Source organism: Natrinema amylolyticum (assembly GCF_020515625.1).
GTDB lineage: Archaea > Halobacteriota > Halobacteria > Halobacteriales > Natrialbaceae > Natrinema > Natrinema amylolyticum.
The window spans coordinates 168,670-222,709 of sequence record NZ_JAIWPJ010000003.1 but is presented as its reverse complement, the minus strand read 5'-3'; the positions used below and the strand labels follow the sequence as shown (position 1 = coordinate 222,709).

Here is a 54,040-nt window from a genome sequence, read left to right as displayed (position 1 = left end):
GCGTCTCGGCCGCACGAGTGAGCAGCTTCGGGCTCGGCGGGATGCTCGGCGTCGTCGCGGTCATCGTCGTCAGAGCGGGGCACTCGCACGTGGCGCGTGACGCGTGACGTCGGGTCGGACAACCTACAAACCCCCGCGACTGTTACTGTCAGGTATGAAGGTCGGACTCGTTTCTGACATCCACGGGAACCGGGTCGCTCTCGAGGCCGTCCTCGAGGACATGCCGCCGGTCGACGAGATCCTCTGTGCGGGGGATGTCGTCGGCTACAACCCCTGGCCCGGCGACTGCGTCGACGAGTTGCGAGCGCGGGACGTGCCGACGGTGATGGGAAACCACGACGCCGCCGTCGTCGAGGACGCTCCCTTCCGGTTCAACGGGATGGCCAAAGCGGGCGTCGACCACGCCAAACGGCAGCTCTCGGACGAGCAACTCGAGTGGCTCGCCGACCTCCCGGGAGAGCGACTCGAGTGCGACGGCCGCGTCAAGCTGGTCCACGGGCATCCGGACGATCCGGACCGGTACACCCGGTACACGTATCCCGAGGAGTTCTCGCCCCGGATGCTGGACGATGAGGACGTGCTGGTGCTCGGCCACACCCACGATCAGGGCGCGCGGCAGTTCGCGGAGGGGATCGTCGTCAACCCCGGCAGCGTCGGCCAGCCGCGAGACGGAGATCCGCGAGCGGGCTACGCGGTCCTCGATCTCGACGCGCTGACGGTCGACACCCACCGCGTCGAGTACGATATCGACGCCGTCCGGAACGCGGTCGAGGACGCTGGACTCCCGAAACGCATCGGCACGCGGCTCGCTCGCGGGCAGTGACGCCGACGCCCGAAACGAACCTTTTTACACTCACCCCGCTGCTACGTTCGGGCATGGTATTCACCGGCTCCACCGCGTGTACCGTCCGGAACTATCCTCGGCACGCCGCGGGCCGGTGTTGTCGCTCGGCGACTCGTCCGTCGACTCGAGGCCGGCGTCGATCTGCGACCGTTCCCGCGAGGACCACGACGGAGAGCGATGTTCGGACGCGTGCGTGAGGACGTCCGGGCGATGCGAGAGCGCGACCCCGCCGCGACGGGGTGGCTCGAGGTCCTGCTGTGCTACCCGGGCCTCCACGCGATCTGGGCGCATCGGCTCGCCCACTGCTGCTGGTCCCGCGGAGCTGGCTGTCGCCTGCTCGCGCGGCTGTTCTCCCACGTCGTCCGCTGGCTGACCGGCGTCGAGATCCATCCGGCCGCCGAACTCGGTCGCCGGGTGACGATCGACCACGGCATGGGCGTCGTCATCGGCGAGACGGCCGAGATAGGCGACGACGTCCACATGTACCACGGCGTCACGCTCGGCGGCGATACGAACGAACCGGTCAAGCGCCATCCCACGGTCGAGACGGGCGCACAACTCGGCGCGAACGCGACGCTGTTGGGCGATATCACGATCGGCGCGGACGCGGCCGTCGGTGCTGGCTCGGTCGTCACGAGCGACGTCGAACCGGGCGCGACCGTCGTCGGCGTGCCCGCAGAGCGAGTCGACTGATCGAGAAGACAGTCGGAACCGCAGTTCGCCACCTCTCGAAGTGTTTCATTGGACGCTCAGTACTACGGATCGCTCGAGACCGAGTACTCACCGAATGGTAGCGCGCGCTGTCGCTACCCGGTGAGTTTCGGTGCTCCACGTCTCGTCGGTCGATATGGCGTCTACTGACAGACCGATCGCCGATCGATTCTGACGGTTCCGGTCACGGACTGACCGTGACGCGAGCGGCCGGTCACTCACACGAGCGGTTCGACAAGTTCCCGCCCTGCCTCGAGCAACTCCCCAACCCGCTCCTCGTCCGACGCTTCGGCGTAGATCCGTAGCACGGGCTCAGTTCCGCTCGGTCGAACCAGCAGCCACGAGCCGTCGGCCAGCAGCAGTTTGAACCCGTCGGCGGTGTTGACGTCCTCGACCGCCGTTCCGGCGACGGTCTCGGGGATCACGTCCTCGAGGTCCGCGAGCACCCGCGATTTCTCGCTGTCGGGGCAGTCGACGCTGATCTTGTCCTGCACGACGGTGCCGTGTTCGTCGAGCAGTCGATCGACCCGCTCGTCGAGCGGCGCTTCGGCGTGCATCAGGGCCGCGAGCAGCGCCATCAGAACGCCGTCCTTCTCCCGGACGTGGCCCCGGACGGTGAAGCCGCCCGACTCCTCGCCGCCGACCAGCGCGTCGCCCTCGGCCATCGCCTCGGCGACCCACTTGAAGCCGACCGGAACCTCGCGGACGGTCTCGCCGTGGGCCTCGGCGACCCGGTCGATCAGGTACGTCGTGGAGACGGTCCGGACCGCCGCGCCCGACGCGTCCTCGAGCAGGAAATCGTACAGTGCGGCGAAGAACAGGTTTTCGTCGAGATAGCCGCGTTCGGGCGTGACGATCGCGATCCGGTCGGCGTCGCCGTCGTTGGCGATCCCGAGATCGACGTCGCTCCCGTCGTCCGTGACGGTCTCGATGAGGGCCGCGAGGTTCTCGGCGGCGGGTTCGGGCGAGCCGCCGCCGAACTCGGGGTCCCGCTCGCAGCGATAGCGCTCGAGGCCGGCACCGGCGTGCTCGAGGAGCGCGTCGGTCGTGTCGCGACCGCTGCCGTGCATGGCGTCGTAGGCGACGGTCAGACTGGAGAGATCGGTGCTTCCGGTTATCGACTCGGCCAGTTCGAGGGCGGCGTCGGCGTGCGGGGCGGCGAAGTCGACCTCGCGAGCGGTCCCGTGCTCGCTCTCGGGGAGCGGGTCGGGTTCGGCGAGGCGATCCGCGATGGCGTCGGTGACGGCCGGCAGGGCCGGCGCGCCGTCCTCGGGGATGAACTTCACGCCGTTGTACTCCGGCGGGTTGTGGGAGGCGGTGATGACGAGGCCGCCGGCGAGGTCGCGCTCGACGATCGCGTGGGCGATCAGCGGCGTCGGCCGGTCCCGATCGGAGAGCAACACGTCGACACCGTTCGAACACAGCACTCGCGCCAGTTCCTCGGCGAACCCGCGCGAACTCTCGCGGGCGTCGTACCCCACCGCGACCGGTCCCTCGAGCCCTTGGTCCGCGAGATACGTCGCGACCGCCTGCCCGACCATCCGAACGCGGGGGACGGTAAACTCCTCGAGCGTCGCCCGCCAGCCGTCGGTACCGAAGCTGATCGTCTCCATACGCGGTGGTCATCGCCGGCCGCGAAAAAAGCGACGCTGACGGACGGCGCAGAAGGGGCGGCGACGCGAGGGATCCATCGATGCGACGCATCTTGTGCGGGCGATAACATTTTCAGAATCGACCGCGTACGGCGGGTATGACCCCCGCACCCTCCGTCGTCGCCGTCAGCGGTAGCCTCCGTGAGAAGAGTTACACTCGCACGGCCCTGCAGTACGTCCTCCGAGCGGCCGACGAGGCCGGTGCCGAGACGACGATGCTCGACCTCCGCAAGTACGACCTCCCCGTCTACGATCCCGACGTCGACGGGCAGGGAGATGCCGAGACTGTAACGCGCCTCGTTCGCGAGGCCGACGCTGTCGTCCTCGGGACGCCGGTCTATCACGGCTCGTACTCGGGCGCGCTGAAGAACTTCCACGACTACTGCGGCTTCGACGAGTACGAAGAGACGACCGTCGGTCTGCTGGCGACCGCCGGCGGGGGGAGCTACGGGTCGACGCTCGATCACCTGCGGATCACCGTTCGCGGCGTCCACGGCTGGGTCCTCCCCCATCAGGTCGGACTCCGGAACGCGTCCGAGAAGTTCGAGGCCGATCCCGATGCGATCGACGGCCGCCGGTTCCGCGATCCCGCCCTCCGGGAGCGCGTCGAGAAACTCGGCCGGATGATCACCGAGTACGCGTTCATCGATCCCAGCGTCACGTCGTCTCGATCCGCGGCGGCCGACGACTGAGGCGACTCGAGTCGGCGGTCGGCCGGCACGAGGGCCGACGACTCACTCAGGTATCGACGTTGCTGAGACGCTGTTCGAAGAGCCGTTCGCCCGTCTCCTCGCAGGTGACGGCGACGACCTCGTGGGAGGTACAGCAGGACTCGACGACCTCCTCGCCCATCTGAACGTCGCCGCCGGACGGACACGTCTCGAGGAACATCCGGAGGCCGTTGAGCACCTCGCCTTTCGTCTCGGGGTCGAAGGCGTCCCAGTCGTCGACCCACGTCTCGAGGGCCCGGCTTGCAGCGACGTCCGCGATCAGGGCGGCCCGAGAGGGCCAGCGACCGGCGCCGCCACCGCGTGACAGCAGGGCGCGCCCTTCGCCCCGCGTCTCGAGTTCGAACTCGTCGGGATCGGCCTCGAAGCCGAAGGCGTCGACGGCCGCGGCGACGTCGACGCCCGACTCGGAGAGCGGGTCGATCTCGTCGAACCAGGCGGCCTCGAACGCGTTAGTGAGACAGAGGTCGTCTCGATCCGCGCAGGGCTCGAGGACGTCGTGCTCGAGGAAGAACGCCTCGAGGTCGACCGTCGCGGGCTCATCGCCGGTGGCGGTCGACTCGTCGCCGGCGGGATCGTCGTCGACGTTGGCCGCAGCGGCGGTACCGGCGTCAGCGTCGCCTCCAGCGGCGGCGTCGCTCTCGACGGCATCGGCCTCGTCGAAGGTGGTCTCGTGACCGGACGCTGAGCGGTCGGTCGAGTCGACAGCGCCGAGGCCGCTCGCGATCGCCGGGTCGGGCTCCTTCCCGAACCAGCGCAGCACTGCCGGCGGGAGGTATCGCTTAGTCAGCGTCGGCGTGCCGGGAACGAGATAGCCGCGGAGATAGATCAGCGCGATCGACGCCCCCACGGCGAGCGCGCCGCCGAGGCGGGACTTCCGCGCGATGACGGAGCCGACCACCGCCGCGATGAGGAGGTTCAACACGGTACAGGGCTCACATCGGTTCTCACCGGTGTACTCGGGCTGTTTCAGATCGTCGACGACGTCGAGTTGCATCTCGAGACGACTGTCACGCTCGATATGCATCTATTTTTCGGACGTCGGTGACGGGATAATAGTCGACGGGCGGAGGACTCGTCGGGCGACCGATCGCTCATTCGAGGCTGATGAGTCGCTCCTTTTCGGTGCGACTCAGCTGTTTGATCTCGTACTCGCGAGACATGGCGGCCGATTTCGAGTCGAACGCCTCGTGATAGCGGAGTTCGACCGGCGTTCGCCCGCGCGTGTACTTCGCTCCCTCGCCGGCGTCGTGTTCGGCAACGCGTCGCTCGAGATCGGTCGTGTAGCCGGTGTACAGCGACCCGTCGGCGCACTCGAGGACGTAGACGACGTGATCGGCCATCGCTCGTGGCCAGGTGCGGGACCGTAAAAAGCGTCTCGTCCGTGGGGGCGCGTGGTTGTTGGTCCGTAGCGGTCCGATATCAGGTGCCGCGAGCGCGCTCTTTCGCGGCTTCAGCGATTCCAGCGTTGGCCGAACAGCTGACACACGCGTGGATTTCGCCGTGTTCGTCGGCGAAAACGCGTGCGAACCGTTCGGAGACGTGCGCGCCGCAGTGGTCACACTTGGGCATGGTCACACCGGCCAGAGCCGGTACCCGGATATACTGGGTGTGCATGTAAATAACCTTCTCCAAACACTGTTTGGCTTTTGGCTTTCGTAAAGAGTTTTTGAGAAAATAACCGCCCGAATCAGGAACGAGCGGCGTCGATCGCTCGGGCGATCAATGTCGCCTGTCCCCCGGCGACGAACCCCGCATCGACGTTGACGACGGAGAGGACGGTACAGGACTGGAGCATCCCGGCCAGCGCCGCCTCCCCGTCGCCGCCGTGCCCGTACCCGCTCGAGACGGGGACGCCGATAACCGGCGTGTCGACGAGGCCCGCGACGACGGTCGGCAGGGCGCCCTCGCGACCGGCGGCGACGATCAAGACGTCCGCGTCGCGGAGCCGATCGAGCTGGTCGAGTGTTCGGTCCAGCGCCGCGACGCCGATGTCGTCGACCCGATCGACCGTCGCGCCCGCGTCCAGACAGACGGCCGCCGCCTCGTCGGCGACCGGTCCGTCGACCGTCCCGCCGGTGGCGATGCCCACCGTCGCGTCGAGCGACGGCTGCTCGTAGTCGGCCGTCGTCACGCGGACCGTCGTACTCCGGCGCTCGATCGCGGCGTCGGGAGCCGTCTCAGCGAGGTGCGTCTCGAGCGCCGCGACCTGCGAGTCGGAGACGCGGGTCGCCAGTGCCCGGCCCGTGGTCTCGAGGGCGGTCTCGGCGAGTGCAACGACCTGTTCGGCCGACTTCCCCTCCGCGAAAATGGCCTCCGGAATCCCGCGGCGCTGGTCGCGGGCCGCATCGAACCGGCCCGCCTCGCCGGTCACGTATCCCCTGAGTTCGGCTTCGGCCTCTGTCGGCGACAGCGAGCCGTCGGCGACGGCCTCGAGGAGTTCGCGCATACTCGCACTCGGCGACCGAGATACTCGAATCCGTCGACCCGGCACGGCGGGAATGAGACGAATCCCCAATCGCTGAACGTGCGCGCGAGCCCCGGAGGCCCGCGCGCGAGCCGAATGCCGGGCTTCGAGAGCCGCGAAATCTCGGATCGCCACTCATCAAACATATACTTTCCGGTGGGGTGGGGCGTCGAAACGGGCGAATGAACCGCTGCAACCCCCGTATTTCCACGACTAACCAAAACCGTTATATGAGGTAACGCGAAACGAGTAGATCGTATGGCAGATCTTATCGTCAAAGCCGCCGTCAAGGAAGCGCTCGATGACAAAAACGTCGCCTCGGACTTCTACGACGCACTCGACGAGGAAGTCGACGAGCTCCTCGAGGACGCCGCCCGACGCGCAGAGGCCAACGACCGGAAGACGGTCCAGCCCCGCGACCTGTAAGGCACGACTGTAACGCGATTTTTTCGGACGCTACGGTACATAGCGGTGCGACCGGCCCCGTGACGACCCGATATCGAGCTTCGGTAGCGGCGCGGCTCCCCTCGCAATCTGACCGGCTGCCCGCTCACCGACCAGTCTCCCGCCGGCTGCCCGCTCACCGGCCCGTTGTCCGCTCGACCGTCCAGTCCCCCGTCGGACGGCCGGTTGCCGGCTCGAGTTTTTTGCCCTTCGCCGTGGGAGGTGTGGGACACATGTTGCGCAAGCTCCTGATCGGCTTCGGGATCGTCGAGATCCTCAAACCGGAGCCGATCATCGGACTGTGCGAACGGATCGGGCTACGAAACCCCGGCGAGACCGAGCGACGGCCGCTGGCGTTGACGGGTGCGCGGCTCGAGGGACTCGTCTTCGTCTGGCTACTCGTCCGCGGCCGCCAGGGATCGACGCTCGTCTCCGCCCTGCTGGGGATCGCCGGTCTGACGCTCGTCCTCGTTCCCCGACCGATCATCGAACTCAGCCAGCACCTGGTCTACGCCGACACCGATCGACTCGAGTTACAGCCGTGGGTGGTGCCCGCGGCGCGGCTGCTGGGCGTGCTCTACCTGACCGTAACCCTGCTCTCGCGGAGTACGGGCGACGAATCGGCGGGCGACGGCGGAGCGGCCGAGAGCGCGGACGACTCGGCGCAGTCGTCGAGCCGACTCCCGCTCCGCTCGCGGTGACGAGCCCTGAGATGCGACGAGCACTGATCGTCGGCGTCGGCCTCGTCGAACTACTCGCCCCGAAACGGGTCATCCGGTTCGGCGAGCGGCTCGCGTTCGCGAACCCCGACGCCGGACGGCTGCGGTCCCGGACGATCCCGATCGCTCGGCTCGAGGGGATCGCGTTCGTCTGGCTGGTCGGTCGTAAGGAGGGTCTGCCGGCCGGCAGTGAGGCCGTCCTCGCGGCCGCCGGGCTCGTCATGGCGCTGGTCCCGCGAACGATCGTCGAGACGAACCTTCGCCTGGCCTACGAGAACGCGGACGAACTCGAGGTGAAACGATGGGTGATCCCGCTGACCCGCCTGCTGGGGGCGGTCTACCTGCTCGCCGGCCTGGTCGCGACGCCGGTCGATGCGCCGACGGACTCGGACGCGGCCCGACGCGGCGGAGCGGAAGCGACCGACCGGTCGGAGTAGGGAACGGGATGCAGGCGGCTCAGTACCGGCGAACGTCGACACCGTCGTCGGTGCCGACGTACGTCGCGTCGGTCACCCCGACGAACAGGCCGTGTTCCACTACGCCAGGAATTCGAGAGAGTCGCGTCGCCAGCCCGTCGGGGTCGTCGATCGGCCCGAACTCGCAGTCGAGCACCAGATTGCCGTTGTCGGTCACGACCGGCCCGTCCTTTCGCTCGGCGTCTCTGAGCGTCGGTTCGCCGCCCAGCTCTGCGAGCCGATCGGCCACGACGGTGTGTGCGTCGGGGAGCACTTCCACTGGAACCGAGCGCTCGAGGCGGTCGGTCAGCTTCGAGGGGTCGGCGACGACGACGAAGCGGTCGGCCGCGGTGTCGACGAGTTTCTCGCGCGCGTGGGCCGCGCCGCCGCCCTTGATGAGCGCCCCGTGAGCGGTGGCGTCCGGATCGTCGACGACCCGATCGGCACCGTCGATCGCGAGGTCGACGCCGTCGACGGCGTCGAGATCGGTCAGGGGAATCCCGACCTCCAGCGCCAGCTGTCGAGATTGAAACGAGGTCGGAATACCCCGGACGTCGAGGCCGTCGTCGACGGCTCGGCCGATCGCACGGATCGCGTGGGCGGTCGTCGACCCGGTTCCGAGTCCGACGACGAACCCGTCCTCGACGTCCTCGGCCGCGCGGTCGCCGGCGCGGCGCTTCGCTGCGGTGGAGCCGCCCTCCGTCTTCATGGTTCGTCAAGCGAGCGGCGACGGGAAAAACGTTACATCTCGCGGCGCGGTCAGAGGTCGACGCGCTCGAACCGCCAGCGGCCGAGCGAGAGCGGGACGAGCGCCCAGATGGCGAGAATAACGAATCCGAACCACGGCTTGGCGACGAACGGTAGGTCCGCCGCGTCGGTGCCCATCGTCGGCTGCGTCTGGCCGATAACGGCCTGGATCGCGGAGCCGTAGGCGTTGTCCGGCGGCACGGCACTGTAGACGTGATACCAGTCGGGGAAGGATTCGAGAGCGGTGAAATCCGTGGTCGTGAAGAGCAGGACCTGGCCGATGATTCCCCAGACGATCCAGAAGAAGACGATCAGCCCGAACGCGCCAATCGCCGCTCTGGTCGTCGAGCGCGTCATCGAGGAGAGACCGACGCCGATACAGACGTAGACGAACCCGAACAGGATCGTCACCAGAGTAAAGGCGATGTAGTGGCCGATCGAGACCGAGCCGACGAACGCGATGAGACCCAACAGGCCGACGGCGAAACCGATGAGGATCGACACGGCCACGACGCCCGTCCGGCCGATCACCTTGCCGAGAACGACATCCTGACGCGTGTGGGGCAATCCGAGCAGGAACTTCAGGCTCCCGCTCTCTCGCTCGCCGGCGATCGCGCCGTAGCCGACGACCAGCGCGATGACGGGCACGAGAAAGCTCGCGGGGGCCTGAAGCGCGAAGATCAGATCGATCGTCGACTCCGCGCCGCCCTCCTCGAACAGCTCCGAGATCCACGACGCGAGGGCCGCGCCGCCGACGGTGAACAGGGCGAACAGCACGGTCAGTGCGATCAACACGCGCGAGCGAACGGCGTCCCGGAAGTCCTTCTTCGCGACGGTGATCGCACTCATTGTACCACCCCCGTACTGCCGACCGAGTCCGAGGTGTAGGCCACGAACAGGTCCTCGAGCGAGGACTCGTCGGTTTCGAAGTCCTCGACGGACACGTCGTAGTCCTCGATCCGTCGCAGCACGGTCGTCTTCGCGCGGTCGTCGCAGGCGACGACGAGGGTTCTCCCCTCCGGCGTCACCGACGAGACGCCGTCGATCGACTCGAGGGCCTCGAGCGCGGCCGCGGAGTCGTCGGGGACGCGATCGAGCGTCACGCGGAGCCGGGTCTGGGACGGCATGGAGTCGCGGAGGCCGTCGACGGTGTCCTCCGCGATCAGGTGGCCGTCGCGCAGGATGCCGACGCGATCGCAGACCGCCTCGACCTGGCCGAGGACGTGCGAGGAGAAGAAGATCGTCGCGCCGCGGGCGTTCTCCTCGCGGATGATTTCCCGCATCTCGCGGGCCCCGTTGGGATCGAGCCCGGTCGACGGTTCGTCGAGGATCAACAGATCGGGCTCGCCGACCAGCGCCGTCGCGAGCATGAGCCGCTGGGCCATCCCCTTCGAGTAGCCGCCGGCTTTCTTCTCGGCGGCGTCACCGATCCCGACCCGCTCCAAGAGCTCGTCGGGGTCGTCGTCGGCGTCCTTCGACTCGATCGCGAACTCGACGTGCTGGCGACCGGTCAGTCGGTCGTACAGTTCAGCGCCCTCCGGAAGGATGCCGGTCCGATTACGGATCGCGAGGCTGTCCGACTGGGCGTCCAGATCGAAGACGCGGACCTCGCCTCGAGTCGGGCGGATGAAATCGAGCACGAGGTTGATCGTCGTGGACTTACCCGCGCCGTTGGGGCCGAGGAAGCCGTATATTTCCCCGCTCTCGACCGTGAGATCTAGCCCGTCGAGCGCCAGTTCGCTGCCGTACCGTTTCGTCACGCCGGAGATATCAATGGTCGTCACGTTAATTATCTAAGTAGTTACGGTTAGTATATAAATAGTTTGCTTGGTATTGCATGCCAAGCGGCGTTCGAACGAATCGATGATTCACCGACGGGACGCGGCCGATCGTCGAGCGCCGAGAGAGGGGTTTCAGTGTTTCTATCGGTCGATTAGTCGCTGTCTCGCGGCATCCTAGAATATCACTGATAGAACTCGAGGGAAAGAAATATAAAATCTGTTCGATTACTATCACTTGTGAACGAAACCATGAGCGAATTCACGTCGCAGCCCGTCGATCGGAGCGATATCGATCGATACCGACGGCCCGGCGTTCGATCGAGTGGCGGCTCGAGCGAGGTGGCGTAATGTTGCAACTCGCCCTCCTTCCGCTGCAAGCCGGCGGCGAAGCGGCCGAAGTCGATCCCACGGTGGTCCTCATCGGGATGGTGATCGGGTTCATCGTCGGCGTGCTGATCGCGGCCGGTGCCGGCTACTGGGTGTACAAGGACGCCTCGAAGCGCGAGGACAACGAACTCCTGTGGGGAATCGGCGTCGCGGCGTCGCTGTTCCTCGTGTTCCCGATCGGAATCATCGTCCTGATCGCGTATATAATCGTTCGCGGCGACGAGACGGCAGCGGAACCGATGCAGGAGGGAACCGCCGGCGGCGACTGGTAGCCGCCGATCCGATCGACGCCGATCGGTCCGCGACGAGGGTTGGACGGGTTCGAACTCCGCTTCGCCCGCGAACCACACTGTTGCGCCGAACTTTTTTTGAACCGTCCGTGGACGACCCTTCATGGCACGGGAGACGGCAGTATCCCTCGAGAACGTCCGCAAGACCTATCGAATCGGCGAACCCGTCCACGCGCTCGACGGCGTCTCCCTCGCGGTGCCGCGGGGATCCTACACTGCGATCATGGGACCGAGCGGCTCCGGCAAGTCGACCCTGATGAACCTCGTGGGCTGTCTGGACACGCCGACGGCTGGCGAGGTCGTCGTCGGCGGGCGGACGGTCGGCGATCTCGGGGACCGCGAGCGGACCCGACTCCGGGGGACGGAGGTCGGGTTCGTCTTCCAGACGTTCAACCTGATGCCGCGGCTGCGGGCCCTCGAGAACGTGGCCCTGCCGCAGCTGTTCCAGGGCATCGATCGGACGGAGCGCCGAGAGCGGGCCCGGGACCTGCTCGAGCGGGTCGGCCTCGCCGACCGGGCGGACCACCTGCCGAACGAGCTGTCGGGCGGCCAGCGCCAGCGGGTCGCGCTCGCGCGGGCGCTGGTCAACGATCCGGCGATCGTGCTGGCCGACGAGCCGTCGGGAAACCTCGACACCGACACTGAGGCGGACATTCTGGACCTCTTCGACGAGTTTCACGCGGCCGGGACGACGATGCTCGTCGTCACTCACGAGCGCCACGTCGCCGAGCGAGCCGACCGGATCGTCCACCTGCTCGACGGGAAGATCGAGCGGATCGAGGCGCTCGACGGATCCAGTGATGGCGGCGTGACGACGACGGATTCGGGAGCGGGAGCGGAGTCGGGGGGCCAGGGGGTCGATTCCGAATGAACCCCCTCGAGAGCCTGCGGCTGTCCTGGCGTTCCATTCGCGGTCACAAGCTCCGGTCGGCGCTGACGACGCTGGGAATCGTGATCGGCATCGCGGCGGTGATCGCGTTCGTCACGCTGGGTGCCAGTCTGCAGGCAGGGATCATCGGCGACATCAGCCCGGACGACCAGCGCAACGTCTACGGGTGGGCCGCCGACCCCGACACCGAAGGCGGCCCGCTAGCGGGCGCTCAACCAGTCTTCACGCCGGACGACCTCGAGGCAGTCGAGGACCTCGAGGACGTCGAGGCGGCCTACGGCTACGCGACGATTCAGACCCAGGCGATCTCGAACGGGAACGAGACGGTCGCACAGGGGAACGGACTGATCGCGTCGGGACCGTCGTACATCCGCGAGGACAGGCTGGCCGAGGGCAGGCAATTCGAGCGGGGCGAACGCGAGGCAGTGATAAACCCCGCAGCGGCGAATCAGTTCGAAGAAAACGTCACCGTCGGCGACGAACTCGCGGTGACGATCCTCGGCGGCGAGCGAACGACACTCGAGGTGGTCGGCATCACCGACACCAGCGAGGGACAGAGCCCGTTCGAGGGCTTCGAATCCTCGCCGCGCATCTACGTGCCGACGGATCCCTACTACGCGGAGCAGGCGGCCGGACTGGGGATCGGCGGTGGTGGTAACGGGAGCGGCGAGAGCGATACCGAGAGCGGCGGTGGAAACGAGAACGACGGCGATGACGCCCGCTTCCTGGCGATCATCATCGAAGCCGAATCGACCGACCAGTCCGATATCGACGCCGCCCGCGAGAGCGCGACCGCCTACCTCGAGAGCGACCAGTCCGACGCGAGCGACCTGCTGGGTGACGACCTCGAGATCACCTTCCAGACGAGCACGGAACTGCTCCAGCAGCTCCAGGACGTACTGGATCTCCTCCGGAACTTCATCGTGGGCATCGCGGCCATCTCCCTGCTGGTCGGCTCGATCGGCATCGCGAACATCATGCTCGTCAGCGTCACCGAGCGGACCCGCGAGATCGGCATCATGAAAGCCGTCGGCGCACAGAACCGCGACGTGCTCGGCCTGTTCCTGACCGAGGCGGTGATCCTCGGCGTCATCGGCGCGATCCTGGGAACGGGGCTGGGACTCCTCGGCGGCTATCTCGGTGCGCAGTACGTCGACCTGCCGCTGGTCTACCCCCTCGAGTACGTCGCGCTCGCGATCGCCGTCGGGATTCTCGTCGGGATCCTCGCCGGGCTGTATCCGGCCTGGCGGGCCGCGCGAACGGATCCGATCGATGCGCTCAGGTACGAGTGACGCGACCGCCGGATCGGTCGGTATCGCTCGCAGTCGCGATCATCGGTCGGACTCGCGATCTCGGTCCCGGTCCCCGTAGCGATCCCCCTCGAGCCCGTCCGACGGGAATCGATCCGCCTGACTGTCACGATCTCGGCTCGGCACCGTCTCGGTATCGCGGTCTCGAGTCGACGTCGAGTCGACGTCGCGATCCCGGGACGACGGCACGTCGGTGGCGTGAGACGGCCGATCCGCCGTCGAGAATCCGACCGTCTCCCGCGTCCGCCGTCGTTTATCGGGATACTCGTGTGCGAGGTAGGCACCCAGATAGCCGCCCAGCGCCGATAGCCCGACGGTGTAGGCGAGAACGAGCAGGAGGGCACCGACGATGAGAATCGAGATGAAGGCGATGCCACCGCCCGGAGCGCCGCCGACGAGTCCCAGCCCGAGGAAGCCGAAGATCAGGGCTCCGCCGGCCGCGATCGGGAGGAACGTAATGAGCCCGGCGATCGCGCCCGCGATCGTCCCCGTCCGTTCGTCGGGCCCCTCAAGAAAGCCCGCGACGGCTCCCCCGAGAACGGTCGAGCCGGGGATAAACGAGAGGGCGACGCCGATGACGGCACCGATGACCGCGTTGATGAGCGTTCGGGTCCGGACCATACTCGACGAACGGCGGGCGCGGTGAAAAGTGTCGGTGGTTCGTGGTGTCTGACTGCGCGCCGTGTCGCGGGAGAGACGTCGACGCGGTCAGTCGTTGGCGGCCCGCGAACTCGACTCCTCGAAGGTCGTCTCTGTGTCGGCAGACTCGGCGGGCGGCTCCTCGAGGTCGGACTCGATGAGTTCCGCGAACGTGGCGTCGCCGTTGACCTCGTCGGCGAGCAGGTCGACGGCTTCGACGAAGACCGCGACGATCAGCGGGCCGACGACGACGCCGATCGGGCCGAGCGTAAAGAGTCCGCCGGTGAAGCCGACGAAGTAGAGGCTGCCGGGCAGACCGGCCGACCGGCGGGAGAGTCGCGGTCTGACGGCGATATCGGGGAGCCACGCCACGAGGACGAGTCCGAGGACGCCGATCAGGGTCGCCGCGACGAGGTCGCCGGCGGCGACGTGATAGAGCGAGATCGGAGCGATGAGCATGCTCGGCCCGATGATGGGGACGAACTGCAGGACGGCGGCAACGATCGAGAGCGTCAGCGCGGCCTCGTAGCCGAGAATCCGGAACAGCGGGTACGCGATGGCGAGCGTCGCGATCGAGGTCGCAACCTGCAGGACGTAGATCGCGTACAGCGTCTCGCGGGCCCGCTGGGCGAGCGCGTAGACGATGTCCCGATAGCCATGTGGGATCGGCGCGACGGCGGCTCGACCCGCTTCCTCACCCTTGAGCAGGAGGCCGAACATCAGGACGATAAACAGCGCGAACTTGATCGCGAGCACCGGCAGCGCCAGCGCGAACGAGGTCGCGGCGTCGCTGAGATAGCCGACCGCGAGCGCCTGTACCTCCCCGGCTTCGACGGTGTGCGTCGCCTCGAGCACCGTCACGGAGAGCTCCCGCGGGAGCCGTTGGACGGCGTCTTCGACCTGCTCGATGCGGAAGTAAAGCGCAACGACGATCGGCGAAAAGACCGCGACCGCGGTCACGAAGCCGATGACGGTCGCGGCGAGCGTCCCCGTCCACTCGGTGAGGCCGCGCCTGACGAGCCAACCCTGAACGGGCATGAGGACGTAGGCGACGGTGAGCGCGAAGAGAATCGTTCCGAGCACATCGAGCAGGATGCCAGCCGTGAGGACGCCGAGCGCGACGACGATCACCGCGAGGACGTATCGCCGCCGCCCGTTCGAACTCGCCGTCCCGCTCGATGATCGTGTCACATCGGTGAGTATCAGCCGGAGAATAAAGTCTTTCGGCTCTGAGAGCGGTGCGGGAACGAAATGACTCGATCACGGGCCTTAAGACTACCCAGTGCAACCACCGGGTAATGAAACGACGAACGTTCGTGGGCGCAGTCGGTGGAAGCGCGGTCGCCGGCGTCGCTGGCTGTCTGACTCGGGAAGGGGGCGAGAATGACGATCAGGGGAACGGGACCGGCGATCAGGGGAACGGGACCGACGAGATCGATCCCGAACCGGAGACCCCCGATCTCGAGGGGGAGCTTCAGGTCGCGACCTACGAGACGATGGTCGACGGCGAGGGTGCGGCCGGCCCGTGGCTCAAGGAGGCCTTCGAGGCGGAATACCCCGACGCCGAACTGACGTGGACCGTTCCGAACAACGCCATCAACGACTACATCGATCGCGAACGGCAAAACGCCGATATCGACGCTGACGTCTATCTCGGCACGAACGTCGACGACCTCGTCCGGATCGACGACACCCTCGACGACGGCGGCCTCCTCCGCGAGCTCAACGTCGATCGGATCGACAACGCCGAGCGGATCCGCGACGGGCTCGACATGGGCGACCCTCACGGGCGCGTCCTCCCCTACGACACGGGCTATATCTGTCTAGTCTACGACGAGACCGTCGTCGACGAACCCGAGACGCTCGACGACCTGACCGAACCGGCCTACGAGGACGCGCTGCTCGCCCAGAACGCCCAGAGTTCGGACTCGGGACAGGCCTTCCTGCTGTGGACGATCGACGCCTACGGCGAGGACGGCTATCTCGACTACTGGCGCGCTCTCGACGAGAACGGCGTTCGTGTCCTCGACAGCTGGGACGAGTCCTATACCAGCGCCTATATGAACGAAGAACGGCCGATGGTCGTCTCCTACTCGACCGATCAGGTGTTCGCCAACGAGTACGACTACGATATGAGCCGCCATCAGGTCGCGTTCCCGAACGATCAGGGGTACGCCAACCCCGAGGGGATGGGGATCTTCGAGGGCGCGTCCGAACTCGATCTCGCATACGAATTCCTCAACTTCGCCCTCTCGAGCGAGGCCCAGGCCGTCATCGCCCAGCGCAACGTCCAGTTCCCGGCCGTCGCCGAAGAGCACGTCGACCTCGACGAGGAGTTCGATCAGTACGCACACGTTCCGCCGGAGGCGGTGACGATCGGCTACGACGAGCTCCGAGGCAATCTCGACGGCTGGGTCGAGGACTGGGCGCGCGAGTTCGCCGGCCGGTAGGCCCGTGTCTCGACCGCGAGAATCGGATCGTTTCGTCCGGCTCCGGAAGCGATCCGCCGGCGCTCGCCGCTGGCTCGAGCGCCACGCGCTCGCTCTGACGGCGGTGGCGACGGCCGGCGTCCTCGCCGTCATGCTCTACCTGCCGGTCGGCGTCGTCTTCGTCAACGCCGCGTTCGACGACGGCGGAGCGACGCTCGCGTTCTTCCGCGAGGTCCTCACCGACCCGTTCTATGTCGGCGCGCTCGCGGACGTCTTCGCCGAGCCGCTGGCGGTTCGCAGCCACCTTGAGTCGCTGGTCGGCTGGCTCGCGGCGATCTCGATTTCCGTGTCGCTCGAATACCCGATTCCCGGCGTTTCGCTGCCGATACCGTGGCCGAGTCTCGAGGTACCGGCGGTCCGGAAGGGACTGTTCGGCTTTACGGCCTATCAGGCCGTGCTGTCGACGATCGCGAGCGTCGCGCTGGGGCTGCCCGCCGCCTCCGTCCTCGCGAACTACGAGTTTCGGGGCCGGCGAACGCTGCGCTCGCTGACGATCCTCCCGTTCGTGCTGCCGGGGATCATGGTCGCCGTGGGCTTCTACGCGATGTTCGGGCAGGCGGGAACGCTCAACCAGTTACTCGGCGTCGCCGGACTGGGGCCGTACCCGTTCATCGAGTGGAACCCGCTCGCGATCGTGATCGTCGCCCACGCGTTCTACAACGCGCCGCTGGTCGCCCGCGTGACCGTCGCCGCCTGGGAGTCCGTCGACGTCCGGAGCGTCGAAACCGCACGTAGCCTCGGGGCGAGTCCCCGTCGCGCGTTCCGCGACGTGGTCGTTCCGCAGCTCCTGCCGGCCGTCCTGACGGGCGCGTTGCTGACCTTCATCTTCACCTTCATGACCTTCCCCATCGTGCTCGCGTTGGGCGGCCTGCAGCTCGCGACGGTCGAAGTCTGGATCTACGATCGGGTCCGCCAGCTTGCGTACTCCGAGGCCGCGACGCTGGCCGTCCTCGAGACCATCCTCTCGCTCGGGCTCACGTACGCCTACCTCCGGTACGAGTCCGCCCAGTCCGGGCTGGCTCGAGCGGCCGCCGCGCCCTCCCGAAAACCGCTCTTTCCCGACCTGCGAACGGCGCTCTCACCGCGCAGGCTGGCGATCGTCGGCTACGGGCTCATCACCCTCGTCGTCTTCGTCGGTCCGATGGCGAGTCTCGTCGTCGGGAGCGTGACCGACGGAGGCGGGTTCACGCTGCGCCATTACGCGTTCCTGCTCGAGCGCCAGCTCGAGGGGGCCGACTATCAGACGCTGCCGTGGGTCGCGATCCGGAACTCGCTCGTCTTCGGGGTCGCGACGCTGGCCGTCGCCGTCCCGATGGGCGTGGTCGTCTCAGTCGTGACGGTCCGGGCCGGTCGCGGTGGGACGATCGTCGACACGCTGGCGATGCTCCCGCTGGCGGTCAGCGGGGTCGTGTTCGGGATCGGCCTGTTGCAGGGACTGGTCTTCGGCATTTCGCTGCCCGGCGGCTGGCGGTTTCAGGTGACCGGCGCGGTCGCGATCGTCGCCGCCCACGCCGTCGCGGCCTACCCCTTCGTCACGCGCAACGTCTCGCCGCTCCTGTCGAACCTGGATCCGGCGATGGTCGAGTCCGCTCGAGCGCTCGGGGCCTCCCGGTACCGCGCGCTCCGGGACGTGGAACTGCCGCTCGTGGCCAGCGGCGTCGTCGCCGGGGCCGCCTTCGCCTTCGCCATCTCGATCGGCGAGTTCTCTTCGACGGTGATTTTGGCCAGCGGGAGCCAGACCTACACCATGCCCGTCGCCGTCGAGCGCTATCTCGGCCGCCGCTCCGGGCCAGCGATCGCCATGGGGACTGTACTGTTAGTCGTCACGGCCGCGAGTTTCGTCGTCGTCGACCGCGTCGGCGGGAGGTTCGAGCGATGACCGAACTGCGCCTCGAGGGCGTCTCGAAGGTCTACGGTGCGGACGACACCGGCACCGTCGCGCTCGAGGGTGTCGACCTCACCGTCCGCGACGGGGAGTTCTTCACCCTCGTCGGCCCCTCCGGCTGCGGGAAGACGACGACGCTGCGGACGATCGCCGGGTTCGAGGAGCCGACCGACGGCACCGTCTCCTTCGACGGCCGGGCGATGACCGGCGTGCCGCCCGAACGGCGGGACGTCGGCGTCGTCTTCCAGAGCTACGCGCTGTTTCCCCACATGAGCGTCGCCGAGAACGTCGGCTACGGCCTCCGGTTTCGGGAACCGCCGGACGGCGGGACGGTGGACGAACGCGTCGCCGAACTGCTCGAGCTGGTCGATCTCGAGGGGATGGGCGACCGAGATCCGGAACAGCTGTCGGGCGGCCAGCGACAGCGGGTGGCGCTGGCTCGCGCGCTCGCGCCGGCGCCAGACCTGCTCTTGCTCGACGAGCCGATGAGCGCGCTCGACGCACAGCTTCGGGAGTCGCTGCGTCGGCAAGTCAAACGGATTCAGTCGGAACTCGAGATCACCACCGTCTACGTCACCCACGATCAGTCGGAGGCGCTGGCGATCTCGGATCGGCTCGCGGTCATGAACGGAGGGCAGGTCGAACAGGTCGGCCGACCACAGGAGATCTATCGCGAGCCCGCGACGCGGTTCGTCGCGGAGTTCGTCGGGGACAACAACGTCTTCGACGGCGAGGTTCGAAGCCGCGAGGGCGAGTACGCGACGGTCGCCGTCGGGGACGAGACGTTCAGGCTGGCGCTCCCCGACGGAAGCGATCGCGTGACCTTCTGCGTGCGACCGGGCGCGCTTTCGCAAGCGGTCGCGGACGGGCGATCGGCCGCTGCGAACCGGCTGACGGTGAGCGTCGAGACCAGCGAGTTCCTCGGCGAAACCGTCCGGGTCAACGGCCGGTGGAACGACAATAGAATCGTGCTCCAGCTACCGGTCGTTCCCGAGAGCGACGAGCTGACGGTCGGGTTCGCGCCCGACGACGCACACGTCGTCGCTCGGGAGTGAGCTATCGCCGGTCGTCTCGAGGGTCCCGGAACCTGCAAGTGTCCCTCTTTCACCATCGGTGTGGTAAAATATGGCATGAGAGTCACTCGAAAGCTCCGGATCGACGTCGAGCGCAGGGAGCTCGCGGCCGGGACCGCGATCACCGTTCGCGTCCGCGACAATCGACGGCAACCCGTCGAGGGAGCCGTCGTCACGACCGAAACGAAGTCGGCTCGGACGGACGAGCGCGGCCTGTGTCGACTGCGGTTCGACTCGCCCGGATTCTGGAAGCTCACGGCGGCGAAATCGCCGAGCGAGCGCGTCGCGTACGAGCCGGCGTCGGCGCTCGTTCGCGTCGTCCCGAACGCGACCGCGCTCCGTCCGTATCGCCCCACGAGATCGCGATAGAGCTACGTCGACGGGGTCGCTCTCGAGGCCGAGGGTGTAATCGCCTACCACAGCGTTATCCCGCTAGCTCCCGTCTCCGATAGCATGGCAGACTCCAAAGACAGTCGAGACAAGCAGGCCGACGACGAGGAGGAGCGCCAGCGGAAACGAGAGGTCTCGGAGGCGCTCGAGCGAGACGACGAGGACGAACCGGCGCTCGACGAGGAGACGGATGAGGCGGAAGCCGACTCCGACGGAGACGAGCGGGACGAAGAAGGCGCGACGGAGGAGTAGAAGTCGTTACGTAACGCCCCAGAAGAACGCGATGCCGAAGACGGTCACGACGGAGAGGAGCAACTGGAGCGGTGCGCCGACCCGGACGAAGTCCATGAACTTGTAGCCGCCGGGGCCGTAGACGAACAGGTTCGTCTGGTAGCCGACGGGCGTGAGGAACGCGGTCGAGGCCGCGAACGTCACCGCGAGCACGAACGCGAAGGGGTTCGCACCGATCTGCGTGGCGGTCTCGACGGCCACCGGGAGCATCAACACGACGCTGGCGTTGTTCGAAATCACGCCCGTGATCAGCCCCGTCGCGAGGTAGAACACCCACAACACGCCGATGACGGGGAGATAGGCACCGGTCGAGGCGACGAGGGTCCCCAGGAGATCCGCCCCGCCGGTCTGTTCTAAGGCGATTCCCAGCGGGATGATGCCGGCGAGCAGGAAGATCACGTCCCACTCGACGGCGTCGTAGATCTCCGTCGGCTTGAGGACGCCCGTCGCGACCATCGCGACGACGCCCGCCAACGCGGTCACGAGGATGGGCAGGGAGAGCGCCGACATGGCCTCGAACGCCCCGACGCCCGTCACGCCGGCGAGGGCGGAGCCGACCGCGTCCCATGGCACAGCGACGAATCCGACGACGCCCGCCATGATCGCCGCCGCGTGAGGAATCTTCTCGGTTCGGTAGTCCGGCTCCTCGGGCTCGTGTGCGACAATGAAGTCGTCGTTCTGCGAGAGCCGGTCGATGCTGTCCGGAGCCGCTTGGACCAGCAGCGTGTCACCGACGCGGATCCGACGCTCGTCCATGTGATCCCGGACCGTCTCGCCGCGGCTCCGGAACGCCAGCACGGTCGCGTCGTAGCGCTGGCGGAACGTCGACGTCTCGAGCGATTCGCCGACGAGGAACGAGCCCCGCGGGACGACGATCTCGACGAGGGTCCGTTCGGGGACCTCGTCGGGCTCTAAGTCCTCGACCGTCTGTGGGTTGCCCGCGAGCGTGAGTGTTCCCCGATCGACGAACTGCTGGACGGTGTCGCGATCGGCGCGCAGCCGCAGCAGGTCACCCTCTCGAATCGTTTTCTGACTGATCGGTTCGATGAACTCCTCGTCGTCGCGGACGACCTGGAGGATGTCGGCGTCGAACTCGACGTGGTCGATGGCCTCGGCGACGGTCGTGCCGACGATCGGCGAGTCCTCGTTGACGATGACTTCGGTCAGATACTCCTCGATCGCGTACTCCTGGACGTAGTCCTCCTCGACGGGAACGCGCTCGGGCAGCAGTCGGTGGCCGATAGTCATGAGATAGAGACTACCGACGAGGAGGACGACGATCCCGAGTTTGGTGAACTCGAACATCGAGAACGGGTGGTCGAGCAGGCGTGCGGAGACGTCACTCGCGAGGATGTTCGTCGAGGTCCCGATGAGCGTGAGCATCCCCCCAAACATGGAGGCGTAGGAGAGCGGGATCAGGAGCTTCGACGGGGAGGTCTTCCCCTTGTGGGCGATGTCCGAGATGACGGGAACGAGGATGGCGACGACCGGCGTATTGTTGATAAACCCGGAGATCGGGCCGCTGACGCCGATCGTCGCGAGCAACTGTTTGTCGAGGTCGTCGCCGGCGAACGCGGACATCTTGCGACCGATGATCTGGACGACCCCCGTCTGGCTGATCCCCGAACTGAGAATGAGCATCGCCAGGACGGTGATGGTCGCCGAATTGGAGAAGCCGGACGTCCCTTCCGCGGTCGATATTTCGGTGAAGTTCACCACGCCGTCGGCCCCCAGTACCATCAATAACACCATGATCAGGATGGCCGTCACGTCGATTGGCAGCCATTCGGTGATGAACAGGACGAGCGCGATAGCGATGATTCCGAACACGACCAGCATCTGGGGAGTCACGACGAGTCCACCGGACTCGGCGGCCAGCGGCGTGGCCCCGATATCTGAGAGGAGACGTCCGGACACAGTTGACAGTACGGATATTCGGACCGTCCCGCTTGAAGGCCCCGATTCGATACGAGTCGGCGACCCGGCCCCGCATCGCGTCGCCGCTCGGCGGCGCGTTCGATCCCCTCGCGGGCCTCGGGGACGAGCAGTTCGCGGACCGTCGGCGTCCCGACTCGTGAACATCTTCGGACGAGTTCCTTTGGCGCGGGAACCGGACGGGATACTCAAGTGAGCGTCCCGACCACGAATGCGTATGACGGCGTCCGCCGCTCGAGTCGGGGGATCCACTGCAGTCGGGCTAGATTCGCACGGCCCACTGCGATCGCGAGCGAGGAGCACACGATCGACCCGCATGCGACCAACCGAACGGCCGATACTGACCGGAGACGACCCATGAACGACTACGCGCTCGTTATCGCGATTGCGAACACGGCGACGATGCTGACGGGGGGCGCAGTCGCAGCGCTCGCCTACCGCGCGTTCCGACGGACCGGTGCCGCGGCGCTGCGAGCAGTCGCGGCCGGCTTCGGCGTCATCGTCGCCGGCTCGGTGCTCGGCGGCGGCGTGCACCTCGTCGGTGGTGCGGTCGGACTCGGCGTCGCCCTCCAGAGCGCGATCACCGCGCTCGGGTTCGGACTCCTGCTGTACTCGCTGTACGCCGAAACGACCGATATCACTGTTACCACGGAGATCTCACTATGACTGACGGACCGACCGAGCGGCCGACGCGCGTCGTCGCACAGGGGACCTTCGACCTGCTCCATCCCGGCCACGTCCACTACCTCGAGGAAGCGGCCGCGCTGGGCGAGGAACTGCACGTCATCGTCGCTCGCGCGGCGAGCATCGCTCACAAGCCCGCTCCCGTCCTCCCGGACGAGCAGCGCCGCGACGCCGTCGCCGCGCTCGAGGCGGTCGATCGCGCTCGGCTCGGTCACCCCGAGGACTTCTCGATTCCGATCTGCGAGATCGATCCTGACGTGCTCATCCTCGGTCACGACCAGCACCACGACGAGAGCGAGGTCGAGGGGATGCTCGCGGCGTGGGGGATCGACTGTCGCGTCGAACGGGCGAGCGGGCTCGAGCCGACCGGCGACGAACTATATTCGAGCAGCGACATCGTCGCACGGGTGCTCGCCGAACGGAATAGGGATGGACCGCGATCGCCCGTCGAGCGAGCGGCCGATGCCGACGACTGAGAGAGCGCCGCCGTTACTGCGAGGACAACCGCGATCGGAACCGCTCGAGGCCTACGTCGAGCATGTCGGGGCTGACGGGTTGGAACTCGCCATTGTCGGGCAGGTATGATCTGACCGAGTCCCAGCTATCGCGGGCGTAGCGCTCGTCGAGCAGGACCCGAACGCCGACGTCCTCGGGACTGCGGATGACGCGGCCGATCGCCTGCCGAGCCTTGCGGACCGCGGGAATGGTCAGTGCGTACGTGAAGCCGTCGCCGAACTCGTCGTCGTAGGCCCGGCGGACGGCCTTCGTCCGGGGGCTCGAGGTGTTGACGATCGGAACGCCGCAGACGACGGCCGCGGCCAGCCGGTCGCCGCTGTAGTCGACGCCCTCGGTCAGCGTGCCTCGGAGGCTGGTGACGAGCACCTTCCCCTCGCCCGCGAAGAACTCGTCTTTGAGCGACTGGGTGGTCTCGTCGTCGCTCGCCGCGTCGAGCAGGATCGGCTTGTCGACCCGGTCCTCGAGGGTGCCGGCGGCCCACTCGGCCTCGGCGTAACTGGGCATCCCCACGAGGACGTTGCCGGGGAGGCGGGCGACCTTCCCGATCGCGTCGGCGTAGGATCGGCGCGTCGGATTGTCCGCTCCCGGGCTGCCGCGATTGTCGTAGGTGTACTTCGGCGCGGCGACCGCGAAGCTCTCGCGGTTCTCCGCGGGGAAGTGCAGGCCGTACCGGCGCTCGACGACCGGTCGGTCCTCCTCGCGCGCGAGGTACTGGAGTCCCGTCACCTCGGTGAAGGCGTCCATCGGCTCGAGGGTCGCGCTCATCAGGATCCCGCCGCCGAAGTTGCCGAGTCGGTCGCCGATGGCGTCGCTCGGCACGCAGTTGTGCAGTGAGAGGCGTGCATTGTAGGCCCGCCGCCACGACTCCGGCGGCTCGGTATCGTCCCAGGTTCGCTCGAGTTCGATCTCGCGGAAGTAATCGGTGTGACCGCGGCGGTACCACTCACCGAGCACGCGGCCGACAGCGGGCGCGGCGCGGGTCCGGTCCTCGTCTTCGGCCTCGTTCAGCACTCGTTCGACGACCGCGCCGACGGCCTCGGCGCGGACCCACTCCGCGTCGCCGTGTCCCGCTTCTTTCGCCCACTCCGAGAGTTCGTCCTCGGTGGGCTCACCCGGCTCGCGCAGCGGGATCTCCTCGTCGCGGAGATCGTTCAGGTTCGACTGCCATCCCCGATAGTTCCGGTCGAGGTGGGCCGTGACCCGGCGATCGAGTTCTTCGCGGAGATCCTGTACGAACTCGAGGGTCCGATTGAGCTCCTCGAACGAGACGTCGCTGTCCTCGAGTTCCCCGCGGACGAGGTCCGCGTCGGCGGTCTTGGAGCCGCCCTCGGCCTGCCGGCCCTCGCGTTCGAATTTGATCGGCTGGATGACTCGCGAGAGTTCGGTCTCGGCGTCCCGGAGCGTGCTGTCGGCGACGCCCTCGCTGACCAGGTCGCGGACGCGCGGCTCTAACATGTGGGCCTCGTCGCAGACGACGAACGTCGACTCGTCCAGCAGCGCGCCGGTGAAGGAACCGACCGTCCGGGGGTCGAAGGCGTGGTAGTAGTTCCCCATCACGACCTCGACCTCGCCGAGGGCGGCCCCCATCACGGAGTGGGGACAGGTACCGTGTGTCACCGAGCGGGCGACCAGCTCCTCCGGCGTGACCATTCCGGCGTCGGTGAAGTCGTAGGGAACCGCCTCCGCGGCCGAACCGTTCTCCTCGTCGTCCGGCAGGTCCTCCAGGTACTGCGCGTAGAACGGACAGTACTCGGTCTCGGCCCCCACGGGACCGCCCTCGCCGTACTCGGGGAGATCGGGCGGATAGGGCGTCGGTTCGCCTGCGGTCTCGAGGAACGTGTTCTTCGACCGGCTGCCGCTGTCGGCCAGTCCGATCTGCTGGCTTCGGGCGCGGGCGGCCAGATTCTGTGCGGTCGTGTCGCCGCCCTCGCCGGTGAGGTCGCGAGTGCGATCCCGCAGGGTCTCACACCGGTCGTAGACGTTGCCGTCGTCGATCCCCGCCGCGTTCTCGCGGTTGTACGGACAGACGTCGGCCTTCCCGACCAGCGTGAGTCCCGAAATCGGGTCCCAGTCGGTCGGCAGGTTCTCGTTGATCGTCTCGAGGTCGGCTTCGAACTGGCGCAGTTGCTGTTTGACGCTCGTGAGGACGAGCACGCGCTCGTAATCGGTGTCCGGATCGCGCACGAGGTCGATCCCCGCGGTGAGCGCGATCATCGTCTTCCCGGTACCACAGGCCCCTTCGATGACGGTGTAGCCGCCCTCCCGTCCGGTGTCGATGGCCGTCTCGATACCGTCGACCTGCGGCTCGTAGGGCTGGGTGTGGCCGAACACCGTCCGCCAATTCGTCATTCTTCCCGTACTCATCGTCGGTCGTCCATAGCGTTGACGGACTGGATTGGCCGCGCCATGCGGGATAAATGTCGGGAGGATCCGGACCCGCCCAAGCGACTCGAGACGATGATCGCGCGTTCGCACCGACCGCCACCCCGCAGGTTGCTGCCAGCGTGACCCTTTAACCACCTGAGTCCCTACGGTCGCCTGTGAAGGTTCCCCAATCCCTCGAGAACGTCGACCAGGACGCGGTCATTCGTACGTTCGAGTACGGCGACGGTAGCGTTATCGCGGTCGATTTCGGTAGCTCGGCCGCAGACATCTCGGTCGATATCGTCGGCTCGACCGCGATCATCGTGGCGGACGGCGAGCAGTTCGAGTTTGAGCTTCCGCCGGAGGCGAGCGACGTCTCCGCGCGAAACGGCGTGCTCACGATCGAAGAGTAGCGACCGATACGAACGACTGCGGCGAGGACGAGCCATCGATTGCACCGCTGTTTTGCGGATTTCGACCGGCGACCGAGCGGACCGGCGTTTCGAAACGGGACCGAAGCGCAACGCCTTCCCCGATCCGCCGACTACTCCGGCTATGAGCGATTCGATCGACGTCGAGCGCTGGCGCGACGAACTCGAGTCGAAACGCGCTGAGAAAGACGAGTTCTTCGCCGACCATCCCCAGTCGCCGATCCCGCCGGAAGCGCGGGAGGACTTCGAGGGCCTCGACTACTTCGACCCCGATCCGGACTATCGGGTGACCGCGACCGCCGCGGTCCACGACGACCCCGAGGTCGTCCTGATGGACACCACCGCGGGCCGGGAGATGCGCTATCTCCGCGTCGCGACCCTCGAGTTCGAACTCGACCGCGAGGACGAGGACCTGCAGGACGGGACGTTCGAACTCGCGGCGTATAAACAGGAGAGCCCGAACGAGCAGCCACTGTTCGTGCCGTTTCGCGACAAGACGACGGGCCAGCAGACCTACGAGGGCGGTCGGTACATGGAACTCGAGCCGGATCGAGACCTCGAGGACGGCGACGAGCTCGTCGTGGACTTCAACATCGCGTACTCGCCGTTCTGTGCCTACAGCGAGACCTTCGACTGTCCGCTGCCCCCGGAGGAGAACTGGCTCGAGGTGGCGATTCCGGCCGGCGAGCGGGACGAGTAGTCCGGCCGGCGAGCGAGACGAGGACGTCGCTCGGATCGGTCGTCCCGGCCGGTGGAACGCACGCGAGAGTGTGACAGTCCCGCTGGTCGAACGTTTCCTCGAGTCGATCGGGTGGGTGACGATCGGCGGTCCGTCAGAGAGGTGCGTTTCGACTCGAGTTATCGGCGTCGTGACGGCCTGTGTGACGGGAGTAACGGTCTCGAGTGGAAACCGGGGGGTTTTCGCTGACAGGTTCCTTAGCAGCGGACGGATACGGCGGAGTTAGGGAGCGACGCCGACGGTGAGTAGGGTGCCAAATTCGCGGTAGCGTTCGACCATGTCCTCGCGGCTCTCCCAGTCCTCCGTGGGGAACTCGACCTCGTCGGGGATGGCTATCTCGCGATCGGGGATGGTGTCCTGCTCGGCGACGGCGAGTCCCGCGTCGCGGAAGGCCTCGCGGTACTGCTGGCGGTCCCAGCGGGTCATCTCGATGGCGATGAACTCCTGCCACTCGTGGGAGTGGACGTTCTCCTCGTAGTAGTTGACGGCACAGTAGAAGGTGCCACCGGGCCGGAGGACGCGAGCGATCTCCGCGAGCGTGTGGTGGGGATCGGCCGCGTAATAGAACGCCTCCATGCTCCAGATATGGTCGATCGAATCGTCGGCGAAGGGGAGTTCATCGAAGTCACCGACGAGATAGCCGACGGCCGGATCGTCGGTGTACGTCGCCGCGTTGCGTGCCATTTCAGGAGAGCCGTCGAGCCCGTAGACCCGGCCGGCGTCTTTGGTATCGCGGAGCGCGCGACCGGCGTAGCCGCTCCCGCAGCCGAGATCGAGGACGACGTCACCGGCTTCGATCGGCATCCGCGCGAGCGCGTGCTTCGCGGTGTGCCAGTGGCGCTCCTCCATTCCCTTGTCCCGACCGCTCGCCGCCCAGTCGTCGAACTCCTCGCGGATGCTCATATACGAGACGCTGCGGTCCGCGGGCCTAAACGCGTTCGCATCGGTGCAGCGTCTTCCGAGACCGACTCGCCCCGACCGTTCTCACGGTGATGAGAACCACCGATAGATACTTTAGGCTGGCCTAAAACATATGGAGTGAAGGGTCGTCAGTGACCGAAATCCGTGGGCATCCGGATTTCGACGCTCGGTGAGTGACACTGTCCCAGCCTCGCCAGTTTTTCAGGCCCTTCCTCCGTTTCCGACACTGACTCCCTCAAAGATACATCCGCACGCTTAAGGGAGTTCCCAAAGTTGTTCACGGCAATATGGATTACGCGCTTGAAATAGACGGGACACCGGAAACGGTACCGGGTGGGACCGGCGTGCTCCTCTTGCATCCGAGTACCGGCGAAACCGACCGCATCGACACCGATTTCCTCAAAATCGACACCGACAACTTCCTCGTCATCTCCACGCGAACCACCGCTCGCGAAGTCAGGCAGAAACTCGAGTACTACGATGTCGACGAGGAGCGCGCCGAAATTCTGGATACGCTCAGCATCGAACGCGGCTACTCGCGGCGTTCGTCAGATACGGTCCACTACGTCGCCGCCCCCGATGACGTCGACGGCATCGTCGAGCATATCGACGGCTTCCTCGACGACCACGACGGCAAACTCCGCATCAGCTTCGACTCCGTCACCGAACTCGCCTACTACGCCGGCGACGACCAGGCACTCGAGGCGGTCGAACGAATCCTCGAGTTGCTCGAGGAACACGACGCCGTCGGCCTCTTCCACCTCTCGGAGGAGCCCCACGACGAGGCACTCGTCGACGAGTTCCGCGGGCTGTTCGACGGGATCATCGACCTCGACGAGGACGGCAGCGTCGACGCCGAGTTCTGACAGAACAGAAGCGCAGTAGTCGATTGTAACAGCACTACGGAACGGAGGCGTGAGCAGGTCGCTCGCTACTAGTCGACACAGTCGGCAGTGCACAGCGTATCGGACGGTCTCGAGTACGATTCCCAACTGAGAGCATACTGTCGACCAGGGACAACTGAACCCGAACGAAACGCGTCTAGTCCTCGAGCGAGTCGAACGTTTTCTCGGCCCACTGGATCGCGTACTCCGGTCCGTGGTCCAGATACGCCTCGGTATCGAGCGCGGCGAAGGGAGCCGGCAACTCGATCGCGTGTTTGATCGCGGCACACGCCAGCTCCGTCGCGTCCGCGAAGTCAGTGTCACCGCGCGCGACCGCACGTGGGAGTCCGGCAACGCGGTCCTCGAGTCGCGTCCCGGCGTCCTGCCAGGCGTCGGCTAGTTCCGGATGGTCGTCGTGCCAGTCCGCGAAGACCTCGCGCGTCTGCAGACCGACCCAGCCGTCGTACAGCGCCGCGGCGATCTGATAGGTGTCGGTGGGGTCGAGCGCGACCGCCTCGTCGAGGTCGTGATACGTCTCCTCGAAGAAGCCGATGAAGTGTTCGGGAACCTCGAGATCGACCTGAACGAGCGCTTCGGCGATCAAGAAGTCGACGAAGGAGTCCGGAGACCCCTCGACGCGCGGTTTGACGAGGACGATCGGCGGGTCGGTCTGGCAGGTCCAGGCGACGCTGCCGTCGCCTGGCATCCCGATCGTGAGATCCGAACTCGCGTAGCGGGCGAGCAAGGTCGGCGCGTTCTCCGGCAGCCAGGCTGCGGGATAGCTCGCGGGCTCGAGCGCGTTGACGATCAGGCCGAGGTCCTCGGCGACTGCCGGGTTCAGCGTCTCGAAGTCGCGGTCGCAGTCGAGGACCTGCGCGTCAGGCGCGTGAGCCTCGCGGACGGCCTCGACCCGATCCGAGAGCGCACGAGCCTCGAACATCAGGCGAACGCGTTCTGGAAGACGAGCAGGATCGACAGCAGCGCCGATACGGCGACCGTGGTGAGAACGACCTTGGTTGCGGTGCTCATGTGCGGTGGGTCGTATCCGCGTCGCTTAAATCCATCTGTCTCTGGTCGGGCTCTTCCAGCCATTTCCGGGCGCGCTCTTTCGGGCGTATCGAGACGGGTTATTTCCCGTGGAACGAGGATCGGACAGGGAAGGTAAGATCTTCCCAATGGCTAGGATTCTGCAGTCGAAACGACACTGTGCTGGGAGGCGGAAAAGAGGTATCGACGGGCGAGCCTCAGTCGTCGTCCTCATCGCCGTCGTGCCACGAGTCCGGCACGTCGATGACGTACCGTCCGTCTTCCTGCAGGGAGATGATGTACTCGTCCCGGTTGTAGAGCTCCATCAGGTTGAGTTCGTACTGTCCCGGTCGGACGATCTTGATGCTCTCGAACTGTTCGTTGAGCTCCGCCCGGAGATCCTCGATCGACGGGCGTTCCCCGCTGGGCTCGCTGACGACGCGACCGTGTTCCGGAGGCTGGTCATCGGCGTCAGAGCCGACTCCAACATCCGTTTCTGATCCGGCCCCGGTCTCAGCTTCGCCCTGCGGACCGACGACATTGCCTGCATCGCTGTCGGGCCTCGAGCCGTCTCCGTCCGGACTCTCGGAGTGTGACGGGAGATCGGCCGAGGGGACGACTTCGCTGCGGGCGTCGGCCTGCGCCGAATTTTCGTCGTCCGCCATCGTAGCGGTCGTCGACGGGCTGCTCGATGGTCGATCCGACGGGTCCCGAGATGAAGTCCGCTCGTCAGTGGCCGTCTCCGTCGACGACCCGTCGGCCGCCTCGGCTGGCGATCCGGACCGGTCCTCGGGCCGACGTGCCGTCTCGGGCCACTCGTCGAACTCGCCGTCCGACGGCGGGTTCGAATCGCTACTGCCGGTATCGTCACTCGAGGGCCAGGAGCCGTCCGATCCCGTGGCTGCCGTCGATCCGTTCGACGCCGGCCGCTCAGCGGACTCCGCATCCGGTTCGTTGGCGGACCCAGCGGACACCCAGCCGCGAACCGTTTCCGCAGCGCGCGTCGCGACGCTGTCCGATTCGGGCGAGGAAGCGTCCGCCGAGGCGCTCGCCGTATCGGCCCCCCTCGAGCCGTCCGTCTCGGTTCCGCCGGACGATTCGGCTGCGGCCGTCGTGGTCGGTGCGAACTGGAACTTGTTCCCGCCGCAGTCCGGACACCCCGACAGCATCTCTTTGGAGCCGTCAGCGAACGTTCGGCCACAGTTCGTACACTGATGTGGCATTAGTTACGGGACACGAGCGCGCTGATGAGCGTTTCGTCCTTGTGGAGCGTCTCGATCTGGTTCGCCGGTCCGATCACCGTCAGCTTCGCTTCCGTCTCGTCACCTCCCATGATGCGACCGAGCAACGACGAGTCGCGGGTCTCGGACTTGGGATAGGTCTCGATCTCGATCCCGTTGAACTCGTCGGGACTGATCTCAGCCATCGTCACCTCGATGAGCCGGCTCTCCTCGTCGGGCGTCAGTCCCTCCTCCAGGATGACGATGTTGCCGTCGTGGACGCCGTCCAAGATCATCCTGATCTTCTCCATCGTCGCCATGCCGTCCATGCGTTCGCCGCTGATCAGGTCGATCTGCACGCCGTCGGGTGCGTCCGAGTCGTCCGCGTTAGTTGCTTTTGGCATCGGTAATCACCCGAAGTACTCTGCGATGTTGTCGTACACTTCGTCCATGTTGTCGCCCTCCTTCGCGGACAGGGGAATGGTCTTATGTTGCGGGAAGGCGTCCTCGATCCGCTTGACGCTCGACTCCTCGAGGTCAGTTTTGTTCGCGAAGATCAGAACGGGGAGATCGCGCGACTCGACGATACCGATCAGCATCGTGTTGACCTGCGTGATCGGATCCTCTGCGCTATCCAGAACGTAGATGACGCCGTCGACGTCCTCTCGCAGCCAGTGCATCGCTTCGGCGACGCCTTCGGTCGCCTCGCGGGAGCGGCGAATCGCGTCCTCTTCGTCCATCTCGTCGGTGAACTCCTCGTAGTCGACCTTCGTCGTCACACCCGGCGTGTCGACGATGTCGATGGTCACCGTTTTGCCGTCGCGTTCGATCTCGACGTTTTCTTTCCTACGTGCGCGACGTGTCTCGTGCGGGACGTGGCTCTCCGCACCGACCGCGTCACCAGTCCAGTCACGCGCGATACGGTTCGCGAGCGTCGTTTTGCCGGCATTCGGCGGACCGTAAATACCGATTCGTTTGGGCTCCTGTGCCGAAAACAGGCGGTCCGTAGCCCGGGAGATACTATCTTTGAGTTCTGTGAACAGTCCCATCTGTAGAGGCCTCCAGCACCGCGGGGTGCATCTGCGCGTACTACAAACTGAACTCACTTAAGCCTACGTCAGACGTGTAGACAATTCGACGGAAGAGAGTTATTATGAGACGGAACTGTAATCGAGATCGAGACGTGTTCTCAACGAATACCGAGAGAAACCCTGGTTAAAAGAGCAACTACGTGGTCGAAGGGTAACTACGGGTCTAGATCCGAGAGGGAGAAGTGAGAGACAGGAGGAATATATCAGTGTTCTACGTATATTCCGGCCGCGTGTTAGGTACGATGTGTGTTAGCATCCAACTGAATGACTATATATACCATATTAATTTCTGGAAGGCGAATCGAGCGATCCTGAGACCCCCACCCCTTCGTTTCGAGTGGAGATCGTTGCGGGCGCGGGTGGGAACACGAACTGGCGAACCGATGTGAGGAGAGAATCGGCCCCTCATTTCGACTCGAGACGCATCTCAGGCCGATTGCGATGGAGAATTCGCCGATAACGATATTTCTAGTAACTCAGAATCCTATCTAGTAAGATAGATGCCTCCAAGGACTAATTCTAGTAGGTACTAGTAAAGGTTATCCTAGCTCTAGTAAGACTAGCTGTTCTGCTAGTTCTACGGTTATTGTTTCTACTCCATCCAGATAAATCTTCTCGTGATAAATCGCCGTCGAACCCCCACCCACCCTTTTCGCTCGTTCCACCCGAAACGAAGGGGTGGGGGGGGCATCGCCGCCTCCTATTACGACATTATATATCACACTGTAATCGATCCTCGAGCCTGTCTCCTCATCGTCTCGGGACTGTGACGGCACACGTCCACTGACTCGTCTCGACTGACTCGTCTCGATCATCAGTTACGGAGAGACCACGGGAACATCGAGGGGAAATTCGTCCTGCTTTATCTCCGATCTGTTACCATGGTCCTGCAGAAGTGAGACACTGCGATCCGTTCGCTGATACGATACTTACAGACACCATTTACGTCACTATATACGCGCATGTCGCATCCGTTCCGCTATTACGCACGCGTATGTCACACGCGCACAGTCTCTACGTCTCCATCGGAGAGATCGGAACCCGATCGAGGAAAGACAACTGACTCCACACTGAACGCCGTTTCCGTTCCAAGACGAGGGGGGAAGGGAAGGATTTATTATCGTGGTTTTCCTCTGTTTCGTTTGCATCAACTGGACTCGAATCGGGTATCTGGAACGGTGGATCCCTCTACGGAGGCCACCATACCGCTGTATTTCCGCTCCCTGGTTCGACGTTCCACTCGAAATAAGGGGGTGCTGTACGACGGATGTCAGACGATAACTCAGAGATCACTGGTTCGGACGAGGTCGAGGGAACGAGCGGATTCTCGACGGATTTCGAGAACGCCGACCTCGGCGACGACGAGTCGAATCAGGGACTGTTCGACGACTTGCTCAGTGGCGAACCGATCTTCGAGAACAAGGAGGTCCTCCGCCCGTCCTATACGCCACACGAACTTCCCCATCGGAGCGATCAGATCAATAAGATGGCGACGATCCTCGTCGCCGCGCTCCGCGGCGAAACGCCGTCGAACATTCTCATCTACGGGAAAACCGGGACCGGCAAGACCGCGAGCGCCAAGTTCGTCAGCAAGGAACTCGAGAGCACCTCCCAGAAGTACTCCGTCCCGTGCGACGTCGAGTACATCAACTGCGAGGTCACCGACACCCAGTACCGCGTGCTCGCACAGCTCGCGAATAAGTTCATCGAAAAAAACAAAGCGAGGATCGACGACCGCGTCGCGGAACTCGAGTCGCTGCTGGACGACCTCGACGAGTACGATGCCGATGCTGCGCGTCACAGCGCCGACGTGACTGAGTCGGGCGATGGCGCGAACGATCAGACGGCAACGGACCCCTTCGATTTCGTCTCGAGCGAGGAGACGGAGTCGGACACAGACATTTCGACTGGAACCGATACCGACGCCATGTCGGGCGATTCTCCACTCGAAGCAGGGGGGTCTTCAGACGGATCGGCGGATCCCGCCGACTCGCGGTCGTCCGGAGCGGAAAACGGGCCGGCGAACGTCGACGACACCGGAGCCGGTCGCGACGACGCCGCGACCGATTCGACCGCGCTCCCGCCGGACCACCCCCTCGAGTCGACGCCCTTCGAGACCCGGGCCGAGGTCGACGACCGGATCACGGCTCTCGAGGACGACAAGGACTCGTTCGAGGAGGTCCCGATGACGGGTTGGCCGACGGATCGGGTCTACAGCGTCTTCTTCGACGCCGTCGATTACGACGAGCGGGTCGTCGTCATCATGTTAGACGAGATCGACAAGCTCGTCGAGAAGAGCGGCGACGACACGCTCTACAACCTCTCGCGGATGAACTCCGAACTCGAGAACTCGCGAGTGTCGATCATCGGCATCTCGAACGACCTGAAGTTCACCGATTTCCTCGATCCGCGGGTCAAGTCCTCGCTGGGCGAAGAGGAGATCGTCTTCCCGCCCTACGACGCGAATCAGCTCCGGGACATCCTCAAACACCGCTCGGAGGTCGCGTTCAAGGGGAACGCACTCTCCGACGACGTGATCCCGCTGTGTGCGGCGTTCGCCGCACAGGAACACGGTGACGCGCGGCGCGCGCTGGATCTCCTGCGGACCGCGGGCGAACTGGCCGAACGGTCCCAGGCCGAGACGATCGTCGAGGAACACGTGCGACAGGCCCAGGACAAGATCGAACTCGATCGCGTCGTCGAGGTCGTCCGCACGCTGCCCACCCAGAGCAAACTCGTCCTCTTCGCGATCATCCTGCTCGAGAAAAACGGCGTTCATAGCATCAACACGGGCGAGGTGTTCAACATCTACAAGCGCCTCTGCGAGGAGATCGACGCGGACGTGTTGACCCAGCGGCGCGTGACGGATCTCATCAGCGAACTCGACATGCTCGGGATCGTCAACGCCGTCGTCGTCTCGAAGGGACGGTACGGCCGGACCAAGGAGATCAGTCTCTCCGTTCCACTCGAAGAGACGGAGGCCGTGTTACTGAGCGACTCCCGACTGAGCGATATCGACGACGTCCAGCCGTTCGTTCAGGCGCGGTTCGAGAACTGACTGTCGGCTCACGTCCGCTCCCTCGACTTCTCTGGACTTCGGCTGCACACCCCTCAGTCTCGCCTTCCGAAACCATTCGCCGGTACCGTTCGTCCGATTAGACAGGTCGACTTCCCAGCGTCGCGTTCGGACCCCCCTATTTCGACTCGAGCCTCCTCATGGACCGCGAAAAACTCTCGAGACTCGACACGTCTGCATCTCGAGTTGCGACGGAGCTTCGAGGAGAGAGGTGAAGAACTGAGCGGTCGATTCCGGGCTCAGTTACGGTATCGGCCGATCGCGATCGTGGCCCCGGCTCCGGTACTGGCAATGGCGGCGACGCCGGCGAGTTCACCGTCCAGTCCGGGGCCAGTACCAGCAGTGTCCGGACCGGCGAGCGTCGGCGTCATCGCCGGTGTCGGTCCATGTAGCGTCGCGCTCGAGGGCGACGTCGGAGCAAGCATCCCACCGAGGACCTTGTCGAAGGTCAGGCGCACGTGGCCGAGCCACGGGATCCGGAACATGGCTTTCCCGGTGACCCATTCGGATTTGACGATATCGGTTCTGGCACCGGATCCTCTCAGCTGATCGTAGCCGCCGTTGTTGTCACCTTTCGTAACGAAGCCGGCGTGATCGGCGGGACAGGTCACGACTTCCTCACAGGTCGCATCGCCGACGATCTCCTCGCTGGCCTTGGTATCGACCCAGTGTTCCCCTTCTTCGACCCAGAAGTGGGCGCGGTGGATCACCGGCGTTTCGGCCGCATTGCCGTTGGGTCGGAAGATAATCACGTCGCCGGGATTGCCGAACTTGTCGTGGCCGCTCTCCTGGCCGTTCTCGAGGGTGACGACGCCGGTTCCGGCGACGGAAGCGTCACCGGCGAATCGGCCCTCGTCCGCGACGAAGATGAGATCGCCCCTGTGCATGTTGGGCTCCATGCTGCCGCTCTCGACGGCGACGAGCGGGGGCCAGATGCCGCTGACGCCGAATAGGAGGAGGCCGACGACGGCGACGATGGCGATGCTACTCAAGAGATCCCGCGCCACCATGACGGTCTCGTCGTCGGTCTTGAGGAACCAGCGGAGGATCCCGTCGTCGTCGATCGTCACGCCGTCGGCATTGGAGTCGGAGTCGGCGGCACTCCGGGACGGTTTCTCGGGTGCGGGCGGCGTTTGCGAACTGCCGGCGCTTCGATCCTGCGCGCGATCGTCGTCGCCGGAATCGTCCGGGGGGTTCCCGGCACTAGAACCGCTCATCGTCACTGGTTTTGCCGGGCCGCCCAATCAACTTTCCGTTCGCGGGGATCGTTCGCCCGTCGCCTCACGACTCGCGTTCCCCGCCGGCCATCCCGAACAAGACGAGCGCGATCACGCCCGTCGCGACGAAGGTAGCCGTCGGTCCCAACCCGGTCGCTGCACCCGCCGACCCGACCGCCAGCCGGAACTCTCCGATCCACGGAACCCGAAGCATCGCCTTCCCGGTGATCCAGTCCGGACTGACGATCGTCGTGTCCGCGCCCGAGCGCGGCAGTTGGTCGTAGCCGGGATTGGCGTCGCCTTTCGTGACGAATCCGTCGTGAGGTGCCGGACAGGTGACGATTTCGTTGCAGGTCGCACCGTTCAGGGAGTCGGGATCGGCTTTGGTCTCGACCCATCGCTCGCCCGCTTCGACCCAGAAGTGGGCACGGTGGATCGTCGGCGTCTCCGTCGGATCGCCGTTCGGCACGAAGATGACGACGTCGCCGGGGCTGGCGAATCTCTCGTGCCCGCTGGCTCGTCCGCTCTCGAGGGTGACGACACCGGTTTCGGCGACGGCGCTCCCCCCGGCGAACCGATCGTCGTCGACGACGAAGACGAGGTCTCCCTCCCGGACGTTCGGCTCCATGCTGCCGCTCTCGACGGCGACGAACGACGGCCAGGTCCCGCTGATTCCGAACAGGAGGAGGACGAGGACCGCAATGATCGCGAGACTCGTCGCGACGTCTCGACACGCAGTGACTCGCCAGTCGTCGCTCTCGAGCAGCCAGCGACCGATGCCGTCCTCGATTGCGACGCCGTCGTCGCGGGTCGCGCGACCCCGATCGTCGCGAGTCGTCCGGTCTCGCGTTCCGGAGTCGGACGCCCGGTCGTCGCGTTCGGACGTCCGGTCGGCGGATTCGGATGTGCGATCACGCGATTCGGGCGTACGATTCCCGGTTTCGTCTCCCCGAGACGGATCCGGTCTCGAGCGCTCGTTGCGGGATCCGGACCGATCGTCATCACGCTCGCCGCCGTCGGGACCGTCCATTGCGGATCGCTTTCTCCGAACTGGGTATCAACCTTCCGGCGGCCCTCGGTTCGCGGGAGGTCAGACCGACGACTCGAGTCAACTCGATCACCGGAAAACGCCCACCGCGAACGGGGGGATCCGCTACCCTTTTGCCCTCGCTCGCGAATGCGAGAGGTGTGCCACTCGAGGCCCCCGCTCGGATCGTCGGCGAACTCACGAGCCGCGGGTACAACGCCGAACGCGAGGCGGTGACGCGGCTCGCGGCGGCCGAGGACCCGAATGCGGCACTCGAGCGCGTCCTCGAGGAGATTCCGGACGACGCACTGGTCGTCCGGACCGAACACGTCGAGACCGTTCTGTCGACGGCCGATGCGGGGTCGGCGGGATCCGAAGCCGATCCCGTCGCTGCGACCGGAGACGAGCCCTCGCCCGCCGATTCGACCCCCTCCGTTTCAACTGGAACCGAGCCGCCTCAGGGGGGCGGATCGACCGGTCGATCTCCAGTTGAAACGGAGGGGTCTCCGTCAGCCGATCGGTCCGCCGATCCCGCCCAGCGATCGCTCGAGATCGTCGGCGATATGACCGGTCAGAGCACGGGGACGGGCGAGTACAGCGACTTCGTCTCCGTCTTTCGCGACCGGCTCGATCGACTGGGCGCGAAACTGCGGGGACGGGTCAATCACCGCCCGGCGACGGCCATTCAGGACATGCCGGGCGGCAGCGAGGTGGCGATGGTCGGGCTGGTCAACGATATCCGGTCGACGGCCAGCGGCCACTGGCTGATCGAACTCGAGGACGCGACCGGGACCTTCCCCTGGCTGGTGATGAAAGACAGGGACTACGCCGACCTCGTCAACGAACTGCTCTGTGACGAGGTGCTGGCGATGGAGGGGACCCTGGCGGACGATTCGGGAATCGCGTTCGTCGACTCGATGCACTTTCCGGACGTTCCCCGCACTCACGAGCCGTCGACGGCGGATCGCCACGTGCAGGCGGCGCTGATCAGCGACGTCCACGTCGGCAGTCAGGAGTTCATGGCCGACGCGTGGAACGCGTTCGCCGACTGGCTGCACACTCCCGAAGCCCAACACGTCGAGTACCTGTTGCTCGCGGGCGACATGGTCGAGGGCGTCGGCGTCTACCCCGATCAGGACGACGAACTCGACATCGTCGACATCTACGAGCAGTACGAGGCGTTCAGCGAGCACTTAAAAAAGATCCCGGGCGATATCGAGGTCGTCATGATTCCGGGGAACCACGACGCGGTCCGCCTCGCCGAGCCCCAGCCCGGATTCGACGAGGAACTTCGGGAAATCATGTCCGCACACGACCCACAGATCGTGAGCAACCCGTCGATGGTGACCCTCGAGGGCGTCTCCGTCCTGATGTACCACGGGGTCTCGCTGGACGAGGTCATCGCCGAGCTTCCCGAGGCGAAGGCCAGCTACGACGACCCGCACAAGGCGATGTATCACCTCCTCAAGAAGCGCCACGTCGCGCCGCAGTTCGGCGGTCACACCCGGCTGGCTCCCGAGGAGAAGGACTATCTCATCATCGACGAGGTACCGGATATCTTCCATACTGGTCACGTCCACAAGCTCGGATTCGGCAAGTATCACGACGTGCTCGCGATCAATTCCGGCTGCTGGCAGGCCCAGACGGACTTCCAGAAGAGCGTCAACATCGATCCCGACGCCGGCTTCGCACCCATCGTCGATCTGGACACGCTGGACGTGACGGTCCAGAAGTTCAGCTAACGATCGGTCCGCCGAGATCGCATCGGATCCTCACTATCCGACTCGCAGCGGAGCGATTGGGTCGTCGATCCTCGAGCCCGGTCGTCAGGTCGTTTCGGCTTCCGCTTCGACCTCGTCCTGGAGCTCCGTTCGGCGGATCTTTCCGGTGACCGTCTTCGGCAGTTCGTCGCGGAACTCGATTTCACGGGGGTACTCGTGGGCCGAGAGCTCCGATTTGACGTGCGTTCGGATGTCTTCTTTCAGGTCCTCGGAGGGCGTCGCAGCTTCGCTGGGGACGATGTAGGCCTTCACGATGTTCCCGCGCTCCGAGTGCGGTTTCGGGACGACGGCGGCCTCGGCGACGGCCTCGTGCTCGCCCAGCGAACTCTCGACCTCGAAGGGGCCGATCCGGTACCCCGAAGAGAGGATGACGTCATCGGCCCGACCCTCGAACCAGAAGTAGCCGTCCTCGTCCGCGTGGGCCAAATCCCCCGAAAGGTACCACTCGCCGTCGGGGCCGTCGATGAAGCAGTCCGCCGTTTTCTCCGGCTTCTCCCAGTACTCCGCGAAGAAGCAGGGGTAATCCCCGCGTTGGGCGATTTCGCCCGTCTCACCCGGCTCGAGCACCTCGCCAGTCTCGGGGTCGACGACGGCGGCCTCGATGCCGGGCAGGGGTTTGCCCATCGAGCCCGGCCGAACGTCCATCGTCGGGTAGTTGTTGATGATCATATTGCCCGTCTCGGTCTGGCCGTAGGTGTCATGAATCGTGACGCCAAGGGTCTCCTCGCCCCACTCGACGACGCCGGCCGAGAGCGGTTCGCCGATCGAGAGGGCGTGGCGCAGGTCCAATGAGACGTCCGCGAGGACGTCCTCGTGCTCGCGGAGCATGCGGTAGGCCGTCGGAACCGAGAACAGGACAGAGACGGGGTAGGTGTCGAGCAAGTCGGCCCACGTCTCGGGGTCAAATTCGCCCTCATAGGTGAACAGCGCGGCCCCCCAGAACCAAGCACCGAGCGTGTTGATCGGTCCGGTCAGCCAGCCGAGGTCCGCCGTCGACCAGTACAGATCCCCCTCCCGGAGATCGACGGCGTACTTCTGGGTGGCGGCGACGCCGGCGACCCACCGATGTTTGTGCAGGACGCCCTTCGCGAGCCCGGTCGTCCCGCTGGTGTAGTACAGCAGTGCATCGTCCTCGCCGCCGGTGTCGGCCGCCTCGTACTCGCGGCTCGCGGTCGCCATTTCGCTGCGATAGCTGACATCGCCGCGCCGGAGTCCGGTTCCGTCGTCGCTGACGACGATGACGTGTTCGACGGAGGGCGCGTCCTCGAGCGCGTCAGCCACGGTATCCCGGTTCGCCGCAGTGGTGACGATCGCTTTCGCGTCGCAGTCGTCTACCCGATAGGAGATCCCGTCGGGGCCGAACCGCTCGTTGATGCCGCCGAAGACGGCTCCGCGCTTGAGCGTCCCGACCATCGCGACGTAGTGTTCGGGGATCCGCGGCATATACGAGAAGACGCGATCGCCCCGCTCGATTCCCAGCGACTCGAGGACGTTCGCGAACCGATTCGTCGCCTCGGCGAGTTCCCAGAAAGTCAGCGTGGTCAATTCGCCGTCCTCGCTCACTTGGTACAGTGCCACCTTCTCCCTGTTCTCGGCGTGGCGATCGCAGACCTCGTGTGCGATGTTGAGTTCCGACGGCGCGTCCCAGTCGGCCGCCTCGTCGATGTCATCCCACGCGAAGCCCTCCCGTACCTGCTCGTAGTCGGCCATGTTGTGCTCCGATACCATACCTCGGACGCCATCGCTTTCGGCAATAATTGCTCCGGATGGTTACACAGCCGACGATCCGGAGATAAATCCGCTCGAGTCCGTCCCGTCCGGCGTCTGTGGTGCGACGAACTGTCGCTATCGGTCGACGTCGCGCCCTGATGTTCGGTCAGGACGTGATGACGGTGCTCGAGGTGTCGGCCTTCGGCGGCATGTGGAACACGCTCGTCCCCGCACTGGCGGTCCTGGCAGCACTCGACCTCGTCCTCGGGGCCGTCGCCGTCTCTTTCCGCAACAGCGCCTCAAGGTCGGACGTACATAAGGGTCAATCGGCGCGATACCGCTCTCACCATCGTACGCGATCGAATGGCGACTTGCGTTCGCGTTCACTCCTCGGAATCGCGCGCGAACCGGTAATCGAACGCCTCCCACAGCGTCCAGATTCGGACGTCGTACTCCGTCTCGTAGTGGTCGACGACGTCTCGACCGAATCCGCCCTCCTCACCGCGCACTTTTCCGAGGTACTCGACCTCCTCGCCCCGGTTTCGATATCCCCAAGCAGCCCCGCTATCTGTCGTATCGTTCATTTGGGTGAGGACGACGAGCGTTGCACCGGGTATCGACCGAAGCAGGGCCGGGAGAAACGCTTCGTGTTCTCTGTCGTACGTCGATTCGATGTGGGCAGAGAGTCCGCCTCCGGGGTCCGTTTCCGTACCGTAGAGCGCCAGTATCGCGTCCGAATACCTACTCGGCCAGTTCGAACGGACCGAGTCTTCGGATAGGCCCCGCCCAAATATCGAGAGAACCGACTGCATTCCCATATCCAGTTTTCCGACGCGGCTTTCTATAATATTTCCGACGAGAGCGCACTCCACCGCCGTATTCGGCACGCAGTTCTCATCAGGGACTGGAGCGGCCGTGACCTTCGCACGGACTGTGTCCGAGCGTGGAAACGGACTCGAGGCGACGCCAGATACCGGCGCGACTACAGAGTCGACGGCGCTCGAGTCACGTCGGCTGACGCGACTGCGATTCCGGTCGCCGTCGATCAGGGCTCGAGTCGAAACCGGACCGTCGGGGAGCCGTCGAACCGCGGGCCGCGGCCGCGTCGTTCGAAGCCGAGATCCTCGGCGGCCGTCTCGATCGAGTCGGCGTCCCGCGCCGCAAGTACTTCGACGGCCATCGACTCGCGTTCGGCGAACCGAACCGGTTCGGCCAGTAGCCGTTTGCACGCCTCGCGCGTTCCGTCGAGTTGGGTGACGTGGACGGTATCCTCGCGCGCATCGAAGCTAATGAATCCCAGCAGGTCCTCCGGATCGGAGCCGCTGTACTGCGAGTCCGACACGTCCGCGTTCGGATCGTGGCTCCCGTCCTCGGCGACGCGGACCGTTCGATCGTGGACGAGATTGCGCATCACGTCCGTTGGAGAGTCGGCGATCGACGCGAGCGCGTCGGCATCAGCCTCGAGTGCGTCCCGTACGTTCATCGACGTATGGTAATGTGGTGCACGACAATAAATCCCGGTCGCGGCTCGCCCTCCCGACCGCCCGACGCTGATCGGGACGCGCTACGCGTTCGAGCCGGTTCGCTGCCGATAGGGGGCGCATCGACGAGCAGGTAAAAATGCAGACGATGGGACACAGTTATCTGCCCGCTCTGGTTACGGACCGAGTATGAGTCACACCATCGTAACGCACGCGGCCCGTGAGGTGTCGGTATGCGAGTCATAGCCAAGTTCGGCGGCACGAGTCTCGGAAGCGGGGACCGGATCAACCGCGCCGCGGACTCGATCGCCGCGGCCGTCGAGGACGGCCACGAGATCGCCGTCGTCGCCAGCGCCATGGGGTCGACCACCGACGAACTGCTCGACGAGATCTCCTTCGAGACCGACGAGGCTGACCGCGCTCAGATCGTCAGCATGGGCGAGCGGACGTCGGTCCGCATGCTCAAGGCCGCACTGTCGGCTCGCGGGATCGATGCGATCTTCCTCGAGCCCGGCAGCGATCGGTGGCCCGTCGTCACCGACGAGTACGGCGAGGTCAACGTCGAGGAGACCGAGAAACGCGCCAAGGAAGTCGCAGCGGACCTCGACGAGACGGTGCCGGTCATCACCGGCTTCCTCGCGGAGGGGCCGGACGGCTCGATCACGACGCTGGGCCGCGGCGGCAGCGACACCTCTGCGGTCATGATGGGCAAGTACATGGACGCCGACGAGGTCGTCATCGTGACCGACGTCGAGGGCGTCATGACCGGCGACCCACACGTCGTCGAAGGAGCCCGCAACGTCGGCGAGATCTCCGTCGACGAACTCCGGAACCTCTCGTTCCGTGGGGCCGAAGTCGTCGCTCCCTCCGCGCTCTCCTACAAGGACGGCAACTTAGACGTCCGCGTCGTCCACTACCAGCACGGCGATCTCCTCTCCGGCGGGACGAGCATCGAAGGCGAGTTCAAGAACCTCGTCGACCTGCGCGAGCGCCCCCTCGCGTGTCTGACCGTCGCCGGCCGCGCGATCCGCAATCAACCGGGCATCTTCAACCACCTCTCGGAGGCGCTGGCCGAGAGCGACGTCAACATCGACGCCGTCGCGAGCGGCATGGACACCGTCACGTTCTACATCGACGAGGAGGAGGCCGAACGCGCCGAGAACATCCTCCACCGGGAGGTCATCGCCCGCGACGAACTCTCGAGCGTCACCGTCGACTCGCCGGTCGCCGTCATCCGCGTGACCGGCGGCGAGCTCCCCAACCAGCCGGGCATCATTAGCGAGATCGTCAACCCGCTCGCCGAGGCTCGGATCCACCTCCAGGACATCATCACCAGCGCGACCAGCGTTGCTCTCTTCGTCGACTGGGACGACCGCGAGGAGACCCTCGAGCTAACCCAGGACCTGTTCTAGCTCGCGCCCGTCCTCGAGTTCGTCTCGAGACTCCGCGCCGGGATCGACTCACGGGTTCGGTCCACTCAACTCGGACCGAATCCACTCCTAACAACCTATTACTTTCATAGCAATCGGAGTATTCAGTGGGTAATACAGCGGTAATAGACTCGTAACCAAGGGGGAGAACGGTGCAGGGAGGAGTATGAGCACCGACCCGACAGCGACGGAGGTCTTCGAGGAGGTCGAGGCCGATCCGGACGCGATCCTCGCGGCGTTCGACGCGGACTCGCCCGCCGACCTCGTCGACGCCGGCGGCGACCACGACCCCAGCGGCGACCACGACCCGAGACCGGACGACGTCGTCGACACGACGGCGACCGAACTGTTCGCTGACCTCGCGGACGTCGAGACGCCGGAGTCGAACGCTACGGACAGTGAAATGGCAGATGCAGACTCCAGGATCGTCGATTCCAACAGAACGGACACCACGGCCGCCGACTCTGACGGGACGAGTCGATTCGACGAGGCCGACGACGGAGCCCCGACGCGTGCGGACCTCGCGTTCGAGTTCATCGGCGACTCGGACGTGACCGTCCGGGACGACGGCGACGTGATCGACGACACGGCGGCGGAACTCGGCGCGCTCACCGCGTCCGACCCGGCTGAACCGGTCTCTGCCGAGTCACCCGGCTCCGACGACCCGACTGACCCCGTTTCCGCCGAGTCGACTGATCTCACCGACTCCGACGACCGCGTCGAAACCGCCGCGTCTCTCGATGCCGGCTCGATAGACGCCATCGGCTCGACCGACGCCACCGCCTCGTCAGGCCGGCTCACCATTCGCGGGAGCGACACCGACGATCTGGAACTCGTCGGCCCCGAGCCGACGCCGACGCGGATCAGCGACGATACCTTCGACAGCGCTGGGGTCGACGCTCGCTGAGCCGGTAGACGTGATCGGGACCGACCGTCCCGCTGTCACCGTCGGTTCCGCCTATACCGGGTGCGCGTCCGTGCCACGTGCGCTGATTCTCCCGTACCGGGCGCGCCGATTCCGTCCATCGATGCGCCGATCCGTCCGGAGAGGGGCGTCTCGAGCCATCGACGGCCAGAAGCCGTCAGCTAGACTGAACACGATGGGCGGCGTCCGACCGCTATGGTCGCCTATAAGTCGAAAGTCGTCGAGCGGATTCGCCTCCCCTCGAGAGAGCAGCGAACGCGAGCACTGGACGAGGCCGGATACAACGCGTTCAATCTCGCGGCGGACGACGTCTTCGTCGACCTCCTGACGGACAGCGGGACGGGCGCGATGAGCGACGACCAGTGGGCCGCGCTGCTTCGGGGCGACGAGGCGTACGCCGGCTCGTCGAGCTTCGACCGCCTCGAGTCCGCGGTCGCGGACGTGATGGGGTTCGAGCGCGTGGTGCCGACCCACCAGGGTCGCGGCGCGGAGAACGTCCTCTACGGCACCCTGCTCTCCGAGGGCGACGTCGCGCTCAACAACACTCATTTCGATACGACGCGAGCGCACGTCGCGAATCAGGGCGCCGATCCGGTCGACTGTCCGATTCCGAGCGCTCACGACCCGGATGCGGACGAGCCGTTCAAGGGGAACTTCTCGCTCGAGCGGGCCCGCGCGGTCGTCGACGAGGTCGGCGCGGAGCGGGTCCCGCTGGTGATCCTGACGATCACGAATAACTCGGCGGCGGGTCAACCGGTCAGCGTCGAGAACACCCGTCGCGTTCGGAAATTCGCCGACGAGATCGACGCCACCTTCGTGATCGACGCCTGTCGGTTCGCGGAGAACGCCGCCTTCGTGACCCGGCGCGAAGACGAGTTCGCGGACGCGACGGTCGCCGAGGTGGCGCGCGAGCAGCTCGGCCACGCCGATGCACTCGTCATGAGCGGGAAGAAAGACGGGCTCGCGAACGTCGGCGGCTTCGTCGCGACCGACGACGAGGACCTCTTCGAGCGGTGTAAACAGCGCGCGATTCTCTACGAGGGGTTTCCCACGTACGGCGGCATGGCCGGTCGAGACGTCGCCGCGATGGCGGTCGGCCTGCGCGAGGCCGTCGAGGAGTCGTACGTCGAGGATCGGATCGACCAGGTCCGCGAGTTCGGCGCGATGCTCGCGGCGGCCGGTATCCCGGTGTACACGCCGATCGGCGGACACGCGGTCTATCTCGACGCGGGAGCGATGCTCCCGGCGATTCCGGCCGACGAGTTTCCGGGACAGGCGCTGGTCTGCGAACTGTATCGGGAAGGCGGCGTCAGGGGCGTCGAACTCGGGAGCTTCGCGTTCCCCGACTCCGACCGGCCGGAACTGGTTCGGCTCGCGGTCCCGCGTCGGACCTACCACCGGGAACACTTCGATCACGTCGTCGAGACGGCCGAAGCCGTCCTCGAGCGGCGCGACGAGCTGTCCGGCCTCGAGATCGTCTCCGAGCCCGCGGTCCCGGAGCTGCGTCACTTTTCGGCGACGCTCAGTCCGATCGAATCAGAGGCTGTGACCGCTGCTGACGGGGGGATGGAGTGACGGAAGGAGCGACCGACGGCCGGCGCGGTTACCGGTTCGAGAAGACGCTGCGGGCACGGTCGCGAACCGTTTCCGGTTCGGGTTCGGACTGACTCCCGAGCCGCTGCTTCGCGAGCCTTTCCAGCCCCTTCGAGGTCGCTTCGGAGGTCATCATGTCGGCCGCCCAGTCGGGAACCTGCGACTCGAGCTCCTGCCGTTTCTGTGCCTTCATCTTGCTGAACCGGCGGAGCGCGAAGCCGACGCCGAGGAACAGCCCGGCGTCGACTAACTCGCGCCGGAACCGCTCTCGGTCGTTGCGGACCGCGATCGCTTTCACCAGCGAGAGAGCTCCGATCGCCAGATAGACCTTTGAACTCTTCGACGGATCGCCGCTGAGCATCCGTTGGAGCGCCATGCGGAGACACGTACCACGCTCACGTCGGATAAGACTGCGCCGGCAGGCGACGGGTCCCCATGAGTGGGGTCGTCGGCGCTCCGAGTGCGGCGGTCAGCGCCGTCCAGCCGACACCGCGACGCCGCGGTGGCGCCGCTCGTCGATCGGTTCGATCGAAAACCCCAGCCGCTCGTAGAACGGCCTGACGCCGTCGTCGAATCGGGCCGTGAGCCGCCCCTCTCGCTCGAGCGCGCGGTCGAGCAGCGTCGAGCCGATTCCCCGCCCCCGGTGGCGACGGCGGACGCCGATCGCCCCGACGTGGGCTCCCGGCTCGCCCTCGAGAGGTGCGAGGACGGCCGCGCCCAGGATCCGTTCGCTCCCGCCGGCGTCGCCGGTCGGCTCGGAGCCTCCCCGTCGGTCGCCCGCGACGAGGACGTCGCCGTCAGCGATTCGGCGCTCGACGTCGCCGGGTTCGAGCATCGCTGCGTCGAGGATCCGGCGGACCTCGAGGGCGTCGTCGTCGGTGGCGGTGCGGACGAACATTCGTCAGGTCCGTCGGTCTGCGCGGGCCAACAACGCATCGATTTCGGGTCGATCGAAGATGGTCCGGCCGCGATCGGCCGCGGCGACCGTCAGATCGTCGGTATCGGCGTCCCGTACGTCGAGGACGATCGCAGCGGGCATGCGACCGACGAGGTCGAAGCGGCGACCGAGGGCTCCGAGGCGAACGGGCTGGTCGAAGGCGTCCCCGAGGATCGCGTCCGGGTCCGCACAGATGGGATAGGGGAGATCGTACCGGTCCTGCCACTCTCGGACGCGCTCGCGCGGCTCCGGGACGACCGAGACGACCGCACAGCCCCGCTCGCGGAACTCGTCGTATCGGTCGGCGACGGCCCGGACCTGTCGGCGACACTGTCCGGCGTGGTGGTCGCGGTGGAGTAACAGAACGATAGCCTCGTAGGCGGGCGCCGCCACGTCGGCGGTCGTCGGATCCGCCGGTGCGACCGGTGCCGTCAGGTCCGCGAGCGTCAGGGGATCCGGTCCGGGACCGACGTTCGGGAGAGGGACCTCGAGCACAGTTTCGGTCATATGCGGCGTACCGCGTCGGCCGGCAAAGCGGCTGGGCTTTCACTGACCGAGTGGCCGCCGTCGGGTGTGTCCTCGATCGGCGGTCGATTCGCTCTCACGGGGCTCGATTCGCGTACTTCGGGGATCCGGCGAGTAACTGGTACCGGTTGCAATTCCCGTTCCGTGTAGGAGGGAACGATTAAGTGATAGTATGTGGTAACTATTACCAAGATGCGATGGGAGTACGGCGTTCCCGTTAACGGCCGAGCGAAAAATACCCGATCGGGAGACGATTCCCGAACCGAACAGCGAGACGACAGCCGTCGGTGTGAACAACCGTGAGCCTGATCGCAATTCTCGATATCGCACACCCGGATCTCGCGCTGACACCGACGATCCGTGATTGCCCGGACGCGTCCATCGAGGTCGTTCCTCACTCGACGACTGATCCGGAGACCGGCCTGTTCTTCTATCTCGTCGAGGGCGCGGACGACGCGTTCGAGGACGTGCTCGAGCGCGATCACACGGTCGCGGACTGGATGCTCGTCGACGATCACGGCTCGACGCGCGTTTATCGGCTTCAGCACACCGAGGACGCCGTACTCATCTCACCGATGGCGACCGAACTCGGCGGGCTGCTGTTGAAGGCGGAGACCAACGATCGGGGCTGGACCAATCGCCTCCACCTTCCCGATCGGGAAGCGCTCGCCGCGCTCTGGGAATGCTGTGAGGAAACGGACATCTCGTTCGAACTGCACCGGATGTTTCGGCAGGACGAGTGGACCGGCGAGACGGTTCCGGAGTTGACCGACGAACAGCGCGTCGCGCTGGTACGCGCCCACGAGGAGGGCTACTTCGAGGAGCCCCGCGAAACCTCGCTCGAGGAACTCGCCGAACGTCTCGATATCTCCCCGACGGCCGTCGGCGGACGCATCCGTCGCGGGACCGGGAAACTCGTCGAGACGACGCTTCTCGAGGAGTGACTCGCGAGATCACGGCAGGATCGGGTGAGCCGGACGGTGCGGTCGCCTCAGAGAGTGGCGAGGTGATCGTCGCGGGGTTCGTAGAGCGCACCGGTCATTCGCACCTCGTGGATCTCGTCGAGCGTTTCGCCGACGGAGAACCCCCGCTCGCTCATCGCCGCCGCGACGATGCCGATCGGGACGCCGTTCTCGTAGCGATTCTCGAGGTCGGCGATGACGGTCACGAGGTCGTCGTCGGTCGGGGGATCGAACTCGAACTCGGCACGCGTGAGAATCACGTCGTGATCCGTCTGCCGACGGTGTCGGCGATAGAAGTCGACGATCTCGTTCGCCGAGTCGGGTTCCATGTCGATGCCGCACTCTCGACACGCGGCCGTGAACGCGGACTGTCGTTGGTGAGTCATGAGCGAAGGCGGATAGAGCGGGCGATCAGGCCTCGTAGGCCTCCTGTGCGAGGCGGTGGAGCCTGTGGACGGTGTGTTCGTTCGGACCGAGCCGAGCCTGCGCGATCGCGCCCGAATCGAGGCCGCGCTGCTGACGCTCGACGAGTTCGATGTCCTCCTCCTGGAGCTGCCTGCTCGTCCGGATGAACGTCTCCTCCTCCTCGGTCAGGTCGGGATCCCTGAAGTAGTAGTCCGCGACGAGCTGGAAGCGCCCCTCGTCGATGGGGTCGATGATGTAGGTCCCGTAGCCGTCGGCGGTCCCGTACATGTTGACCGTGAAGTTCGGCCAGAAGTAGTAGAACTTCGCCTCGTGCTCCTCGTGGATGCGCATCTCGTCCTCGACGTCTTCCCCGTGTTTGTAGTGGAGGATCCAGTGGTAGTCGTTGACCTCGAGTTCGGAGTCGAGGAGTTCGAGGTCCTTGACCCAGTCCTGGTGGTTGGCCTGGCAGTGGTCGCACTCGGAGTAGTTGCCGGCGAAGACCTTCCAGTTACACTTTACCTCCGAGACGATACGCCGGGCGAGGTGGTACTCCTCGAGCGGAAGCGACTCGAGTTCGGTCTTCATCGTGCCGGCCTGCTCCGCGAGGCTCATCGGCTCCTCGTCGAAGTTGACGAAGACGAACGGGCCGATACGATCGGTGTGGACCGACATGAGAGCGTTCTCGTCGGGGTCGACCGGGGAGACGTCCTCGTCCGCGAGGTCGGGGTTCAGTCGCGCGTCCTCGAAACTCTTCGGCGTGCTCGCGAGTTCCCCCTCGAGATCGTACGTCCAGAGGTGGTACGGACACTGGATTCGGCTCGCGTTGCCCGGGTCGGTCATCGGTGTCTCCTCGACCATCGCCGACCCGCGATGCGCGCAGACGTTGTAGAACGCCTCGATGTCGCCGTCGTGAGTCCGAACGACGATGATCTCCCGATCGCCGATGGTCCGGGTGAAGTGGTCTCCCGGCTCCGGAATACAGTTCGCGTGTCCCGCGTACACCCAGTATCGACCGAACACGTTCTCCTTCTCCATCTCGTGGACGTCCGGATCGGTGAAGTACCGCGCCGGCAGGGCGTTCGTCTCGTCGGTGATATCGGGGCTGACCGGTTCGACCTCGTCGCGTCCGTTGTTCCACCGGGTCATGCTGTGTGCTATCCCATGTCTCATCGTTCAATAAGACTTGATCGCAGGTAGTTCGTACGTATAAGTGATGACGGCCGCAGAGCCCGCCGCCGAGGGCCTCGAGTCGTGGTCGACCGAATAGTCGGGATAGAACGGTCGGGCCCGAACCGCGATGACGGTCGGCCGATATAGTAGCCACTGAAACGATTTACATACTGATCGCAACGCTGTCGTGCGATCAGATGTGCAATGACTGTCAGTGGCTACTATAGTTCCGACGCCGCTCGTTCGCCGAGAGTTCAAAAAGGGATGATATGAGACGGACTAACAATCAAGGGGCGCGTCGTCGAATCGGTCGGCAGTATGCCTCCGACAGGAGACCGATACGACGTCGTCGTGATCGGCGTCGGCGGGATGGGCAGCGCGACGGCCTTCCACCTCGCCGACCGCGGTCTCGACGTGCTGGGACTCGAGCGCTACGACGTGCCTCACACGATGGGGTCGTCACACGGCATCACGCGGATTATCCGTCGCGCGTACTACGAACATCCCTCCTACATCCCGCTCATCGAACGGGCCTACGAACTCTGGGACGACCTCGCGGACGAGACCGGTCGCGAGGTGATCCACCGGACGGGGTCGATCGATGCCGGCCCGGAGGACAACATCGTTTTCGAGGGGTCGCTGCGCTCCTGCGAGGAACACGACATTCCCCACGAGGTGCTCACGAGCGAGGAGGTCACCGACCGGTTCCCCGGCTACGATCTTCCGGAGGGGTACAGAGCCCTGTACCAGCCCGACGGCGGGTTCGTCGTCCCCGAACAGGCGATCGTCGGTCACGTCGAGATGGCGCAGGCGGCGGGCGCCGAGGTCCGCGCCCGCGAACGGGTCCTCGAGTGGGAGCCGACGCCCGACGGTGGCGTCCGCGTCGAAACCGACCGCGGAACGTACGCCGCCGAGAACATGGTGCTCGCCGCCGGTGCCTGGAACCACAAGTTCGCCGACGCGCTCGAGGGGCTCGCGGTTCCCGAACGACAGGTGCTCGGCTGGTTCCAGCCCGAGCGACCGTCGACGTTCGAACCCGAGAACTTCCCGGTCTGGAACCTCAAAGTTCCCGAGGGCCGTTTTTACGGCCTCCCGATCTATGACGTGCCGGGGTTCAAGATCGGCAAGTACCACCACCGCGACGAGCAGGTCGATCCGGACGACTACGACACCGAACCCGGACTCGAGGACGAGCGCCTGCTCCGGGAGGTCACGGCGAACTACTTCCCCGAAGCGGCCGGCCCGACGATGCGGCTCGCGACCTGCATGTTCACGAACTCCCCCGACGAGCACTTCATTCTCGATACGCTTCCCGATCATCCGCAGGTGGCCGTCGGGGCGGGCTTCTCGGGCCACGGCTTCAAGTTCGCCAGCGTCATCGGCGAGATTCTCGCCGATCTCGCGGTCGACGGCGCAACCGATCATCCGATCGATATGTTCGGCCTCGATCGGTTCGATGACGCGTAGCAGTAGATAGTAGCCTACTGCACGTACAGCGAAGTAGCGCGCTCTACGCTTGAACAGCGGCTATTTAAGAATCGCAGATAATGAAGAGGGAGGTGTTTTCCAGTGGCCATAGAGCCCTACACCGATGGGTCTCCCCGAGATTGATTCGGCTGTGTTCTTTGGGTCGATTACGATGGTAACGTGGGGAATCTGGGTCGTCTTGGGCAACGCTGCGTCGGAGTCGATCGACCCGAGGACGGCCGCTGCGATCTCCTATCTTGTTGCGGGACCCCTCGCACTCGGATTCATAATCGCTTCGGACGCATCGCTTGCTATTACTGTGAGAGGCGGACTGCTCGCTGGTACGGCCGGATTGTTCACCGGAATAGGGCTGATTTCGATGTACGTCGGCCTCTCCGGCGGGTCGACGACGATCGTCTCTACGCTCGGTGCGATGTACTTCGTTATCGCGGCCATCATCGGTATGGTCGTCCTTGGAGACGAAGTTACGATAACGAGACTCGTCGGGATAGCCTTCGCAGTTATCGGGGTCGTCTTGGTTACCCGATAGATCTGCCCGCCGTTCGGTCAACGGCGACGGCGACCTCGATCTCCCCCTTCTCGAGCGGACCGGCCCGGTCGCACCGAACCGCGGGCCGGGAGCGGTTTCGAATCCGCGACTGTTATACGCCACAGATTATCCACCCGGATAGCTATGCTCGCCCGTCTGGCAGTACCCATGACACATGAGTACAGGGACCACACTTCCCGACGACGCGGGAACCGTCATCGTCGGCGCCGGCTGCGTCGGCTGTAGCGCCGCCTACCACCTCACCCGTCTCGGCCGCGAGGACGTGGTGGTCGTCGATCAGGGGCCGCTGTTCGAGACCGGCGGCTCCACCTCCCACGCCCCCGGACTGGTCTTCCAAACGGGCGGCAACAAGCTGATGACCCGGATGGCGTCGTACACGCGCGAACTGTACGAGGACCTCGAGAGCTTCCGGACGTCCGGCGGCATCGAGGTCGCGTACACCGATGACCGCTGGGACTACCTGAAGAGAAAGCGCGAACGGGGCCAGGCTTACGGCATCGAGAACGGAGAACTCCTCTCTCCCGCCGCGGTCGCCGACCGCGTCCCGCAGGTCGACGAGTCGGTCATCCGCGGCGGCTACTACGTGCCGACGGACGGCAAGGCCCACGCCGTCGACGCCTCGGCGACGATGGCCGAGTCGGCTCGAGCCGCAGGTGCCGAGTTCTACGGCGAGACGACGGTGACCGATCTCGAGGTCGCAGGCGGCGAAATTCGGGCGGTCGTTACCGACCGCGGGCGCATCGAGGCCGACGAGGTACTCCTCGCGACGAACATCTGGGGCCCGCTGTTCGGCGACATGGTCGACGTCGATATCCCGCTGATCCCCTGTGCCCACCAGTACCTCGTCTCCGACGACCTGCCGGAACTCGCGGGCGCGAGCCGCGAGATCGAGCAGCCGCTGCTCCGCCACCAAGATCGGTCGCTGTACTTCCGCCAGCACGGCGAGCGCTACGGCGTCGGCTCGTACAACCACGAACCGCTGCTAGTCGATCCCGCGGACATTTACGGCCCGGAGAAACTCGAGGATCTGGGCCTCGAGTACCCCTCGCTGCGGGAGTTCACCGCAGAACACTTCTACGAGAACACTCACCCGGATCACGAACAGACGGCCTACGACGCGGCCTGCGAACTCGTTCCCTCGCTGCGGGACGCCGAGTTCGAGTCCGGGATCAACGGGATGTTCTGTTTCACCCCCGACGGGATGCCGATCCTCGGACCGACGGAAGAAATCGACGGGCTCTGGTGGGCGCTCGCGATCTGGGTCACCCAGTCGGGCGGTGCTGGGAGCATCGTCGCCCACTGGATGGAAGACGGCGTCCCCCGCCTTGACGGGGAGCGCGTCGACGCCACGGGTGCGCACATCTCGCGGTTCCAACCCCACGCCGGTTCGCGGGAGTACACGCGAGGCCGCGGCGCACAGCAGTACCAGGAGGTCTACCAGCTGATCCACCCGCGCGAACAGCCCCAGGGCCAGCGCGGGCTCCGCCGAAGTCCGTTCTACCGACGCCAGCAGGAACTCGGCGCTGAGTTCTACGACTCGGGCGGCTGGGAGACGCCGCAGTGGTACGAGACGAACGAGCCCCTGCTCGAGGAGTACGACGTTCCGGACAGGCCCGACTGGCTCGGCCGCAACTGGTCGAAAGCACAGGGCGTCGAGCACCAGGCGGTCCGCGACCGCGTCGGGATGGTCGACATGACCACCTACACCGGGATCGAGGTGACCGGTGACGGCGCGACGGCCCTCCTCCAGGGGCTTCTGAC

General features: G+C 65.6%; 58 protein-coding genes and 1 pseudogene (2 of these 59 running past the window's edge). 31 read left to right on the top strand and 28 right to left on the bottom strand.

Annotated features, from left to right (window positions below):
* The 3 genes from LDH66_RS16755 to cysE all read left to right on the top strand — a co-directional run.
* Nucleotides 1-107, top strand: partial view of a hypothetical protein gene (locus tag LDH66_RS16755; protein WP_226482230.1) — the 3' end only. It extends 295 nt beyond the left edge of the window; only the last 107 of its 402 coding nucleotides appear in the window; the start codon falls outside the window, past its left edge; the stop codon is at nt 105-107.
* Nucleotides 108-154: 47 nt separating this feature from the next.
* Nucleotides 155-823 carry a metallophosphoesterase family protein gene (locus tag LDH66_RS16750; RefSeq protein WP_226482229.1) on the top strand — a complete coding sequence of 223 codons (669 nt, stop codon included), beginning with the start codon at nt 155-157 and terminating at the stop codon, nt 821-823.
* A gap of 198 nt (nt 824-1,021) precedes the next feature.
* Nucleotides 1,022-1,537, top strand: coding sequence for a serine O-acetyltransferase (cysE, locus tag LDH66_RS16745; protein WP_226482228.1), 516 nt, complete (start codon nt 1,022-1,024; stop codon nt 1,535-1,537).
* A 236-nt stretch (nt 1,538-1,773) separates the two neighbouring features.
* Here the strand turns inward: cysE and LDH66_RS16740 are convergent, their stop codons facing one another.
* A complete protein-coding gene (locus tag LDH66_RS16740; protein ID WP_226482227.1) occupies nt 1,774-3,168 on the bottom strand; it encodes a phosphoglucomutase/phosphomannomutase family protein in 1,395 nt (464 codons plus the stop codon).
* 137 nt (nt 3,169-3,305) lie between these two features.
* Between LDH66_RS16740 and LDH66_RS16735 the strand changes: the two genes are divergently transcribed.
* Nucleotides 3,306-3,899, top strand: a complete 594-nt coding sequence (locus LDH66_RS16735) for an NADPH-dependent FMN reductase (RefSeq protein ID WP_226482226.1) — start codon at nt 3,306-3,308, stop codon at nt 3,897-3,899.
* A 46-nt stretch (nt 3,900-3,945) separates the two neighbouring features.
* Here LDH66_RS16735 and LDH66_RS16730 read toward each other — a convergent pair whose 3' ends face one another.
* The 4 genes from LDH66_RS16730 to larB form a co-directional block, all read right to left on the bottom strand.
* A complete protein-coding gene (locus LDH66_RS16730) occupies nt 3,946-4,932 on the bottom strand; it encodes a DUF8054 domain-containing protein (protein WP_226482623.1) in 987 nt (328 codons plus the stop codon).
* A 97-nt stretch (nt 4,933-5,029) separates the two neighbouring features.
* Nucleotides 5,030-5,278: a GIY-YIG nuclease family protein gene (locus LDH66_RS16725; protein ID WP_226482225.1), complete on the bottom strand. Its 249-nt coding sequence runs from the start codon at nt 5,276-5,278 to the stop codon at nt 5,030-5,032.
* Nucleotides 5,279-5,357: 79 nt separating this feature from the next.
* Nucleotides 5,358-5,507 (bottom strand): DUF7563 family protein, encoded by a 150-nt coding sequence (locus LDH66_RS16720; protein WP_006184973.1) that lies wholly within the window; start codon nt 5,505-5,507, stop codon nt 5,358-5,360.
* 118 nt (nt 5,508-5,625) lie between these two features.
* Nucleotides 5,626-6,384: a nickel pincer cofactor biosynthesis protein LarB gene (gene larB / locus LDH66_RS16715; RefSeq protein ID WP_226482224.1), complete on the bottom strand. Its 759-nt coding sequence runs from the start codon at nt 6,382-6,384 to the stop codon at nt 5,626-5,628.
* Between the two features lie 276 nt (nt 6,385-6,660).
* Here larB and LDH66_RS16710 point away from each other — a divergent pair, with 276 nt between their 5' ends.
* From LDH66_RS16710 to LDH66_RS16700, 3 genes are all read left to right on the top strand, one after another.
* Complete coding sequence (locus LDH66_RS16710; RefSeq protein ID WP_004267503.1) at nt 6,661-6,828, top strand: DUF1931 family protein; 168 nt, start codon at nt 6,661-6,663, stop codon at nt 6,826-6,828.
* Nucleotides 6,829-7,079: 251 nt separating this feature from the next.
* Nucleotides 7,080-7,547 (top strand): hypothetical protein, encoded by a 468-nt coding sequence (locus tag LDH66_RS16705; protein WP_226482223.1) that lies wholly within the window; start codon nt 7,080-7,082, stop codon nt 7,545-7,547.
* 11 nt (nt 7,548-7,558) lie between these two features.
* Nucleotides 7,559-8,002 carry a hypothetical protein gene (locus LDH66_RS16700; protein ID WP_226482222.1) on the top strand — a complete coding sequence of 148 codons (444 nt, stop codon included), beginning with the start codon at nt 7,559-7,561 and terminating at the stop codon, nt 8,000-8,002.
* A gap of 19 nt (nt 8,003-8,021) precedes the next feature.
* On the opposite strand, the gene rpiA is transcribed toward LDH66_RS16700, so the two are convergent.
* The 3 genes from rpiA to LDH66_RS16685 are packed head-to-tail and all read right to left on the bottom strand — an operon-like array spanning nt 8,022 to nt 10,551.
* Nucleotides 8,022-8,729, bottom strand: coding sequence for a ribose-5-phosphate isomerase RpiA (gene rpiA, locus LDH66_RS16695; protein WP_226482221.1), 708 nt, complete (start codon nt 8,727-8,729; stop codon nt 8,022-8,024).
* 50 nt (nt 8,730-8,779) lie between these two features.
* Nucleotides 8,780-9,616, bottom strand: a complete 837-nt coding sequence (locus LDH66_RS16690; RefSeq protein ID WP_226482220.1) for an ABC transporter permease — start codon at nt 9,614-9,616, stop codon at nt 8,780-8,782.
* Complete coding sequence (locus tag LDH66_RS16685) at nt 9,613-10,551, bottom strand: ABC transporter ATP-binding protein (RefSeq protein ID WP_226482219.1); 939 nt, start codon at nt 10,549-10,551, stop codon at nt 9,613-9,615. The genes LDH66_RS16690 and LDH66_RS16685 overlap by 4 nt, the downstream gene beginning before the upstream one ends.
* 344 nt (nt 10,552-10,895) lie before the next feature.
* Between LDH66_RS16685 and LDH66_RS16680 the strand changes: the two genes are divergently transcribed.
* From LDH66_RS16680 to LDH66_RS16670, 3 genes are all read left to right on the top strand, one after another.
* Nucleotides 10,896-11,207 carry a hypothetical protein gene (locus LDH66_RS16680; protein ID WP_226482218.1) on the top strand — a complete coding sequence of 104 codons (312 nt, stop codon included), beginning with the start codon at nt 10,896-10,898 and terminating at the stop codon, nt 11,205-11,207.
* Nucleotides 11,208-11,328: 121 nt separating this feature from the next.
* Entirely contained in the window at nt 11,329-12,096 is a 768-nt protein-coding gene (locus LDH66_RS16675; RefSeq protein ID WP_226482217.1) for an ABC transporter ATP-binding protein, read from the top strand.
* Complete coding sequence (locus tag LDH66_RS16670) at nt 12,093-13,406, top strand: ABC transporter permease (protein WP_226482216.1); 1,314 nt, start codon at nt 12,093-12,095, stop codon at nt 13,404-13,406. The genes LDH66_RS16675 and LDH66_RS16670 overlap by 4 nt, the downstream gene beginning before the upstream one ends.
* A gap of 39 nt (nt 13,407-13,445) precedes the next feature.
* Here the strand turns inward: LDH66_RS16670 and LDH66_RS16665 are convergent, their stop codons facing one another.
* Together LDH66_RS16665 and LDH66_RS16660 are read right to left on the bottom strand one after the other, a co-directional pair.
* Nucleotides 13,446-14,045 carry a DUF5518 domain-containing protein gene (locus LDH66_RS16665; protein ID WP_226482215.1) on the bottom strand — a complete coding sequence of 200 codons (600 nt, stop codon included), beginning with the start codon at nt 14,043-14,045 and terminating at the stop codon, nt 13,446-13,448.
* An 87-nt stretch (nt 14,046-14,132) separates the two neighbouring features.
* Entirely contained in the window at nt 14,133-15,254 is a 1,122-nt protein-coding gene (locus LDH66_RS16660; RefSeq protein ID WP_226482214.1) for an AI-2E family transporter, read from the bottom strand.
* Between the two features lie 107 nt (nt 15,255-15,361).
* Between LDH66_RS16660 and LDH66_RS16655 the strand changes: the two genes are divergently transcribed.
* The 5 genes from LDH66_RS16655 (at nt 15,362) to LDH66_RS16635 (ending at nt 20,152) form a co-directional block, all read left to right on the top strand.
* A complete protein-coding gene (locus LDH66_RS16655; protein WP_226482213.1) occupies nt 15,362-16,513 on the top strand; it encodes a thiamine ABC transporter substrate-binding protein in 1,152 nt (383 codons plus the stop codon).
* A gap of 4 nt (nt 16,514-16,517) precedes the next feature.
* Nucleotides 16,518-18,431, top strand: coding sequence for an ABC transporter permease (locus LDH66_RS16650; protein ID WP_226482212.1), 1,914 nt, complete (start codon nt 16,518-16,520; stop codon nt 18,429-18,431).
* Nucleotides 18,428-19,492 (top strand): ABC transporter ATP-binding protein, encoded by a 1,065-nt coding sequence (locus tag LDH66_RS16645; RefSeq protein WP_226482211.1) that lies wholly within the window; start codon nt 18,428-18,430, stop codon nt 19,490-19,492. The genes LDH66_RS16650 and LDH66_RS16645 overlap by 4 nt, the downstream gene beginning before the upstream one ends.
* 75 nt (nt 19,493-19,567) lie before the next feature.
* Nucleotides 19,568-19,879 (top strand): DUF4198 domain-containing protein, encoded by a 312-nt coding sequence (locus LDH66_RS16640; RefSeq protein ID WP_226482210.1) that lies wholly within the window; start codon nt 19,568-19,570, stop codon nt 19,877-19,879.
* Nucleotides 19,880-19,963: 84 nt separating this feature from the next.
* Complete coding sequence (locus LDH66_RS16635; RefSeq protein ID WP_226482209.1) at nt 19,964-20,152, top strand: hypothetical protein; 189 nt, start codon at nt 19,964-19,966, stop codon at nt 20,150-20,152.
* Nucleotides 20,153-20,158: 6 nt separating this feature from the next.
* Here the strand turns inward: LDH66_RS16635 and LDH66_RS16630 are convergent, their stop codons facing one another.
* Complete coding sequence (locus LDH66_RS16630; protein ID WP_226482622.1) at nt 20,159-22,030, bottom strand: SLC13 family permease; 1,872 nt, start codon at nt 22,028-22,030, stop codon at nt 20,159-20,161.
* A 110-nt stretch (nt 22,031-22,140) separates the two neighbouring features.
* Between LDH66_RS16630 and LDH66_RS23000 the strand changes: the two genes are divergently transcribed.
* From LDH66_RS23000 to LDH66_RS16620, 3 genes are all read left to right on the top strand, one after another.
* Nucleotides 22,141-22,269, top strand: a complete 129-nt coding sequence (locus tag LDH66_RS23000) for a hypothetical protein (RefSeq protein WP_264182500.1) — start codon at nt 22,141-22,143, stop codon at nt 22,267-22,269.
* Nucleotides 22,270-22,483: 214 nt separating this feature from the next.
* Nucleotides 22,484-22,792: a DUF7521 family protein gene (locus LDH66_RS16625; protein ID WP_226482208.1), complete on the top strand. Its 309-nt coding sequence runs from the start codon at nt 22,484-22,486 to the stop codon at nt 22,790-22,792.
* Nucleotides 22,789-23,286, top strand: a complete 498-nt coding sequence (locus LDH66_RS16620) for an FAD synthase family protein (RefSeq protein ID WP_226482207.1) — start codon at nt 22,789-22,791, stop codon at nt 23,284-23,286. The genes LDH66_RS16625 and LDH66_RS16620 overlap by 4 nt, the downstream gene beginning before the upstream one ends.
* A 13-nt stretch (nt 23,287-23,299) precedes the next feature.
* Here LDH66_RS16620 and LDH66_RS16615 read toward each other — a convergent pair whose 3' ends face one another.
* Nucleotides 23,300-25,675, bottom strand: a complete 2,376-nt coding sequence (locus LDH66_RS16615) for an ATP-dependent DNA helicase (RefSeq protein ID WP_226482621.1) — start codon at nt 25,673-25,675, stop codon at nt 23,300-23,302.
* A 191-nt stretch (nt 25,676-25,866) separates the two neighbouring features.
* Between LDH66_RS16615 and LDH66_RS16610 the strand changes: the two genes are divergently transcribed.
* Nucleotides 25,867-26,103, top strand: coding sequence for a DUF7127 family protein (locus LDH66_RS16610; RefSeq protein ID WP_226482206.1), 237 nt, complete (start codon nt 25,867-25,869; stop codon nt 26,101-26,103).
* A gap of 142 nt (nt 26,104-26,245) precedes the next feature.
* Nucleotides 26,246-26,821, top strand: a complete 576-nt coding sequence (locus LDH66_RS16605; protein ID WP_226482205.1) for a DUF1684 domain-containing protein — start codon at nt 26,246-26,248, stop codon at nt 26,819-26,821.
* Nucleotides 26,822-27,082: 261 nt separating this feature from the next.
* Here LDH66_RS16605 and LDH66_RS16600 read toward each other — a convergent pair whose 3' ends face one another.
* Nucleotides 27,083-27,763: a class I SAM-dependent methyltransferase gene (locus tag LDH66_RS16600; protein WP_226482204.1), complete on the bottom strand. Its 681-nt coding sequence runs from the start codon at nt 27,761-27,763 to the stop codon at nt 27,083-27,085.
* A 305-nt stretch (nt 27,764-28,068) separates the two neighbouring features.
* Here LDH66_RS16600 and LDH66_RS16595 point away from each other — a divergent pair, with 305 nt between their 5' ends.
* On the top strand, nt 28,069-28,647 hold the full coding sequence (locus LDH66_RS16595) for a DUF7090 family protein (RefSeq protein ID WP_226482203.1): 579 nt from the start codon (nt 28,069-28,071) through the stop codon (nt 28,645-28,647).
* Nucleotides 28,648-28,822: 175 nt separating this feature from the next.
* On the opposite strand, the gene LDH66_RS16590 is transcribed toward LDH66_RS16595, so the two are convergent.
* From LDH66_RS16590 to LDH66_RS16575, 5 genes are all read right to left on the bottom strand, one after another.
* Complete coding sequence (locus LDH66_RS16590) at nt 28,823-29,605, bottom strand: DUF7089 family protein (RefSeq protein WP_226482202.1); 783 nt, start codon at nt 29,603-29,605, stop codon at nt 28,823-28,825.
* The gene (locus tag LDH66_RS23305; RefSeq protein ID WP_006185006.1) at nt 29,605-29,694 is read right to left on the bottom strand and encodes a hypothetical protein; all 90 of its coding nucleotides are present in this window, start codon (nt 29,692-29,694) and stop codon (nt 29,605-29,607) included. The genes LDH66_RS16590 and LDH66_RS23305 overlap by 1 nt, the downstream gene beginning before the upstream one ends.
* A 215-nt stretch (nt 29,695-29,909) precedes the next feature.
* The gene (locus tag LDH66_RS16585; protein ID WP_226482201.1) at nt 29,910-30,914 is read right to left on the bottom strand and encodes an OapC/ArvC family zinc-ribbon domain-containing protein; all 1,005 of its coding nucleotides are present in this window, start codon (nt 30,912-30,914) and stop codon (nt 29,910-29,912) included.
* A complete protein-coding gene (locus LDH66_RS16580; RefSeq protein ID WP_090618424.1) occupies nt 30,914-31,315 on the bottom strand; it encodes a DUF2073 domain-containing protein in 402 nt (133 codons plus the stop codon). The genes LDH66_RS16585 and LDH66_RS16580 overlap by 1 nt, the downstream gene beginning before the upstream one ends.
* A 6-nt stretch (nt 31,316-31,321) precedes the next feature.
* Nucleotides 31,322-31,960 carry an Era-like GTP-binding protein gene (locus LDH66_RS16575; protein WP_226482200.1) on the bottom strand — a complete coding sequence of 213 codons (639 nt, stop codon included), beginning with the start codon at nt 31,958-31,960 and terminating at the stop codon, nt 31,322-31,324.
* Between the two features lie 1,309 nt (nt 31,961-33,269).
* On the opposite strand from LDH66_RS16575, the gene LDH66_RS16570 reads away from it, so the two are divergent.
* Nucleotides 33,270-35,060, top strand: coding sequence for a Cdc6/Cdc18 family protein (locus LDH66_RS16570; protein WP_226482199.1), 1,791 nt, complete (start codon nt 33,270-33,272; stop codon nt 35,058-35,060).
* Nucleotides 35,061-35,317: 257 nt separating this feature from the next.
* Here LDH66_RS16570 and LDH66_RS16565 read toward each other — a convergent pair whose 3' ends face one another.
* Nucleotides 35,318-36,295: a S26 family signal peptidase gene (locus tag LDH66_RS16565; RefSeq protein ID WP_226482198.1), complete on the bottom strand. Its 978-nt coding sequence runs from the start codon at nt 36,293-36,295 to the stop codon at nt 35,318-35,320.
* 64 nt (nt 36,296-36,359) lie between these two features.
* Nucleotides 36,360-37,325, bottom strand: coding sequence for a S26 family signal peptidase (locus LDH66_RS16560; RefSeq protein ID WP_226482197.1), 966 nt, complete (start codon nt 37,323-37,325; stop codon nt 36,360-36,362).
* A 158-nt stretch (nt 37,326-37,483) separates the two neighbouring features.
* Between LDH66_RS16560 and LDH66_RS16555 the strand changes: the two genes are divergently transcribed.
* Entirely contained in the window at nt 37,484-39,064 is a 1,581-nt protein-coding gene (locus LDH66_RS16555) for a DNA-directed DNA polymerase II small subunit (protein ID WP_226482196.1), read from the top strand.
* Nucleotides 39,065-39,148: 84 nt separating this feature from the next.
* Here the strand turns inward: LDH66_RS16555 and LDH66_RS16550 are convergent, their stop codons facing one another.
* A complete protein-coding gene (locus tag LDH66_RS16550; protein ID WP_226482195.1) occupies nt 39,149-40,831 on the bottom strand; it encodes an acetate--CoA ligase in 1,683 nt (560 codons plus the stop codon).
* Between the two features lie 128 nt (nt 40,832-40,959).
* Between LDH66_RS16550 and LDH66_RS16545 the strand changes: the two are divergent.
* Nucleotides 40,960-41,127, top strand: a pseudogene (locus LDH66_RS16545) (ABC transporter permease); the annotation flags it as partial.
* 69 nt (nt 41,128-41,196) lie between these two features.
* On the opposite strand, the gene LDH66_RS16540 reads toward LDH66_RS16545, so the two are convergent.
* A complete protein-coding gene (locus tag LDH66_RS16540; RefSeq protein ID WP_226482634.1) occupies nt 41,197-41,397 on the bottom strand; it encodes a hypothetical protein in 201 nt (66 codons plus the stop codon).
* Between the two features lie 461 nt (nt 41,398-41,858).
* Nucleotides 41,859-42,296, bottom strand: a complete 438-nt coding sequence (locus LDH66_RS16535; RefSeq protein ID WP_226482194.1) for a hypothetical protein — start codon at nt 42,294-42,296, stop codon at nt 41,859-41,861.
* Nucleotides 42,297-42,527: 231 nt separating this feature from the next.
* Between LDH66_RS16535 and LDH66_RS16530 the strand changes: the two genes are divergently transcribed.
* The 3 genes from LDH66_RS16530 to LDH66_RS16520 all read left to right on the top strand — a co-directional run bounded on the left by LDH66_RS16530 (nt 42,528) and on the right by LDH66_RS16520 (nt 46,224).
* Nucleotides 42,528-43,706 carry an aspartate kinase gene (locus tag LDH66_RS16530; protein WP_226482193.1) on the top strand — a complete coding sequence of 393 codons (1,179 nt, stop codon included), beginning with the start codon at nt 42,528-42,530 and terminating at the stop codon, nt 43,704-43,706.
* Between the two features lie 184 nt (nt 43,707-43,890).
* Nucleotides 43,891-44,631, top strand: coding sequence for a hypothetical protein (locus LDH66_RS16525; protein WP_226482192.1), 741 nt, complete (start codon nt 43,891-43,893; stop codon nt 44,629-44,631).
* 213 nt (nt 44,632-44,844) lie between these two features.
* On the top strand, nt 44,845-46,224 hold the full coding sequence (locus LDH66_RS16520) for a tryptophanase (RefSeq protein ID WP_226482191.1): 1,380 nt from the start codon (nt 44,845-44,847) through the stop codon (nt 46,222-46,224).
* 28 nt (nt 46,225-46,252) lie between these two features.
* Here LDH66_RS16520 and LDH66_RS16515 read toward each other — a convergent pair whose 3' ends face one another.
* From LDH66_RS16515 to LDH66_RS16505, 3 genes are all read right to left on the bottom strand, one after another.
* Nucleotides 46,253-46,618, bottom strand: coding sequence for a hypothetical protein (locus tag LDH66_RS16515; RefSeq protein ID WP_226482190.1), 366 nt, complete (start codon nt 46,616-46,618; stop codon nt 46,253-46,255).
* 93 nt (nt 46,619-46,711) lie between these two features.
* On the bottom strand, nt 46,712-47,140 hold the full coding sequence (locus LDH66_RS16510) for a GNAT family N-acetyltransferase (protein ID WP_226482189.1): 429 nt from the start codon (nt 47,138-47,140) through the stop codon (nt 46,712-46,714).
* Between the two features lie 3 nt (nt 47,141-47,143).
* Entirely contained in the window at nt 47,144-47,686 is a 543-nt protein-coding gene (locus LDH66_RS16505) for a redoxin domain-containing protein (protein ID WP_226482188.1), read from the bottom strand.
* Between the two features lie 317 nt (nt 47,687-48,003).
* Here LDH66_RS16505 and LDH66_RS16500 point away from each other — a divergent pair, with 317 nt between their 5' ends.
* The gene (locus tag LDH66_RS16500; protein WP_226482187.1) at nt 48,004-48,648 is read left to right on the top strand and encodes a helix-turn-helix domain-containing protein; all 645 of its coding nucleotides are present in this window, start codon (nt 48,004-48,006) and stop codon (nt 48,646-48,648) included.
* A gap of 47 nt (nt 48,649-48,695) precedes the next feature.
* Here the strand turns inward: LDH66_RS16500 and LDH66_RS16495 are convergent, their stop codons facing one another.
* Nucleotides 48,696-49,052, bottom strand: a complete 357-nt coding sequence (locus LDH66_RS16495; protein ID WP_226482186.1) for a hypothetical protein — start codon at nt 49,050-49,052, stop codon at nt 48,696-48,698.
* 25 nt (nt 49,053-49,077) lie between these two features.
* Nucleotides 49,078-50,217: an aromatic ring-hydroxylating oxygenase subunit alpha gene (locus LDH66_RS16490; RefSeq protein WP_226482185.1), complete on the bottom strand. Its 1,140-nt coding sequence runs from the start codon at nt 50,215-50,217 to the stop codon at nt 49,078-49,080.
* Nucleotides 50,218-50,559: 342 nt separating this feature from the next.
* On the opposite strand from LDH66_RS16490, the gene solA reads away from it, so the two are divergent.
* From solA to LDH66_RS16475, 3 genes are all read left to right on the top strand, one after another.
* Complete coding sequence (gene solA / locus LDH66_RS16485) at nt 50,560-51,708, top strand: N-methyl-L-tryptophan oxidase (RefSeq protein WP_226482184.1); 1,149 nt, start codon at nt 50,560-50,562, stop codon at nt 51,706-51,708.
* A 124-nt stretch (nt 51,709-51,832) separates the two neighbouring features.
* Entirely contained in the window at nt 51,833-52,258 is a 426-nt protein-coding gene (locus tag LDH66_RS16480; RefSeq protein ID WP_226482183.1) for an EamA family transporter, read from the top strand.
* Nucleotides 52,259-52,433: 175 nt separating this feature from the next.
* On the top strand, nt 52,434-54,040 hold the 5' portion of the coding sequence (locus LDH66_RS16475; protein ID WP_226482182.1) for a GcvT family protein. It continues 910 nt past the right edge of the window; the window shows 1,607 of its 2,517 coding nt (coding positions 1-1,607); it begins with the start codon at nt 52,434-52,436; its stop codon lies beyond the right edge, outside the window.

What these genes read in the sequence shown, in the direction of transcription:
- LDH66_RS16605 (WP_226482205.1), top strand. Translation starts at nt 26,246, where the DNA reads ATGAGCGATTCGATCGACGTCGAGCGCTGGCGCGACGAACTCGAGTCG.
- LDH66_RS16675 (WP_226482217.1), top strand. Translation starts at nt 11,329, where the DNA reads ATGGCACGGGAGACGGCAGTATCCCTCGAGAACGTCCGCAAGACCTAT.
- LDH66_RS16510 (WP_226482189.1), bottom strand. Translation starts at nt 47,140, where the DNA reads ATGTTCGTCCGCACCGCCACCGACGACGACGCCCTCGAGGTCCGCCGG.
- LDH66_RS16480 (WP_226482183.1), top strand. Translation starts at nt 51,833, where the DNA reads ATGGGTCTCCCCGAGATTGATTCGGCTGTGTTCTTTGGGTCGATTACG.
- LDH66_RS16635 (WP_226482209.1), top strand. Translation starts at nt 19,964, where the DNA reads ATGGCAGACTCCAAAGACAGTCGAGACAAGCAGGCCGACGACGAGGAG.
- LDH66_RS16490 (WP_226482185.1), bottom strand. Translation starts at nt 50,217, where the DNA reads ATGACCCGGTGGAACAACGGACGCGACGAGGTCGAACCGGTCAGCCCC.
- LDH66_RS16625 (WP_226482208.1), top strand. Translation starts at nt 22,484, where the DNA reads ATGAACGACTACGCGCTCGTTATCGCGATTGCGAACACGGCGACGATG.
- LDH66_RS16645 (WP_226482211.1), top strand. Translation starts at nt 18,428, where the DNA reads ATGACCGAACTGCGCCTCGAGGGCGTCTCGAAGGTCTACGGTGCGGAC.
- LDH66_RS16540 (WP_226482634.1), bottom strand. Translation starts at nt 41,397, where the DNA reads ATGAACGATACGACAGATAGCGGGGCTGCTTGGGGATATCGAAACCGG.
- LDH66_RS16550 (WP_226482195.1), bottom strand. Translation starts at nt 40,831, where the DNA reads ATGGTATCGGAGCACAACATGGCCGACTACGAGCAGGTACGGGAGGGC.
- rpiA (WP_226482221.1), bottom strand. Translation starts at nt 8,729, where the DNA reads ATGAAGACGGAGGGCGGCTCCACCGCAGCGAAGCGCCGCGCCGGCGAC.
- LDH66_RS16615 (WP_226482621.1), bottom strand. Translation starts at nt 25,675, where the DNA reads ATGACGAATTGGCGGACGGTGTTCGGCCACACCCAGCCCTACGAGCCG.
- LDH66_RS16655 (WP_226482213.1), top strand. Translation starts at nt 15,362, where the DNA reads ATGAAACGACGAACGTTCGTGGGCGCAGTCGGTGGAAGCGCGGTCGCC.
- LDH66_RS16570 (WP_226482199.1), top strand. Translation starts at nt 33,270, where the DNA reads ATGTCAGACGATAACTCAGAGATCACTGGTTCGGACGAGGTCGAGGGA.
- LDH66_RS16700 (WP_226482222.1), top strand. Translation starts at nt 7,559, where the DNA reads ATGCGACGAGCACTGATCGTCGGCGTCGGCCTCGTCGAACTACTCGCC.
- LDH66_RS16600 (WP_226482204.1), bottom strand. Translation starts at nt 27,763, where the DNA reads ATGAGCATCCGCGAGGAGTTCGACGACTGGGCGGCGAGCGGTCGGGAC.
- LDH66_RS16640 (WP_226482210.1), top strand. Translation starts at nt 19,568, where the DNA reads ATGAGAGTCACTCGAAAGCTCCGGATCGACGTCGAGCGCAGGGAGCTC.
- LDH66_RS16520 (WP_226482191.1), top strand. Translation starts at nt 44,845, where the DNA reads ATGGTCGCCTATAAGTCGAAAGTCGTCGAGCGGATTCGCCTCCCCTCG.
- LDH66_RS16560 (WP_226482197.1), bottom strand. Translation starts at nt 37,325, where the DNA reads ATGGACGGTCCCGACGGCGGCGAGCGTGATGACGATCGGTCCGGATCC.
- LDH66_RS16735 (WP_226482226.1), top strand. Translation starts at nt 3,306, where the DNA reads ATGACCCCCGCACCCTCCGTCGTCGCCGTCAGCGGTAGCCTCCGTGAG.
- LDH66_RS16595 (WP_226482203.1), top strand. Translation starts at nt 28,069, where the DNA reads ATGGATTACGCGCTTGAAATAGACGGGACACCGGAAACGGTACCGGGT.
- cysE (WP_226482228.1), top strand. Translation starts at nt 1,022, where the DNA reads ATGTTCGGACGCGTGCGTGAGGACGTCCGGGCGATGCGAGAGCGCGAC.
- LDH66_RS16680 (WP_226482218.1), top strand. Translation starts at nt 10,896, where the DNA reads ATGTTGCAACTCGCCCTCCTTCCGCTGCAAGCCGGCGGCGAAGCGGCC.
- LDH66_RS16530 (WP_226482193.1), top strand. Translation starts at nt 42,528, where the DNA reads ATGCGAGTCATAGCCAAGTTCGGCGGCACGAGTCTCGGAAGCGGGGAC.
- LDH66_RS16565 (WP_226482198.1), bottom strand. Translation starts at nt 36,295, where the DNA reads ATGAGCGGTTCTAGTGCCGGGAACCCCCCGGACGATTCCGGCGACGAC.
- LDH66_RS16670 (WP_226482216.1), top strand. Translation starts at nt 12,093, where the DNA reads ATGAACCCCCTCGAGAGCCTGCGGCTGTCCTGGCGTTCCATTCGCGGT.
- LDH66_RS16690 (WP_226482220.1), bottom strand. Translation starts at nt 9,616, where the DNA reads ATGAGTGCGATCACCGTCGCGAAGAAGGACTTCCGGGACGCCGTTCGC.
- LDH66_RS16590 (WP_226482202.1), bottom strand. Translation starts at nt 29,605, where the DNA reads ATGTTCGAGGCTCGTGCGCTCTCGGATCGGGTCGAGGCCGTCCGCGAG.
- solA (WP_226482184.1), top strand. Translation starts at nt 50,560, where the DNA reads ATGCCTCCGACAGGAGACCGATACGACGTCGTCGTGATCGGCGTCGGC.
- LDH66_RS16515 (WP_226482190.1), bottom strand. Translation starts at nt 46,618, where the DNA reads ATGGCGCTCCAACGGATGCTCAGCGGCGATCCGTCGAAGAGTTCAAAG.
- LDH66_RS16575 (WP_226482200.1), bottom strand. Translation starts at nt 31,960, where the DNA reads ATGGGACTGTTCACAGAACTCAAAGATAGTATCTCCCGGGCTACGGAC.
- LDH66_RS16495 (WP_226482186.1), bottom strand. Translation starts at nt 49,052, where the DNA reads ATGACTCACCAACGACAGTCCGCGTTCACGGCCGCGTGTCGAGAGTGC.
- LDH66_RS16740 (WP_226482227.1), bottom strand. Translation starts at nt 3,168, where the DNA reads ATGGAGACGATCAGCTTCGGTACCGACGGCTGGCGGGCGACGCTCGAG.
- LDH66_RS16535 (WP_226482194.1), bottom strand. Translation starts at nt 42,296, where the DNA reads ATGAACGTACGGGACGCACTCGAGGCTGATGCCGACGCGCTCGCGTCG.
- LDH66_RS16505 (WP_226482188.1), bottom strand. Translation starts at nt 47,686, where the DNA reads ATGACCGAAACTGTGCTCGAGGTCCCTCTCCCGAACGTCGGTCCCGGA.
- LDH66_RS16585 (WP_226482201.1), bottom strand. Translation starts at nt 30,914, where the DNA reads ATGCCACATCAGTGTACGAACTGTGGCCGAACGTTCGCTGACGGCTCC.
- LDH66_RS16620 (WP_226482207.1), top strand. Translation starts at nt 22,789, where the DNA reads ATGACTGACGGACCGACCGAGCGGCCGACGCGCGTCGTCGCACAGGGG.
- LDH66_RS16725 (WP_226482225.1), bottom strand. Translation starts at nt 5,278, where the DNA reads ATGGCCGATCACGTCGTCTACGTCCTCGAGTGCGCCGACGGGTCGCTG.
- LDH66_RS16710 (WP_004267503.1), top strand. Translation starts at nt 6,661, where the DNA reads ATGGCAGATCTTATCGTCAAAGCCGCCGTCAAGGAAGCGCTCGATGAC.
- LDH66_RS16750 (WP_226482229.1), top strand. Translation starts at nt 155, where the DNA reads ATGAAGGTCGGACTCGTTTCTGACATCCACGGGAACCGGGTCGCTCTC.
- LDH66_RS23305 (WP_006185006.1), bottom strand. Translation starts at nt 29,694, where the DNA reads ATGAGCACCGCAACCAAGGTCGTTCTCACCACGGTCGCCGTATCGGCG.
- LDH66_RS16720 (WP_006184973.1), bottom strand. Translation starts at nt 5,507, where the DNA reads ATGCCCAAGTGTGACCACTGCGGCGCGCACGTCTCCGAACGGTTCGCA.
- LDH66_RS16630 (WP_226482622.1), bottom strand. Translation starts at nt 22,030, where the DNA reads ATGCTGGTCGTGTTCGGAATCATCGCTATCGCGCTCGTCCTGTTCATC.
- LDH66_RS16580 (WP_090618424.1), bottom strand. Translation starts at nt 31,315, where the DNA reads ATGCCAAAAGCAACTAACGCGGACGACTCGGACGCACCCGACGGCGTG.
- LDH66_RS16525 (WP_226482192.1), top strand. Translation starts at nt 43,891, where the DNA reads ATGAGCACCGACCCGACAGCGACGGAGGTCTTCGAGGAGGTCGAGGCC.
- LDH66_RS16730 (WP_226482623.1), bottom strand. Translation starts at nt 4,932, where the DNA reads ATGCAACTCGACGTCGTCGACGATCTGAAACAGCCCGAGTACACCGGT.
- LDH66_RS16705 (WP_226482223.1), top strand. Translation starts at nt 7,080, where the DNA reads ATGTTGCGCAAGCTCCTGATCGGCTTCGGGATCGTCGAGATCCTCAAA.
- larB (WP_226482224.1), bottom strand. Translation starts at nt 6,384, where the DNA reads ATGCGCGAACTCCTCGAGGCCGTCGCCGACGGCTCGCTGTCGCCGACA.
- LDH66_RS16665 (WP_226482215.1), bottom strand. Translation starts at nt 14,045, where the DNA reads ATGGTCCGGACCCGAACGCTCATCAACGCGGTCATCGGTGCCGTCATC.